This window comes from Mesorhizobium sp. WSM4308 (assembly GCF_002294905.1).
GTDB lineage: Bacteria > Pseudomonadota > Alphaproteobacteria > Rhizobiales > Rhizobiaceae > Mesorhizobium.
Window position 1 is genome coordinate 109,567 of the sequence record NZ_NSFW01000009.1, and the last position, 57,671, is coordinate 167,237.

The following is a 57,671-nucleotide window of genomic DNA, read 5'->3' on the forward strand; positions in this document are numbered from 1 at the left end:
GGCCCTCTGCTGCCCGGCCAAAAGGATATTCGCACCGGCATCGCACGCGATGTCCGCGAGATGGCGGGTTTGCTCAAGATCGACCATCTGCTCGACCGCAAGCCGGGGCAGATGTCGGGCGGCCAGCGCCAGCGTGTGGCGCTGGCGCGTGCCATGGTGCGCCATCCCAGCATCTTCCTGATGGACGAGCCGCTCTCCAACCTCGATGCCAATCTGCGCGTCCATGCCCGCGGCGAGATCGTCGAACTGCACCGCCGCGCCGGCGTGCCGACGCTCTATGTGACGCACGACCAGGCCGAGGCGCTTTCGATGGCCGACCGGGTGGCGGTGATGATCGGCGGCAATCTGCTGCAGCTCGCCGCGCCGGAAATGATCTACAACGATCCCGCCCATATCGAAGTCGCGCGTTTCGTCGGCCAGCCGCGGATCAACATCATCCCGGCGTTCGCCGAAAACGGCCGTGTCGGTTTCGAAGGCATCCGGCTGGCTCTGCTGGAGAAGGTGGCGAACGGCCCGGTCAGCCTCGGCATCCGGCCGGAATTCGTCAAACTGTCTCCCAGCGGCCGGAGCGGTCTTGCCGGGATGATCGAACGGCTCGAGTTCCTCGGCTCGGAAGTCATTGCCCATTGCCGGCTCGAGACCTCCGGCGACGCCGTCGTCGCCAAGCTGGCACCGCATGAGGCGAAGGACCTGATCGGAGGAATGAAGGTGGGTCTCGTCCTGGCCCCTGAGCAGGCGATGGTCTTCGGGCCGGAAGGAAAGCGGCTGCGCGTCGCGGCAGGTGCGCGGCAGGAGCCGGCCTATGTCTAGCGTCGCGCTGGCGGGCAATGTCGCGAGCGCCGCGGCGCTGCGTGCGCGCAGCGAAGACCGGACCGCCTGGCTGCTGGCGGCGCCGGCCATCGTGCTGTTGCTGCTGTTCGTGCTGTTGCCGGTGGCGGCCGTCATTTTCCTCGGCTTCACCGATTTCGAGCTCGGCTACGGCAAGTTTCGCTTCGTCGGCTTCGAGAATTACGCGCATCTCCTGAACGACCGCACCTTCCGCCGGTCGCTGTGGAACACCTCGGTCTATACGGCCATCGTCGCGCCGGTGTCGATCGTGCTTGGCCTGGGGGTTGCCCTGCTGATCGAAGGCGAGGGGCGGGCGCGCGGTTTCTTCCGCACCGTCTATTTCTTGCCGGTCGCCTCGCTGATTGTCGCCATGGCGACCGTCTGGCAATACATCTTCCATCCGACGATCGGGCCGCTCAACGCGCTGCTTTCGCTTGCCGGCATTCCCGGCCCGAACTGGCTCGGCGCGTCGAACACCGTGCTCTACAGCCTGTCGATCATCGGCATCTGGCAGTCGGTCGGCTTCAACATGGTGCTGTTCCTGGCAGGCCTGACGGCGATCCCGCGTGAGCTCTATGCCGCAGCCCATGTCGACGGCGCGAAATCGGCGCTCGACCGGTTTTTCCTGGTCACCTGGCCGATGCTCGGGCCAACGACGCTGTTCGTCGTCACCATCAGCATCACCAATGCGGTGAAGGTCTTCGAAACGGTGAAGATGCTGACCGACGGCGGGCCCAACAAGGCCTCCGAAGTGCTGCTTTTCACCATTTACCAGGAGGGCTTCGTCTATCTGCGCGTCGGCTACGCCTCGGCGATGACGGTCGTCTTCCTGGCGATTCTGGTCGTGTTGATGCTTGTGCAATATCGCGTGCTCGACCGGCGGGTGCATTACACATGAACAGCATCCCGGCCGGCCGCATCATCCGCTTCGCGCTGCTTTCGCTCGGCGCGCTGATGATCCTTGCGCCCTATATCTTCATGATCTCGACCGCGGGCAAAACGCAGAGCGACATCTTCACCTCGTCGCTGGCGCTCATCCCGCAGCATTTCTACTTCGCCGAGAATTTCGCCAAGGCGTTTGCCAAGGTGCCGATGGCGACGCTGCTGTGGAACGGTGTCATCGTGTGCGGCCTGATCTTCTTCTTCCAGGTCGTGGTGGCGATCCCTTGCGCCTATGCGATGGCCAAGCTGAAGTTCCGCGCCGCGCGGCTGATGATGGTGCTGGTCATGCTCGGCCTGCTGGTGCCGATCCATGCGACGGCGCTGCCGCTCTATGTCGCCTTCGACAGGATGTCGCTCTTGAACAGCTACACCTCGCTGGTCGCGCCCTTCACCATTTCGGTGTTCGCGATCTTCATGTTCCTGCAGTTCTTCCGCGCCATGCCCGACGACCTGCTGCACGCGGCGCGGCTCGACGGCATGTCCGAACTCGGCATCGTCGCGCGCGTCATCGTGCCCAATGCCTGGCCGGCGGTCACCGCCTTCGCGATCTTTTCCGTCGTTGCGCACTGGAATGATCTCTATTGGCCGCTGATCGTCGTCAGCAAGCAGGCTTACGCCACGCCGCCGCTCGGCCTGATGTATTTCCGCGCCGCCGAGGCCGGCGACGACTACGGCGCGCTGATGGCCGCCACGCTGATCATCACCCTTCCTCTCGTCGCCGCCTTCCTGCTCGCGCAGAAACGCTTCGTCGAGGGCATCACCATGACCGGTCTCAAAGGCTGATCGGACCAACAAGGAGCACGAACGATGAAGCATATTTCTAGGATTTTTGCCGCAGCAGCGGTGTCACTGGCGGCGGCCCTTCCCGCCTATGCCGAGACGACGCTGACGGTTCACTACCCGATGCCCGGCTTCTTCAAGAACGTGATGGACACGATCTCGAAGAAGTTCATGGAGGAAAATCCCGACATCAGGATCCAGTTCGCCAGCCCGTCGGCAACCTATGAAGAGGGCATCCAGACCATCCTTCGCCAGGCCGGCACCGACGAGATGCCCGACATCACCTTCATCGGCCTCAACCGCCTGCGCATGCTCAATGAGCGCGACGTTGCGGTCGATCTCGGCCCGCTGGTCAAGAGGGAAGGCAATATGGCGGAGCTCGGCTTCTCCGATACGATCCTGAAGCTGGCGCAGGTCAATGGCAAGCAGGTTGGCCTCGCCTTCGCCACCTCCAATCCGATCATGTATTACAACGCCGACCTGGTGAAGGCGGCCGGCGGCGATCCGGACAATCCGCCCAAGACCTGGGACGAGGTCATCGCGCTCGGCGGCAAAATCAAGGCGCTCGGCAATGGCATCGACGGGATCGACTTCCGCTGGCAGGGCGATGACTGGATGTTCTCGGCGCTGCTGTTCGGCGCCGGCGGCAAGATGCTGAACGAGGACGAAAGCAAGGTCGCCTTCAACGGGCCGGAAGGCGAGAAGGCGGTGGAGACCCTCGAGCGCATGGTGAAGGAAGGCGGCATGCCGGTCTTCACCAAGCCGGCGGGCGAACAGGCGTTCGCGGCCGGCAAGGTCGGCTTCGAATTCCAGACCACCGGTGCGCTGGTCAACACGATCAAGAATGTCGGCGACAAGTTCACCCTGCGCACGGCCAAGATCCCGCTGATCGATCCGATCAACGGCCATCTGCCGACCGGCGGCAATGCCGTGGTCATCCTGACCAAGGACGCGGCCAAGCAGGAGGCCGCCTGGAAGTTCGCGAAATTCGCCGCCGGCCCCTATGGCGCCTCCGTCGTGGTGCCGGGTACCGGCTATGTCCCCAACAACGAACTGGCGGCGAAGTCTCCCGAGTATCTCGGCGATTTCTACAAGAAGAACCCGCTGTTCCAGGCCGGGCTCAGCCAGATGCCGCTGATGGTTCCGTGGTATGCCTTCCCGGGCACCAATGGGGTCAAGGTCACGCAGACGATCGTCGACAATCTGTCGCGCATCGTCGACCAGTCGGCCTCACCCAAGGAAGCGCTCTATGACGCGGCAAGCGACGTCGAAGGCATGTTGCCGACGCAGTAAGGGTTGTGTGGCGGCTTCTTCCTTTCCCCTTGTGGGGGAAGGTGGATCGGCGCGCAGCGCCGAGACGGATGAGGGGTATTCCAGCGGAGTGAGGCGTGGTGTTCCCTGGAGCACCCCTCATCCGATCTCGCTTCGCGAGGCCACCTTTCTCCCGCAAGGGTGTTTGGACCGGGGACATCGCGAACAGGTGTGCGATTTTCCCGATCCAAACAAAGGAGAGAAGGAAGAGAGCGCTACACCGGCCGATAAACCTTTTCGGCCGTGTTCCAGAAAATGTCGGCCTCGGTTTCTGCACCATGTTTCGCCACCGCATCGCGGTGCGCCTTGATCAACTCGGCATGGCTGGTCCAGAGCTTCTCGATCGGGAAATTCGAGCCGAACATCAGATGATCCGCACCCAGAATATCGATGGCGTTGTCGACGATATAGGCAATCAGCGCCGGGTCGTTGCGGTGGACGAAGGTGCCGAGACCGGACAGCTTGGCATAGAGGTTTGGTGCGGCCGAAAGCGTGCGAAGTCCGGCCTTCCAGGCCTCGGTGGCTTCCTGATCCGCGCCGGTCAGCATGCCGGCATGGGTGAGGATGAAGTTGGTCTCGGGGTTCTCGCCGACCAGCGTCAGCCCGTCCTTCATCTGGGCGGGGAAGAGCTGCAGGTCGAAGGACAGGCCGTAATCCTTCAGCCTCGCGACATTGGCCCGCACCTTGGGGTCGATGACCTGATCCGCCGAGGCGGCAAAGCGGAAAGCCGGCGTCTCGTGCCAGTGCAATTGCATGCGCACGCCGCGCAGCAGCCTGTATTGCATCAGCCGGTCGATCTGAGGCCTGACATCGTCGACCGTCATGTCGGCATAGCCGACGATGGCATGCGGCCAGCCGGTCTCGCCAGCGGTCGTCTGCAGGAAGGCGACTTCCTTCTCGAAATCCTCCTTCGCCCAGTTGGTCTGGACATAGACGGCTTTCTCGACGCCTGACCTCTTCTGGTCCTCGAGGAATTCGCCGATCGGATAGTCGCGACGGATTGGCTCGTAGGGGCCGAAGATGCGCGGCACTATCGGCCCGACCAGCCAGGGCTGATCCTTCTGGCGCCAGATGTGGAAATGCGCGTCGATGGCTTTCTGCATCACGATACCCCTTTCCAGATTGTCGATGCCGTGGGGGCAGGGCGGGCGAGCGACAGGATGAAATCGGTGAGGCTGGTCAGCGACGAGCCGTCGATGAGATCGTCGAGATCAGGCAGGATGGCGCGCAGCGCTGCCGTTGCCGGCCGGAAGCGCGGGTCGCCGGCCAAAGGCGTGGCCAGCGACAGCCGGAAGGCGCGGGCGCTCAGCCGGCGCATCGCGGTCTCCAGTTCGGCATGGTCGCCGCGCTCCAGAGCGTCGGACAGGATGATGACTGCTGCTCCACGCGCGAAGGACGAGAAGCGCGGCACGGAGAGAAAGGCGAGCAACGTCGGCCCCATGCGGGTGCCGCCGTCCCAGTCGTCGACCTGGGCTACCGCGCGGGCCAGCGCCTGATCGCGGTCACGGATGCGCAGGGCCGAGGTGATGCGGGTGAGCCGCGTGCCGAAGGTGAATATCTCGGCGCGGCCGGCGCCTTGCACGGCGGCATGCGCCAGCTTGAGATAGTCCGCCGTGTGCAGTTTCATCGAGCCGGAGACGTCGATCAAGAGCAGCAGCTTGCGCGGCACGGTCTGGCGGCGGCGCAGCAGCGGCGAGGGCACGTCGCCATCGGCGCTGACGATTTCCCTGAGCGAGCGGCGCAGATCGAGCTTGCCACGCGAAGGGGTGCGCACGGTGCGGAAGGAGCGGCGGGCGGGCAAAGCGGAGGACAGTTTTCGGCGAAAGGCGGTCAGCCTGTCGTCGTCGCGCTGGAAGTCGCGCGTGCTCAACTGTTCCAGGGCCGAGGATAGCTCGCCGCCTTCCCGGCTACGCTCGGCCTCGGTCCGCTCATCGTCGGCGCCGCCATCATCCTTGATGCGGGTTTCCTCGTCTGCTTCGCCTTCGACCACGGCTGACGTGTTGCCGTAGAAATGGCTCTGGAAGTGGACCTCGAATTCGTCGCGGCGATCGGGTGGCGGTGCCAGCGTGGCAAGGGCGGCTTCGTGGATGTCAGACATTGAGCGTGGGCCAAGTAATGTCACGGCTTGCATGAAGCCGGAGATTTGTTCGGGTGCGACGGCGAAACCGTAGCGGCGTAGCAGTCGGCCGAAGCCGAGGAAGGGCGCGGCCGGGCGAGGCAGCGCCCTCACCCCAGCGCCTCCTCGACGATGCGGCCAAGCTCGGGCGCGATGTAGGAGAGATCTTCCTCGTCCTTGATCAGCACACCGATGGCGCGGCGGAAGGCCTCGGGCCATGGGCTGCCGCCCTTTTCCAGAATGGTGGCGGCGTTGGCCCATTCGACCGCTTCGGCGATACCGGGCGGCTTGGCCAGCGGCAGGGCACGGATGGTCTGCACGGCTGCCGCCACGGCGCGCGCGGTGGCCTCGGCGACATCGCCGGCGCGCAGCATGATGATGGCGGCCTCACGCTCGGCCTCGGGATAGCCGATCCAGTGGTAGACGCAACGGCGGCGCAGCGCTTCGGCGAGTTCGCGGGTGCGGTTCGAGGTCAGGATGACGATCGGCTGGGCGGCGGCGCGGATGGTGCCGCGCTCGGGAATGCTGATCTGGAAGTCGGAGAGGAATTCCAGCAGCAGCGCCTCGAATTCATGGTCGGAACGGTCGATCTCATCGACCAGCAGCACGCGCTGCTCCGGTGCCCGCAAGACCTGCAGGAGCGGGCGGGCGATCAGGAAACGGTCGTCATAGATGTCGATCTCATGCTCGCCGGCATGGCGGATGGCGAGCAGCTGGCGCTGGTAGTTCCATTCGTAGAGCGCGTGAGCGGCGTCGATGCCCTCATAGCATTGCAGCCGCACCAAATCGCGGCCGAGCAGCTCGGCGATCGCCTTGGCCGCTTCGGTCTTGCCGACGCCGGGCGCGCCTTCGAGCAGCAGGGGCTTGCCCAGCCGGATCGCCAGGAAGATGGCCGTGGAAAGGCTGTCGTCGGCCAGGTAGCACGAGGCGGCAAGGTGCTGCGCTACCGCCTCCGGCGAGGTCGCGACAGTCTCGGCGCTGAGCTCGGGCATGTCAGTTTGCCGCTTGCGCCTTGAGCGCGCGCAGGATGCGTTCCGGCGTGATCGGCAGCGTGTCGATGCGCACGCCGACCGCGTCGAAGACGGCATTGGCGACCGCCGGTATCTGCGGGTTGGCGCACATTTCCCCCGGACCCTTGGCGCCGTAAGGCCCGTCCGCCGACGGCCGCTCCAGCACAATGATCTCGGTCTGCGCGAGGTCGCCGGGACCCGGCATCAGGTATTGGTTGAAATCGGTTCCGCCATGGTCGCGGTTGGGATAATAGGGCTCGGTGGTCTCATAGAGCGCGTGGCTGATGCCCATCCAGGAACCGCCGACCAGCTGCTGCTCGACCATTTTCGGGTTCAGCGCGCGGCCGATCTCGAACACGTTCTTGACCGTTAAAACCGTGACTTCGCCGGTCTCGTCATCGACCTCGACTTCGGCCACGGTGCAGGCGTGGGCGTAGCAGGTCGACGGCTTCATCGCGCCGGTCTCCTTGTCCGGGTAGGAGCGCGGGATCAGGAACATGCCCCGGCCCGATATGGACCGGCCGCGCTTGAAATGCGCCGACAGCGCGACATCGAAGATCGAGATCGATTTCTGCGGTGCGCCCTTGACCAGGATGTTGCCCTGGCCGTCGGTCTCGAGGTCAGAGGCGTTGACCTCCAGTTCCTCGGCAGCGACTTCCAGCATCACCTGGCGCGCTTCCCTGGCCGCCTGGATGACGGCGTTGCCGGCGCGGTGGGTGCCGCGCGAGGCGAAGGTGCCCATGCAGTGCGGGCCGGTGTCGGTGTCGGCGGTGTCGACGACGACGCGGTCGGTCGGCACGCCGATGGTCTCGGCGCAGATCTGCGCCATGATCTGCTTCATGCCCTGGCCGAGATCGACCGACGAAAGCGTCACCATGAAATTGCCGGTCGGCGTCGAATGGACCAGCGCTTGGGTCGGGTCGCCGCCAAGATTCATGCCGGTGGGATAGTTGATCGCAGCGACGCCGCGTCCACGCCGGATCGCCATATCAGGCTCCCTTCCTGTAGGAGGACATCGCCATGAATTTCTCCGCCACCGGCCAGTTGGCGGCGCGCGAGGCTTCCTGCATGCACTCGATGAGCGCTGCCCCTTCCGTCGGCTGGCGATGCGCCTTCATGTCGCCGTCGCGATAGGCGTTGATGAAGCGGAATTCGAGCGGGTCCATGCCGATCAGCCGCGCCAGCTTGTCCATCTGCACCTCCAGCGCGAAGTCGCCGATGGTGACGCCGAAGCCGCGCATGGCCGAGGACGGCGTGCGGTTGGTGTAGACGCAATAGGTGTCGATCCAGACATTGGGGATGGTGTAGGGGCCTGGATAGTGCCCGGCACCCTTCTGCGCGCCATAGGGCGAGTGGCGCGAATAGGCGCCGGCATCGGTGTAGCCGGTGACCTTTCGGGCGACGATACGGCCGTCCTTCATGACGCCGTCCTTGATGACGACTTTTTCGGCCGCGCGGGGCGAGGATATCTGCATTTCCTCCTCACGGCTGTAGACAAAGGAGACCGGCCGGCCCGTGAGCTTGGCGCTGAGGATGGCGATGGGCTCGACGATGACGTCGACCTTGCCGCCAAAACCGCCGCCGACCGTCCCGCCGACGAAATGCAGCTTGCTGCCCGGCATCTGCAGGATGATCGAGGTGTTGTCGAGGGTGAAGAACATCGCCTGCGTGTTGGTGTAGCAGGTGAAGCGGTCATTGCCTTCGGGCGCCACCACGCAGCCGGTGGTCTCGGTCGGCGCATGCTCGATCGGCGAGGATTGGTAGCTCTGCTCCAGGATATGGTCGGCGCCGGCAAAGCCCGCCTCGACATCGCCGAAACGCACCTTGCGGCACTCGCCGCTGTCATAGAGGTAATAGTTCTGGCCGTGATATTCGTTGACCAGCGGCGCGCCGGGCTTCAGCGCTTCCTCCATGTCGAAGACGGCCGGCAGCACTTCGTAGTCGATCTTGATCTTGGCTGCGGCCTCCTGCGCGGCGCGCTCGGTCTCGGCAAGCACCGCCACCACGGCCTCGCCCTTCCAGCGCACCTTGCCGTCGGCCAGCACCGTCTCGTCCTCAGGGCCGATCTGGATGAGGATCAGGATGGTGTAGACATTGTGCGGCACGTCCTTGGCGGTCAGTACCTTGACGACCCCCGGATGTTTCTCCGCCTCGGATGTGTCGATCGAGCGGATGCGGGCATGGTGGTGCGGGCTGCGCACCATCTTCAGGTGCAGCATGCCGGGAAAGCTGCGGTCTGCGAAAAAGGCGGTCTTGCCGGTGACATGGCCGGGCGAATCCGAACGCGGCCGGGGCTGGCCGATTTCGTGCAGATCGTCCTTGCGGACATCGGCGAAGTAGTTCTTGCGCAATTCCATCGTTGGTCCCTCAGGCCGCGTTCTGCGAATTGGCACGGGCCGCCGTGAGCACTGCCTGGATGATCGGCTCGTAGCCGGTGCAGCGGCAGATATTGCCGGACAGCGCCTCCACCACCTCGTCGCGGCTGGGGTTTGGCGTGTGGTCGAGCAGCACCTTGGCGGCCATGATCATGCCCGGCGTGCAGAAGCCGCATTGCGTGGCGAAGGTGTCGAGGAAGGCGCGCTGCAGAGGATGCAGCACGCCGCCTTCGGCGAGGCCCGATGTCGTGGTGATGGCAGCGCCATTGCAGGTTTCGGCCAAGGTCAGGCAGGACAGCCTGAGTTCGCCGTCGATGATGACCGAGCAGGCGCCGCATGTGCCTTGGTGGCAGCCGCCCTTCGGCGAGGTGTCGCCGATCTTGTCGCGCAGAGCGTTGAGCAGCGTCGTGCCGCTGTCGATGAATTCGGCTTTCTCGGAGCCGTTGAGCGTGAATTGAACCGGGATCTTCGCCATGTTTCCTCCTTGCGCGCCTGCCCGACGGATCGGACAGACGCGCGCCCCCCAACGGTGATTTCAGGCCAGCAGCAGCCGGCCGAGATGGATCGGCAGGACTTCAGCGCGGTACCATGCGCTGGCGATCGGATCGGTGACCGGCGCAATGCCCTCGGTGGCGGCGGCCAATGCTGCCGCGATGCCGTTCTGGTCGAGTTTCTTTCCCTCGAGCGCCTTTTCCGTCGCCTTGGCCCGCATTGGCCGGTCCGCCATGCAGCCAAGCGCGATCCGCGCCGAGGACACGGTGCCGTCGGCGGCCTGTTCCAGGACGGCCGCGATGCTGAGCACCGAAACGCCTTTGGGCTTGACCCGCGACACTTTCAGGAAGCGGAAGCCGTCGGCCTTTGGCAGTGTGAAACTGACTGACGTGACGATGGAGCGGCTGCCGTCCCGCTTGGCGAGAAAAGTCTCGATCGGCAATTCGCCATCCTCGGTGCCGACCATGGCGTCGAGCGCCAGCAAGGCCACGGCGAAATCGCCATAGGGTGCCGGCGCGAACAGATTGCCGCCGACAGTCGCCATGTTGCGGATCGCCGGACCGCCGACGGCGCGCGCGGCCTTGGCAAGGATGGCGAGCTCGGGATGACGGGCGATCGCCGCCATGGTCACCGATGCGCCGATGCGGACCTTGCGGTCGGCGACCGTGATGGCCATGAGCGCCGGGTCGGTCGATCTGACAAGGCCGAAGACCAAAACATCGCCTTCATTGGCCGCGCGGACCACGAGTGTGCCGCCGCCGAGATAGCGGGTGCCGGGCGCCTTCAGCGCCGCATTGGCGTCCTTCACGGTCGGGAAAGTCTGGAGGGCAAGCGCCATGGAACGCTCCTGTTCTGAAGCCCAGTTCAGCTCTGGCCGGCAAAATGGCTCTTCAGGGCGTTGAAACCGCCCTGGAAGACGTTGGTGCCCATGCCGGCGGCGATCTTGTCGGCTTCTTCGGGGGCTGCATCGAAGCTGGCGGTCCATTCGGCATAGGTGCGGTCGCCATCGGTGACACGCCTGAGCTGCAGCGTCGCCTTGTGGTTGGTCAGCGGCTGCGGCGTTTCCAGGATGGAATAGCTGACGAGGAAGTTCTCATCGGAAAGGTCGAGCAGTTTTTCGCGCAGCCGCGCGCCGGTGATCAGCTCGAAATTGCGCACGCAGCCGATCGTCGAGGCGTCCTTGCCATCCTCGATATGGCTTTCGACCATGCGCGGATGCCAGCCCGGCAGGCCGTTGAAGTCGCGTATGCGCGACCAGACCTTTTCGACCGGCGCGTCGATGACGCTGGAGATGGTGACTTTTGCCATAGGACGTTCCCTTGCGAATGCGATAGTCGGGCAAGGGTAGGGCGGTGGCCTGGCTGACGCTTATCAATGCGTCTTGTGCGCGTATCAAGGAGTCTGAAAAAGCAGGCTCAGGCGGTTGCCCGCGCGGCCTCGCGATAAAGCGTCGGCGGCACGCCGACATGGTCGCGGAAGAAGCGCGAGAAATTGCCCTGCGTGGTGAAGCCGAGATTGCAGGCGACCGAGATCAGCGGCTCCTGCGACCAATGCAGCTGCCGCACGGCTTCCTCCATGCGCAGCGTGTTCCAGTAGACGTTGGGCGTCAGATTGGTCTGTTCCTTGAACAGGGCGAAGAAATGCGGCCGCGACAGGCCGACGCTGCGCGCCACATCGTCGAAGGAGATGCGTTCGCAGACATTGGCCTTCATCAGCTGGATGGCCTTGCGGACGCGGAAATCCTGCAGGGTGTTGATGCGGGTGCGCGCCTCCTGCGGCGCCGACGCATCGGCGGCATCGAGCACCGAATCAATGAAGCGCTCGATCTCGTAATTGGCAACATCGTCGACGCTTTCATTGTCGGTCAGATGGTCGAGCAGGCTGGCGGCGGCCTGGTGCAGCCAGGGCTCCAGCGTGATCGCCGCCTGGGCAAACAGCGGCGCGGAGGAGGGCAGGTCGCGGCGACGGCGCGCCCAATCGGGATCGATGTAGAAGGCAAGGAACAGACCGGGCGTCCCGTTTTGCGACAGGACGTGGCTGTGCGGCTGGAAGGAATTGATGCCGGCGGCGGTGCAGGAACCGAGCCTTACCGTCTCGCGACCGATGGTCATCTCGCCGGCGGTGCCTTCGAGCCAGATGATGAGATGCGCCTCGACATGGGCATGGGTGACGAAGTCGCTTGCGACATTCAGGACAGAAACATGTCCGAACCGGCCCCAGTAGAGCCTGATCGCTTCCGTCATGGGTATATCCTCCCGCAGACGACTGGCCTCCCTTCGCCTGCCTGGAGATTGTGCTGCCGGTTGCCTGTTTCCGTCAAGACATAGGCTGTTGGCGGCAAACGGTGGTGGCTCGCTCCGGCTGATTTTCAGACTGAGCGATAGGAACCGGAACGAACAGCGCTTGGCAATGTCCTTCTCCCATGAGGGAGAAGGACAGGCACTTAAATGTCAGTCGTTGCGCCTGAAATTGCGGATGCGGTCGAACAGCACCGCCAGCAGGATGGCGCCGCCGATGAAGGTGCCTTGCCAGAAGGCATTGATGCCAAGCAGGCCAAGGCTGTTGCGGATGACCTCGATGAGGGCCGCGCCGACAATGGCGCCGAAGGCGGTGCCGACACCGCCGGCCAGGTTGGCGCCGCCGATGACGGTGGCGGCGATGACCTGCAGCTCCATGCCGGTGCCGAGATTGGTGGTGACGGCGCCGAGCCAGCCGGTCTGGATAATCCCGGCAATTCCCGCCGACAGCGCCGATATCATGTAGACGGCTACCTTGATCTGCTTCACTGGGACGCCGGTCAGCGTTGCCGCGTGCTCGTTGCCGCCAATGGCGAAGATGTGCCGGCCGAACTTGGTCCAGCGCAGGATGAAGCCGGTGATCAGCGCCAAAAGGATCATGTAGAGCACCGGATTGGCGATGCCGAACACCCAGGCGCCGCCGCCGAGCGCCAGCAGCTTGTCATGGTCCGGCCCGAACTGGAAGACGACGGTGTTGTTGGAGGCGACCATGGCCAGGCTGCGGGCAATCGACAGCATGCCGAGCGTCACCACGAAAGGTGGAAAGCCGAGATAGGCGGTCAGGATGCCGTTGAAGGCACCGATGGCGAGCGCGGTGGCGATCGAGGCCAGGATGCCGATTTCGATCGAATAGCCGGCATGCATGGTGACGGCCAGCACCATCGACGACAGGCACAGTACCGAGCCGACCGACAGATCGATGCCGCCGGTGATGATGACGAAGGTCATGCCGAGCGCGACGATGGCGACGAAGGTGATGTTGCGGGTGATGTTGTAGAGGTTCTTCGAGGTTGCGAAAGCGTCGGTGGCGAACGACAGGAAGATGCAGGCGAGGATGACGGCGATCACCACCCAGAAGGTCTGGGTGGAGAACAGCCGCGACAGGAAAGTGTGCTGCTTCTGCGCGATCGTCTGATCAAGGGTGACTGCCATTATCGACCTTTCCTGCCGGCGGCGATGCACGCCAGCCTGGTGAAATCCGGATTAGCCGCGCTCACGAGACCTGCTCGATGGCGCCAGTGATGAGCCCGGTGACCTCCTCGGGCGAGCTCGACGCGATTGCCTTGTCGGCGACCTTGCGTCCGCGCCGCATGACGATGACGCGGTCGGCGACGTCGAACACGTCGGGCATGCGGTGGCTGATCAGCACCACCGCTATGCCCTGGTCGCGCAGATGGCGGATCAGGTTGAGCACTTCGGCGACTTGCCTGACCGAGATCGCCGCCGTCGGTTCGTCCATCAGCACGATCTTGGCCTGCGACAGCATTGTGCGGGCGATCGCAACCGCCTGGCGCTGGCCGCCCGACATCTGCTTGACGAGATCGCGCGGGCGGGTCTCGGACTTCAGCTCGGCGAAGAGTTGGCCGGCGCGCTTGTACATCGCGGCATAGTCGAGGATGCGGAATGGACCGACGCCGCGCCGCAACTCGCGGCCGAGATAGACATTGGCGGCCGCTGTCAGATTGTTGCAGAGCGCAAGATCCTGGTGGACGATCTCGATGCCGTGCTGGCGGGCTTCCGCCGGCTTGTTCAGGATCAATTCCTTGTCGTCCATGCGCATGGTGCCATGGCTCGGATGGAAATTGCCGGCGATCATCTTGACCAGCGTCGACTTGCCGGCGCCATTGTCGCCCATCAGGCCGACGACCTGGCCGGGTTCGATCGACAGCGACACGTCGTTGACAGCCTGGATGGCGCCAAAATGCTTCGAGATGTTGGTGAGTTCGAGAACCGCCACCAGCCTGTTGCCTCCCATGTCTTGCTGCATGCCTTTTCCAGGTCGCAGCTCCGATATCGTGCTCCCCATTCCTCCCGGAAGCAACGATCTTCGGCATTTACGCGAATGCCCGCACGGGCGTCAATTGTCGAAATGGGCTATTTGTCAGACGAATAGCGACATGTGCCTCTGAAAAATCCGTTTTGTAGGACAAATAGCAATTGACGTTGGCGCCGCGCCGTTATTAGTTGACGGTCGGAGAAAGATATCCGGTCCCAAACCATTGTTGCGGCGGGACCGGTGGGAGGTTATCGGCCGTTCCGGCATGTTGGCGGTCCGGTCGCATCTGAAAATGCTTATCGGCCTTGCACGGCGGCACGAGCGTTGGCTCTGCCATCTCGCATCAGGTCGATTTGTATGGCGGGCACGCCGTGTCCGTCTGTTTCCAAGGGAGGACTGACATGAGGAAAACAGTATTGCTCGCCGCCGTCGCCGCCATGGCGCTGGGCGCCGGGCCGGCTTTGGCCAAGAAGCAGCTCGTCATCGTGGTGAAAGGTCTCGACAATCCATTCTTCGAAGCCATCCATCAGGGCTGCGAGAAATGGAACAAGGAGAACGCGAGTTCGGAATATGCGTGCTTCTACACCGGTCCGGCGTCGACTTCCGACGAGGCTGGCGAGGCACAGATCGTCCAGGATATGCTGAGCAAGCCCGACACGGTGGCGATGGCGATTTCGCCGTCCAACGCGCCGCTGATCGCGCAGACGATCAAGAGCGCCAATCCGTCGATCCCGATCATGACCGTCGACGCCGACCTTGCCAAGGAAGATGCAGCCCTTCGCAAGACCTATCTCGGCACCGACAACTATCTGATGGGCAAGAAGATCGGCGAGTACATCAAGAAGGCCAAGCCGAATGGCGGCACGATCTGCACGATCGAAGGCAATCCGGCTGCCGACAACATCCTGCGCCGCGCACAAGGCATGCGCGACGCTCTGACGGGCAAGGAAGGTCTCGCGACACTTGCCGGTGAAGGCGGATGGACGGAAGTCGCCGGCTGCCCGGTGTTCACCAACGACGACGGCGCCAAGGGCGTTCAGGCGATGACGGACATCCTCGCCGCCAACCCCAAGCTCGACGCCTTCGGCATCATGGGCGGTTGGCCGCTGTTCGGCGCGCCGCAGCCTTATCGTGACCTGGTTGGACCGCTGAAGGACCGGCTGGCCAAGAACGACTTCGTCATCGGCGCCGCCGACACGATCGGCGACGAAGTGGCGATCGCCAAGGACGGCCTGGTCACCGCGCTGGTCGGCCAGCGGCCCTTTGAAATGGGCTACAAGGCGCCGTCGGTGATGATCGACCTGATCACGGGCAAGAAGGTCGACGATCCGGTCTTCACCGGCCTCGATGAGTGCACCAAGGACACGGTCGACACCTGCATCCAGAAATAGGTCTTTCGATCCGGGGCGCTCGTCTGACGGGCGCCCCGTCAATTCCTGAGCGAGACGCCGTGGCAAGGGGCAACAGGCTCCGGCCTCGACGCGTCCGTGGTTTGGATTTTTCGGTGACGGGATCGGCGCGCCACAGGGTTCGGAGTATCTCCGGGCGACAGGCGGTCGACCGTATTGGAACGTGGATGCCCCAGGACAAGGCAAAGAAGCAAGCCAGCCGGGCCAAGGCGCAAGCCAGCCGCGATCCGGCGGTCGTGCGCAGGGCGGATGCGGCGCACTTTCCCGGGTCCAGTGTTCATGCCTCGCTCGCCAGCGAGATTGGTCTGCGGATCGTGCGCGGCGACTATCCGCCCGGCAGCATCCTGCCCAACGAGGCCAAATGGGCCGAGACGTTCAACGTCAGCCGCTCGGCGGTGCGCGAGGCGATCAAAATGCTGATGGCCAAGAGTCTTTTGGCATCACGTCCCAAGATCGGCAGTTGGGTCGAACCGAAGGAGCGCTGGAACCTGCTCGACCGCGACGTGCTCGCCTGGTACGCGACCGCACCCGACCGTGAAACCTTCCTGCGCACCGTGCAGGAGTTCCGCCATATCATCGAACCGGAAGCATCCGCCTTTGCCGCCGTGCGGCGCAGCGACGAGCAGATGGCCGAGATCAGCCTGGCCTGCCGCGAGATGGGCGAGGCTGCGAACCTGCCGGAACGCATCCGTGCCGACACGCGGTTCCACCTCGCCATCCTGCGGGCCTCGGGCAACGACCTTCTGGTGCCGCTCGGCGTGCTGATCGAGTCCGCGCTCGACCATCTCTTCGTCTTCACGACACGCCAGATCAGCGACCAGACCCGGGCGCAGAAACTGCACGAGGCGATCGAGAAGAACATCCGCCTGCAACGGCCGGCGGCGGCGCGCAATGCCGTGCACAAGCTGCTTGCCGACACCGATGAGGGGATCGGCAGCCGGCGGCGTTAGCCGTCCGGCGGTTAGATCAATTCCAGGAAAAGTGTGAAACGGTTTTCCCGGGAAAAGCGCATAGCGCTTTCCCTGGGGAATTGCGTCAAACAAAGAGTTACAGCCTTAGATCGTCTGCTTCTTGCCATCCTTGGTCGGCATCAGATCGACGCCGTTGACCTTGCCGATATGGGTCGCCAGCATCGGCACGAACTGTTCGGCCGGGCCGGTGGCATGGGCGCCGGCGAAGGAGTTCTTGGTGGCGTTGCCGAGCGGGTTGGCGATGCCGGCGGCACCCGCCATCGATTCCAGATAAGTCAGGTCCTTGAAGGCGTTGGCGATGGTGAATTTGTGGGCGTCGCGGTCGCCTTCCAGTGTCCAGCGCATGAAGGTCTGGTAGAAGCCGCAATCCATGCGGCCATTGCGGATGACGCTGTCGAAACGTGGTGGCGAGATGCCGACCTTTTCGGCCAGGGCCAGCGCCTCGGAATAGATGGCGGCGTAGCCCAGCGAGATGAAATTGTTGAGCAGCTTCATGCGGTGGCCATCGCCGGTGTCGCCGATATGCACGATGCGGCCGGCCCAGGTCTCGATCACCGGCTTGACCCTTGCAAAGACGGCGTCGGGTGCGCCGACCATGGCGTCGAGCGTGCCTTCCCAGGCTTCTTTCGGCGTGCGACTCAGCGGCGCGTCGACAAAGTCGATGCCCAGCGCCTTGAGTTCGGCCGCAAGCGCCACGGTAGAGACTGGGTCCGAGGTCGAACAATCGACAACGACCGAGCCTTTTTTCAAGCCTTCCTTGAGGCCGCCGGGGCCTCGGATGATGGCCTCCACTTCGCGCGAACCGGTGACGCAGATGAAGACGATATCGGACGCCACTGCCACATCGTGCAAGGTCGACGCTTCCTTGGCGCCGCGGCCAAGAAGGTCCTCTGCCGGCTTGCGGTTCTTGCGGCCAAGGAATGTCAGGGGATAGCCCTTGTCGACGATGTTCTTGGCAATGCCGTGCCCCATCAGGCCAAGGCCGATGAAGCCGATCTTTTCGCGCGCGGTGGTGGTGTTCATGTCGTCGTCCTATTCCGGATTATCGATAATTGCGCCGCTGTTTTACCCATATGCGGTTGCAGAAAGCAATATTGTCTGACAATAGACGGCAATTCCAGAGCCTGTCATGGAGACCACAATGACGAAGCGGATCATGTTCACCGGCGGCAGCGGCAAGGCTGGGCGTCATGTCGTGCAATATCTTGTCGAACAGGGCTGTCAGGTGCTCAACATCGACACCAAGCCGCTCGACAATCCCAAGGTGCGCACGCTGATCACCGACATCACCGATAGCGGGCAGGTGTTCAACGCGCTGTCGAGCTATATGGGATTGCACGAATTCGACCCGTCGCTGCGCCCGCAACCGGTGGATGCGGTGGTGCATTTCGCCGCCATCCCGCGCATCATGATCACGCCGGACAATGAAGTGTTCCGCATCAATGCGATGGGCACCTACAATGTCATCGAGGCCGCGGTGAAGCTCGGCATCCGCAAGGTGATCGTCGCTTCCTCGGAGACGACCTATGGCCTAGTGTTCGCCAACGAGCCGCGTGACCCCAAATATTTCCCGCTCGACGAGGAGTATGACGTCGACCCAATGGACAGTTATGCGCTGTCCAAGGTCGTCAACGAGAAGACGGCGCGAGCCTTCGCGCAGCGCAATGGCACCGACATCTATGCCTTGCGCATCGGCAATGTCATCGAGCCGCATGAATATTCGCTGTTCCCGAAATGGTTCGCCGATCCGGGTTTCCGCAAGCGCATCGCCTGGAGCTATGTCGACGCGCGCGATCTCGGCCAGATCACGCTGCGCGCCATCGAGAAGGACGGGCTCGGCTACCAGGTGTTCAACGCCGCCAATGACGACACTTCGTCCGACCTGCCGACGGCCGAACTTTTGCGGCGGTTTTATCCCGATGTGCCGGTCAAGGCCGAACTCGGCGAATACGAGACGCTGCTTTCCAATCGCAAGGCGCGAGACATGCTCGACTTCCGTCCGGAGCATAGCTGGCGCAAATATGTCAAATAGGCCGAACGGGGATAAAATCGCGGCTGGGTTGTGCATAGAAGCGGGCTTTGCGGCCCAGCGCCCGCGCCGCGCTTGACAGGTTCCGCAAACCGGCCTTTCTGAAGTCCATGCGGGACGCAAAGCCGAACAAGGAAAGAGCGCCGAAAAAGCCGGCATCCGCCGAGCGCCAGCCCGGCGTTCGCCGATCCGATGCGGCGCGCATTCCCGGCGCCAGCGTGCACACGTCGCTGGCCAGCGAAATTGGCCTGCGGATCGTGCGCGGCGACTACCCGCCCGGCACCATCCTGCCCAATGAGGCGAAATGGTCGGAAACCTTCAGCGTCAGCCGGTCGGCGGTGCGCGAGGCGATCAAGATGCTGATGGCCAAGAGCCTCTTGGCCTCGCGCCCCAAGATCGGCAGCTGGGTCGAGCCCAGGGAACGCTGGAACCTGCTCGACCGCGACGTGCTCGCCTGGTACGCGACGTCGCCCGACCGCGAGGTGTTCCTCAAGACGGTGCAGGAGTTCCGCCACATCATCGAACCGGAAGCCACCGCCTTCGCCGCCATGCGTCGGACCGACGAGCAGATGGCCGAGATCAGCCAGGCCTGCCGCGAGATGGGGGAGGCGGCCACCCTGCAGGAGCGCACGCGCGCCGATACGCGTTTTCACCTGGCCATCCTGCGGGCTTCCGGCAACGACCTCCTGGTGCCGCTCGGCGTGCTCATCGAGTCGGCATTCGACCATCTCTTCACCTTCACCACACGGGCGGTCGACGACCTCAATCACGTGCAGAAGCTGCATGAGGCGATCGAGAAGAACATCCGGCTGCAACGCCCGGACGCGGCGCGCGCCGCGGTGCGCAAGCTGCTCGCCAACACCGACAACGTGATCAAGTCGCGCTAGGTTGTTGATATTCAGGTGACGCCGGCCTGCGAGCGGCAGTTTTTCTCGGCTCGGCCTGACCTGAATCTCAACACACCCGAGGCCGGAGCTAATCTTCCTTCTCGCGCCCGAAGGCCACGCGCAGTTCGTCCTTGGCGCGCTCAAGCACTCGCCTGCGCGTGGCGGGCAGGTTCTTGCCGGCGCGGTTGATGTAGAAATTCAGCATCGACATGGCGGATTGGAAAGGTTCGGCCTTGCGGCGATGGCTGTGTTCGGCCGACCGTTTGAGCGAGGCGGCGATCTTCCTGGCATCGTCGGACTCGAAGACGTGATCCTCGAGATCCATGGCGTCGCTGTGCTCGGTCACCTCGGCCGACCATTTCTGCCTGGCAGCGGTCATGGCTGGGACTCCTTTGCGGCTTGATGATCGGAAAACTCCAGACATCGGCGTCGGTTCCCGCTTTCTTGTCCGCTCTGGAGCCACGGATTTGCCCGCCGTGGCGCTGCTGCGTCCCGAGAATGCGCCGATAGTGGCGCAAACGGCAGCCGGTTTTCGTAACCGTCGACAGGAAACGCCTTTGACCCGAACCGACTTGAGCCGGCCGAGCCCCGGCATCGACAGTTCCTACGCCTGGATGCGCCTGGCCATCTCGATTGTGCTGGCGACGATCGGTGCGGTCGGCATGTGGGCCGTCGTGGTGGTGCTGCCTGCGGTGCAGGCCGAGTTCGGCGTCGACCGCGCCGCGGCATCCATGCCCTACACAGCGACCATGGTGGGCTTCGCCGCCGGCAATGTGCTGGTCGGCCGCGCCATCGATCGCATGGGGTATTGGATCCCGGCGCTGATTTCCTCCGTAGCACTCTCGGCTGGCCTCCTGCTTGCCGCACTTTCGACCTCGATCCTGCAATTCACCCTTGCCCAGGGTGTGCTGATCGGTGTCGGCACGTCAGTGATCTTCGGGCCGCTCATCGCCGACATCTCGCACTGGTTCAACCGCCGGCGCGGCGTCGCGGTAACGGCGGCGGCGGCCGGCAATTACCTCGCCGGCGCGCTCTGGCCGACCATCATGCCGACGCTGATCAAGGTGGAAGGCTGGCGCTTCACCTATGCGGCCATCGGCATCTTCTGCCTGGTCACCATGGTGCCGCTGGTGCTGATGCTGCGGCGCGGCGCTCCGGAGGCTGCCGCTGCTGGGTCGCCGGGAAGCCGGTCTGTGCAACCGATTCCAATGTCGCCGGCGGCGCTGCAGGCGCTGCTGGTTATCGCCGGCCTTGGCTGCTGCGTGGCGATGTCGATGCCGCAGGTGCACATCGTCGCCTATTGCATGGATCTTGGATACGGCATTGCGCATGGCGCCGACATGCTGTCGATCATGATGGCGGCGGGCGTCGTCAGCCGGCTTGCCTCGGGCTTCATTGCCGATCGTATCGGCGGCGCCAAGACCCTGGTCATCGGTTCGGTGCTGCAATGCCTGTCGCTGCTGTTCTATATTCCGTTCGACGGGCTCGCCTCGCTCTATGTCGTGTCGCTGGTGTTCGGCCTGTCGCAAGGCGGCATCGTGCCCTGCTATGCGATCATCGTGCGCGAATATCTGCCGGCCAAGGAGGCCGGCCAGCGTATCGGCATCGTCATGATGGCGACGATCTTCGGCATGGCGATCGGCGGCTGGATGTCGGGCTGGATCTACGACCTGACCGGCTCCTACGCCGTAGCCTTCCTCAATGGCATCGCCTGGAATTTGCTGAACATAGTGGCGATAGGGCTGTTCATGTGGAAGGCAAGGGGCAGGGCCGTCATGGCAGCCTGAGGCGCGCCTCGGCTTGACAATGGGCAAGGGCTGCGCGACCCCAGAGGCAAGGGTTGCGGCAACAGGCCGGTGAGATGGCGACAGCTCAGATGATCGTATTGCGGGCGCGCTTCGGCGGCCATATGCGCGGGCGGTGGCCTTGATCAAGCCGCGCTCGCGCCGGGGCGGCGGCCGCCCGACCATATCGGATGTCGCGCGCAAGGCCGGCGTCGGCGCCATCACAGTGTCGCGGGCGCTGCGCGAGCCGGAGCGCGTCAGCCAGGATCTGCGCCGCCAGATCCAGGCCGCCATCGACGAACTCGGCTATGTGCCGGACCCCAATGCGCGGGCGCTGGCTTCGGCGCGTGCCGAGGTGTTCGGCGTGCTGGTGCCGTCGCTCACCAACAACGTCTTCGCCGAGGTGGTGCGCGGCATCTATGACAGCCTGTCGGACAGTCCGTTCCGCATCCAGCTTGGCAACACCCACTATTCCGGGCTCGAGGAGGAGCGGCTCTTGCAGCTGTTCGGCTCGCAGCGGCCGGCAGCATTGATCGTCGCCGGCATCGACCAGACGCCAACCTCGCGAAAACTTCTGGAGAATGCCGGCTGCCCGGTGGTGCAGGTGATGGAGACCGGGCCCGATCCCATCGACATGATGGTCGGCTTCTCGCATCTCGACGGCGGCAGGACGGCGACCGAGCACCTGATCGAGGTGGGGTATCGCCGCATCGGCTTCATCGGTGCGCGCATGGACCCGCGCTCGCAGCGACGCCTTGCCGGCTACCGCGCGGCGATGGAGAAGGCCGGACTGTTCGATCCGCGCCTGATCACCACCACGCCGGTGCTGTCCAGCGTGCCGCTCGGCCGCGAATTGTTCCGCGATGCCCTGGCCAAGATGCCGACGCTCGACGGCGTGTTCTGCAACAACGACGACATCGCGCTCGGCGTGCTGTTCGAGTGCCATCGCGCCGCGATCGATGTGCCCAAGACCATCGGCATTGTCGGTTTCAACGATCTCGACATGATGCAGGTGGCGTTTCCCTCGATCACCAGCATCCGCACCTACCGCTACGAAATCGGCAGGCGGGCCGTCGCCATGGCGCTGGCGGCGATCGCCGGTGACCGACCGCAGGAGCGGGTCGTCGATCTCGGCTTCGAGCTCAAGCGCCGCGAGAGTACAGCCCGCTGAACCCGCTTTTTAGAAGGCGCTCAAATGGCGCTTTACACAACGCTATGGTAGCGCTACCATTTTTCAGAACGAGCCTCGTGTCCGAAGTGTTCCGCTTGTTTATTATACATAAGCAACAGCTCACGCTTGTTTATTATGTATAATATGATAGTTTTTCTTCGGTCGATGGGGACGGCAAAGGGGAGGTTGGCGCGAAGGTCGTTGGCACCTGACAGGCGTGACTGGGCAAGGCGGGAGGGCCTGCCGGAAACGCGGGAATTGCATAAAACTGAAGCAACAAATCAGAACTGCAATCGGGAGGATTATCGATGATCAAGTCACTCGTCGGTGGCATCGTTGCCGCCACTGCATTCGTAATGTTGAGCTCGTCGGCGATTGCTGCGGGTCCCGAAATCGTCAAGGGTCCGGCTGCCGAGCCTGACTGTTTCGCGCCCTGGGCAGCCGACACGCAATTCTTCAAGTTCCCCAAGAAGGCCGGGCCGTACCGCATCGCGCTGGCCAACGGCTATATCGCCAACACCTGGCGCATCCAGATGGTGCAGACCGCAAAGGCCTATGCGGCACAGAAGGACGTCGCCGCGAAGCTGAAGGAATTCAAGGTCGTCTCGACCGGTGAGGACGTGCCGGCGCAGATTTCGGCGATCAACAACTTCATCGATTCCGGTTATGACGCGATCGTTGTCAACGCGCAGAACCCGACCGCATTCGGGCCTGTGATCAAGCGCGCCAAGGAAGCCGGCGTCGTGCTGGTTGCCTTCGATAACATTCTCGACACCAAGGACGCCATCAACGTCAATGTCGACCAGAAGGGTCTTGGCGAACTATGGGGCAAATGGTTGATCTCCCATGTGCCGAATGGCGGCAAGATCCTCGAAGTGCGCGGCGTTGCCGGGACCTCGGTCGACACTGATCGCCACAACGGCATCCACGAGGTTCTCGATGCCTCCGGCAAGAAATGGGCCGTCACCGAGGTCGTCGGCAAGTGGGATGACGGCGTCGCGCAAAAAGCTTCGGCCGATGCGATCGCCACCAACGGCCCCTTCGACGGCGTTACCGGGCAGGGCGGCGACACCGGTATCGTGCAGGCGATGATCGATGCCAAGCATCCCTTCGTGCCGTTCGGCGGCGAGACCGAGAACGGCTTCCGCAAGTTCTGCGCGGCCCACGCGGCCGACGGGTTGAAATGCTCGTCAGCCGGTACCGGTCCGGCGCAGGTGGCGGTTGCCATCAAGACGGCGATCGCAGCGCTTGAAGGCAATGTCGTCCCGCAGTCGGTCAAGCTGCCGCTTGCCATCGTCGAGGATCCGAACTTCAAGGCAGGTCAGGATTTCTTCCCCGACCAATCCGACAATTTCTTCGTCGGCAATTCCTTCCCGACCTGCGGCATTAATTTCACCGCGCAGGAAATCATGGGCCAGACCAAGGCGGACCAGTAGCTGCACTCCCGGCGCCGTGGGATCTCCCGCGGCGCCGGTCACCTGATATGCTGATGATCAAAGCGCCCCGGGGAGGGCCGATGGACAGTGCGGTTCCGCTCTTCCGGATGGAAGGCATATCCAAGCGCTATGGTGGCGTGCGAGCTCTGGAAAAGGCGGAGCTTGTCGTCACAGCCGGCAGCATCCACGCCATCCTTGGCGAAAACGGCGCCGGCAAGTCGACATTGATCAAGGTCATGGCCGGTGTCGTGGCGCCTGATGAGGGCCGCATGACGCTGGATGGCCGGGAGGTGACCTTCCTGTCGCCGGCCGCCGCCAACCAGGCAGGCATCGTTTGCATCTTCCAGGAGCTGTCGCTGGTTCCAGATCTCAGCGTCGCCGACAACATCGTCATTTCCGATCCGCCCAAACGCTTCGGCATGATCGACCGCGGGGCACAGCGACGCATCGCCGAGGAGGCGCTGGCGCGCGCGGGCGCGGCCGACATCCATCCGCTGGCGCTGGTCAAGGATCTGCCGCTGTCGCGCCGGCAGATGGTCGAGATCGCCAAGGCGCTGGCCAGGAAGCCGCGCATTCTCATCCTCGACGAGGCGACCTCGGCGCTGACGGCGGCGGATGTCTCGAAGATTTTTGGCGTCCTGAAGCGGCTGCGCGCGGAAGGGCTGGCACTGCTCTACATCTCGCACCGCATGAACGAGATCGCCGAACTTGCCGATCAGTGCACGGTGTTCCGCAATGGCCGCAATGTCGCCAGCTACAAGGCCGGCTCCAAGAGCGACAATGAGGTGGTCGAATTGATGATCGGCCGCGAATACAGTCACATCTTCCCGCCCAAGCCGGCGGCCGTGCCGGCTACAGCCGCACCCAGGCTTGAAGCCCGCAAGCTCTCCTGGACCGACCGGCTGCACAACATCTCGCTGACCGTCAGGGCAGGCGAGGTGGTCGGCCTCGGCGGTCTCGACGGCCAGGGCCAGCGCGAATTGCTGCTAGCCTTCTTCGGTGTGCTGCGCGGCCTTTCCGGCGAGGTGCTGATCGACGGCAAGCCGGTGGCGATCAGCAGTCCCGCGGCGGCCCGCGAGGACCGTATCGGGATGGCGCTCATTCCTGAAGACCGCAAGACCGAAGGACTGATGCTGCCGATGACAGTGCGCGAGAACCTGTCCTTCGCCGCGCTCGACCGGCTGTCCAAAGGCGGCATCATCGACCGCGCCGCCGAGCAGCGGCTGATCGACGACATGGTCGGCCTGCTCGCGATCAAGACGGCGGGTCTCGATATCCCGGTCGGCGCGCTGTCGGGCGGCAACCAGCAGAAGGTGGTCATCGCCAAATGGCTGATGCGCCAGCCGCGCATCATCCTGCTCAACGATCCGACGCGCGGCATCGATGTCGGCACCAAGCAGGAGCTCTATCAGCTGATGCGCAAGCTGGCGGACGCCGGGGCCGCGATCCTGTTCTATTCGACCGACTATGACGAGCTGATCGGCTGCTGCGACCGCGTGCTGGTGCTCTATGACGGCGCGGTCAAGCGCGAACTGGTCGGCGCCGAGATCACCGAGCGGGCGCTGATTGCAAGCGCGCTCAACATCCATGGCGAGGAGAGCCCGGTGGGCCTGGGAGCAAGCGCGTGAAGGATTGGCGCTACTGGCTGGCGGAGCAGCGCGGAACGCTGCTGGCGCTCGGCATCTTCATCGTCATGTTCATCATCTACACCTCGAACCATCCGGCCGGCTTCACCGCCAATGTGGTGCAGACGGCGGCGAACAAGGGCGTGCTGCTCGCTTTCGTCGCCATGGCGCAGACGCTGGTGGTGATCACCGCCGGCATCGACCTATCCGTCGGCATGATCTTTCTCCTGACCAACTGCCTGGCCTCCTGGCTGGTGGTGGGCACGCCCATGCAGACGACGCTCGGCGTCATCGCCGTGCTGGCGGTCGGTCTTCTGTGCGGCGCCGTCAACGGCGCCATCGTCATCTACGGCCGGCTGCAGCCGATCGTCGCCACCATCGCCACCGGGGCCGTCTATTACGGCATCGGCCTTTTGCTGCGGCCCTTCCCGGGTGGCTCGGTCAATGAGGATCTGGCCGATGCGATGACCGGACGCGTCTTCGATGTGGTGCCGGCGAGCCTCGTCGTGCTGTTCGCCATCGTGTTGTTGATCTGGGTGCCGTTCAGCCGCTCGGTGCTTGGCCGCGCTGCCTACGCTGCAGGATCGTCGGAGACGGCGGCCTATATGTCGGGCGTGCCGATCAGGCGCGGCAAATTCGCCGCCTACACGCTGGCCGGGCTGCTGGCGGCGATCGGCGGGCTGTTCCTGACCTTCTTCACCTATACGGGCGATGCTGCCTATGCCAGCGGCAACGCCTACACGCTGTTTTCGATCGCCGCCGTGGTGTTGGGCGGCGTCTCGCTGTTCGGCGGCAAGGGCAGCGCCATCGGCGCCATCTTCGGCGCGCTGGCCTTCCGCACCATTGGCGACCTGTTGTTCGTGTTCGATTTCGATCCGCTCTGGCAGCCGCTGTTCCAGGGCGTTATCCTGCTGATCGCGGTCAGCCTCGGCGCCTTCGCCCTGTTTCGGGTCCGCAACCGGCTGGAGTGGTTCCTGTGAGCGAAACGACATTGGGCGGTATCGCCGGCCGCATGCCGAAATTCATCCGCCGCGCCGATCCGGCGGTGCTGACTGCGTTCGCCTGCATCGTGCTGTTGCTGTTCCTCGGCAGCCTCTATTCCAGAAGCTTCCTGTCGCCTGAATATCTGCTGCAGCAATTGAAGGTGGCCTCGTTCCTCGGCGTCATCGCCACCGGCATGATGCTGGTCATCCTGCTCGGCCAGATCGACCTGTCGGTGCCATGGTCGGTTGCGGCGGGTGCGATGATGGCCTGCGCGGCGGCGGCCTACGGTCCGCTCGGCGTGGCGCTGGCCATTCCGTTCGGCATCTTCTGCGGCGTGCTGATCGGCATCGTCAACGGCATCGGCGTCGCCTATCTGCGCATTCCCTCGATGATCATCACGCTCGCCACCAACGCCGTCGCGCAAGGGCTGATGGTGGTCTACACCGGCGGCTTCTCGCCCCAGGATTCGGCCACGGGTGCGATGCGCTACCTCGCCACCGGCTTTGCCATTCCGGGCGTTCCCAACGCCGTCATCATCTGGGCGCTGATCGGGACCGCGATGGTCTTCGTGCTGACCCGCACCGGCTTTGGCCGCACCGTCTACGGCATCGGCAACCGCGAGCGCGCCGCGTATCTCTCCGGCATTGACACAAGGCGCGTGGTGATGATCGCCTTCGCCGTCTCCGGCGGGCTGTCGGCCTTCGGCGGCGTGCTGCTGGCCGGCTATGCCTCGAAGGCGGCGCAGTCGATGGGCGATGCCTATCTCTTGCCGTCGATCGCCGCCGTGGTGCTTGGCGGCACCTCGATCCTGGGCGGGCGCGGCTCCTATCTCGGCACCGTCGCCGGCGTCATCCTGATCACGCTGCTGCAATCCATCCTGTCGGTCATGCAGATGCCGGAGGCGGGGCGGCAGATCATTTATGGCGTCGTCATCGTCGCCATGCTGCTGCTCTACGGCCGCGCGCCGGCAAGCCGCTAGAGCCGGATGATTTCAGGCCGAATCGCCCTGAAATCTGAATCCTCCTCTAAATCAAGGAGATAGAGCATGATGTCGTCCGAAAACCGCTTCACACTTTTCGGCATCATGCTCTAGCCGTGGACGAAGAAGCAGCACAGGCGCCGGCGGGCGTTCCCGGCGCGGCGCCCCCGGCCATCGTGGTGATGGGTGTCGCCGGTTGCGGCAAGTCGGCTGTCGGCATCGCGCTGGCGGCCGGACTGGATGCCGTCTTCATTGAAGGCGACAGGCTGCATCCGCCGGAGAATGTGGCGCGCATGGCAAGCGGGGAGCCGCTCACCGACCAGTTGCGCGAAGGCTGGCTCGACGCCATCGGCGAGCGCATCGCGACGTCGATCGGCGAAGGGCAGGGCGTGGTCGCGGCCTGCTCGGCGCTGAAGCGCAGCTACCGCGAGCGCCTGCGCGGTTTTTGCCCCGACCTCATCTTCCTCTATCTGGAGATCGACCCGGCGACGGCGAGGCAGCGGGTCGCCAGCCGCAAGGGCCATTTCATGCCGGCAAGCCTGGTCGACAGCCAGTTCGCCATCCTTGAGCCGCCGCGCAGCGATGAGCGGGCGCTGACGATCGACGCGACGCGTCCCGTCGCCGATGTCGTCGCGGACGCAATGCATCTGCTGGCCAATTCATGAGCCGGTACCCGTCGCCTGTCATGGCATCGCCATGGGCGATCATGGAATCTTACGATGACAAACGCCGCCCCTGGCCGTCGATCTAAATCTGCGAGGACAGCTCGACCGGGAAATCGTCGTTATCGGCATCGCGCATGGCGGCGAGGCTTCTGTTATCGAGCACCTCGGCAATCGCCTGGCGCACTTCCAGCATCATGTGCCGGACCTGGCAGGTCGCCTCGTCGCAATCCTCGCAGCGCTGGTACTGCGTGCGGCTGGCGCAGGGTATCGGCGCCAGCGGGCCGTCCAGCACGCGTACGACATGGCCGATCTTGATCTCGGAGGCAGGGCGGGCGAGGCGATAGCCGCCTTCCTTGCCTTTGCGGCTCTGGACGAAGCCGGCATTGCGCAACTCGCCCAGGATGGCGTCGAGGAATTTCTTCGGGATGTTGTTGGCGACCGCGATGTCGTTGACGAAGGCCAATTGGCCGACCGGCAAGCCGGAAAGATGCACGAGGGCCTTGAGGCCGTATTTGCCTTTTTTTGTCAGCATGCCCGAGTCAACCCGTTGAAGCCCCAACCACCCCGCATCTGGCGGCTGTTTGTGTGCAAATAATGACGGTTTCGCCGCGCGATGATATTTCGCGAAAACAAGACGCCGAATGGCACGTTAGGCACAAACGCGTTGATTCTTTGTAACGTTTTGCCGGGATGGCGCCGTATTCGTCCCGGCGGATGGCAGAAACGAAGAAAGCCGGCTCATTGCCGGCTTTCCTCATCTGTTCAATCCATAAGGCAACCCGTCAGCGGCTGCCATAGGCCTGGTCGAGCAGGCCGCCCGGGGCGAAATGCTCTTTCTGGATCTTGTCCCAGCCGCCGAAGACGTCTTCCACAGTCAGCAGGCGTACCTGTGGGAAATCGGCCTTGTATTTGGCGGCGACGGCCGCATCACGCACCCGGTTGCCGTTCTGGGCGAGGATGTCCTGGCCCTGCGGCGTGTAGAGGAAATCGAGATAGGTCTTGGCCAGTTCGCGCGTGCCGTGCTGGTCGGCGACCTTGTCGACGATCGCCACCGGGAATTCGGCGAGCAGGCTGACCGAGGGCGTCACCTGCTCGAACTTGTCGTCGCCGTACTCCTTGCGGATGCCGCGCGTCTCGGATTCGAAGGTGATCAGCACGTCGCCGATCTCGCGCTGCACGAAGGTGGTGGTCGCGGCGCGGCCACCCGTGTCGAAGATCGGCACGTTGTTGAACAGCTTGGTGATGAACTCCTTCACCTTGGCGTCGTCGCCCTTGAAGGCTTCTTTAGCGTAGGCAGTGGCCGCCAGATAGGTGTAGCGCGCATTGCCGGAGGTCTTCGGGTTGGGGAAGATCACCTGCACGTCGTCGCGCACCAGATCGTTCCAGTCCTTGATGTGCTTGGGATTGCCGGCGCGCACAAGGAACGAAGGCAGCGAATAGAAGGGCGAGGCATTGTCGGGAAAATCCTTCTGCCAGTCGGCGGAGACGAGCCCTTTCTTGACCAGGAAATCGACATCGGTGACCTGGTTGAAGGTGACGACATCGGCGCCAAGGCCCTCGGCGATGGCGCGCGCCTGCGCCGAGGTGCCGGCATGCGACTGGTCGACGGTCACGCCCGGATGTCCGGCGACGAAGGCCTTGTTGACCTGGACGAACAGTTCGCGGCCAACGTCATAGGAGGCGTTGAGCAGCTTGTCGGCCGACCAGGCTTGGGAGGATGCGAGGAACAGGCCGGCAACAGTGGCAACGCCGAGGAAAAATCGCTTCATGAAAAAGGCTCCGGATGCAATGCGTATGCTAACCATAGCCGTGGCGCAGGGGGCGGGGCGAGGCATCGAGGCGAGGGCCTGGGTCTTGTTGCTAGAAAAACTGTTGCCCGAACAGGTGGATCGTAGGATTTTCTTTCAAGAGGGTCATGCTGTATTGCGGATGAAAGATTAGGTCACTGCCATCGGGCGAGATGTCCCTTTGGCATACCAAAGTCGCCGTGGTCTCACGCCGCCGGAAACAGCTTCCAACGCCCCGGACGGAACGCCACCCGGCTCTTCTGGGCCGCGGGATGGCCGACAGGCAGCTCGATCTCGACCCGCTGGCGCTCGCCGCCGATTTCGAGTTCGACGCGCCGTGTGCCGGCGACGCGGCGACTGGCTGCGACCGTGCCGGCGATGCAGCCGCTGCAGCCGTCGAGCAGTTCGACATCGTGCGGGCGAAAATACAGCGTCGCCTCGCCCTCGGGCGCGTGCGGCGCCGACAGGCCGATCGGGCGGTCGGCGAGCCAGATCTCGCCATTCTCGACCTTGACGGGAAGCGAGCTCGATTCGCCGATGAAGCCGTAGACGAAGGGCGAGTTCGGCGTGTCGTAGATATCGTCGGCGGTGCCGACCTGTTCGATGCGGCCCTGGCTCATCACCACGACGCGGTCGGCAAGCTCCAGCGCCTCTTCCTGGTCGTGGGTGACGAAGACGGTGGTGTGGCCGGTGCGGTCATGGATCTCGCGCAGCCAGCGGCGCAGTTCGCGACGCACCTGCGCATCTAGAGCGCCGAACGGCTCGTCGAGCAAAAGCACCTTGGGTTCGATCGCCATGGCACGCGCCAGCGCCACACGCTGGCGCTGGCCGCCGGAGAGCTGTGCCGGATAGCGCTTTTCCAGCCCCGAAAGCTGGACGAGGTCGAGAAGCTCGGAGGCGCGGCGGCGGATTTCCTGCGCCGGTGGCCGCGAGGACCCGTGCCGGACTTTCAGGCCGAAGCCGATATTGTCGGCCACCGTCATGTGCCGGAACAGCGCATAGTGCTGGAAGACGAAGCCGACATTGCGCTCCTGGATCGACTTCTGCGAAGCATCCTCGTCGCCGAAGAAGATCTTGCCGCGCGTCGGCCGTTCCAGCCCGGCGATCAGCCTGAGCAGCGTCGTCTTGCCGGAGCCGGACGGCCCCAGCAAGGCGATCAGCTCGCCCGACTTGATGTCGAGCGACACGTCATGGAGCGCCGGAAACCGCTCGAACTCCTTGCGCACGTTGGCAACGCGAACTTCCATACAAATCCCTTTGTAGTTGATGCATGTCGTTGTCCCAAAACCGGCTCCCACTTTTGGGCGACATGCATTTAGTCAGTGTCCGCGCGTCGCGGCGAGTTCGGCGCCGTAGCGCATCTCGAGCAGTGTTTTCAAGACCAGCGTGACGAGCGCCAGCCCGGCAAGCAGTGAAGCGACGGCAAAAGCACCGACGGCATTGTACTCGTTGTAGAGGATTTCGACATGCAGCGGCATGGTGTTGGTCAGGCCTCTGATATGGCCCGACACCACCGACACCGCACCGAATTCGCCCATGGCGCGCGCGTTGCAAAGCAGTACGCCGTAGAGCAGGCCCCATTTGACGTTGGGCAACGTGACATACCAGAAGGTCTGCCAGCCATTGGCGCCGAGCGAAAGGGCGGCCTCCTCGTCGCCATTGCCCTGTTCCTGCATCAGCGGGATCAGTTCGCGAGCGACGAAGGGGAAGGTGACGAAGACGGTGGCCAGCACAATGCCAGGCACGGCGAACAGGATCTGGATGCCATGCGCCTTCAGCCACTCACCGAGCAACCCTTGCGCGCCGAACAGCAGCACATAGACCAAGCCCGAGATGACCGGCGAGACCGAGAAGGGCAGGTCGATCAGCGTGGTGAGAAACGCCTTGCCCTTGAACTCGAACTTGGCGATCGCCCATGCAGCGGAGATGCCGAAGACGACATTGAGCGGCACAGAGATCGCTGCGACCAGCAGCGTCAGACGGATGGCCGAGCGAGCGTCCGGCTCGCCCAATGCCAGCGTATAGGCACTGATGCCTTTCGCCAGCGCCTCGTGGAAGACGATGATCAGCGGCAAGAGCAGGAAGACGCCGAGGAAGACAAAAGCGATCGCCATCAGCACGGCTTGCGCGGGACGGCTTTCCGTCACCGCCGCCGAGCGGCTCTCATGGTAGGGTTCGTAGGATTTGATTTCGGGATCAGCCATAGCGCTTGCGGCTCCATGTCTGCACGAGATTGACGACCAGAAGCATGACGAACGATAGAGCCAGCATGATCGCCGCGATCGCGGTCGCCGCCGGGTAATTGTATTCCTCCAGCCGGATGACGATCAGCAGCGGCGCGATCTCGGATTTGTAGGGCAGGTTGCCGGCGATGAAGATAACCGAGCCGTATTCGCCGACGCCGCGCGCGAAGGCCAGCGAGAAGCCGGTGATGATGGCCGGCGCCAGGCCTGGAAACAGCACGCGGGTGATGATCTGGAAGCGGTTGGCGCCAAGCGTGGCGGCGGCTTCCTCCACCTCCCTGTCGATCTCCTCCATGATCGGCTGCACCGTGCGCACGACGAAGGGCAGGCCGATGAAGACCAGTGCCACGACGATGCCAAGCGGCGTGTAGGCAACCTTGACGCCGAGCGGCATCAGCAATTTGCCGATCCAGCCATTCGGCGCATACAGCGTGGTGAGCGCAATGCCGGCGACCGCGGTTGGCAGGGCGAAGGGCAGATCGACCATGGCGTCGACGATGCGGCGGCCGGGAAAGCGGTAGCGCACCAGTACCCAGGCGACCAGCGTGCCGAAGACGACATTGACGGCCGCCGCGAGGAAGGCGGTGCCGAAGCTGATTTCCAGCGCATTGATGGTGCGGCGGTCGCTGGCGATCGCCCAGAATTCAGCCCAGCCGAGCGAGGCCGAGCGCCAGATCAGCCCGGACAGCGGAATGAGGATGACGAGGGTGAGGTAGGCAAGCGAGAAGCCGAGCGTCAATCCGAAACCTGGAATGACACTCGGCTGCCTGAATCGCCACCCCGCCTGAGCGGGTGCTGTGGTCATGGAGTTCTGGATCGTCCCTTCTCACTCAACCAGATTGTCGCCGAAGAAGCGCATTCACGGGCTTCTTCGGGCTCTGCCCAACCTCACTGGGCCGGCTTGTAGATCTGGTCGAATATACCACCATCGCCGAAATGATAAGGCTGCGCCTTCTTCCAGCCGCCGAAAAGCGGATCGTCGATGGAGATCAGCTTGATGTCGGGGGTCTTGGGCAGATCCGCCGGCGCCACCAGTTCGGGCTTGGCCGGACGATAGTGGTTCTTGGCGATGATCGTCTGGCCTTCCTTGGAATAGAGCCAGCCGAGATAGGCTTCGGCCACCTTGCGCGTGCCCTTGGCATCGACGTTGGCGTCGACGATAGCCACCGGCGGCTCGGCCAGGATCGATGTCGGCGGATAGACGATCTCGAAATTGTCGGCACCGAATTCGTCGAGCGCCAGATAGGCGTCGTTTTCCCAGCCGATCAGCACGTCGCCGATGCCCTTTTGCGCGAAGGTGACGGTCGAGCCGCGCGCGCCGGTGTCGAGAACCGGGGCATTGGCGTAGAGCTTGCCGACGAATTCCTTGGTCTTGGTTTCGTCGCCGCCATCATGGGCGTTGGCGTAAGCCCAGGCGGCCAGATAGTTCCAGCGGGCGCCACCGGAGGTCTTCGGATTGGGTGTGATCACCTGGGTGCCGTCCTTGACCAGGTCGCTCCAGTCGTGGATTCCCTTGGGATTGCCCTTGCGGACCAGGAAGATGATGGTCGAGGTGTAAGGCGCTGAATTGTTTTCGAATTTCTTGCGCCAGTCGGGATTGATCTTCTTCGATTTGGAGACGATTGCGTTGATGTCGCCCTCGAGCGCCAGCGTCACCACATCGGCGTCGAGGCCGTCGATCACGGCGCGGGCCTGGGCACCCGATCCGCCATGCGATTGCTGGATGGTGATCGCCTCGCCGGTCTCGGCTTTCCAGTGGGCGGCGAAGGCCTCGTCATAGGCCTTGTAGAGCTCACGCGTCGGATCATAGGACACGTTGAGGATGGTGGTGTCGGCAAACGCGAAACCGAGCGTGCCGAACTGGACAGATGTGGCGACCAGTGCGCCGAGCAGTTTCCGGAAATGAGGTTTGGTCATTTCTGCCTCCGTTGAACCCGGGCCAAATCTAGCGAATTGATAGAAATTAGATGCATCGAATGTTGCCTTTTTTGCCCTCCTGAAGAAAATCTTCGACGATCTCCTGCCGCATCGGGAAATATTTTCCTCGCCGGCGCCCGGCGCGGATTCGAGGTCCTAACTAGGGATGCGCGGTGCCGAGGCAAGGCCGCATGGTCCGGCAAATCACTCGGCGCTCACCGGGAAATCGAAGCGCTGGGTGGGAAGGGGCTCATGCCGGAGCGTATAGTGCCACCATTCCCGCGCGTAGTTCTTGAAACCGCCGGCACGCATGGCCTCGACGAGCAGCTTGCGGTTTGCTGTCGCTTCATTGCCGAGCGGGCGATGCGCCGTCTCGCTCGTCGGGTCGAAACAGTCGAAACCGCTGCCGAAGTCGAGCGTATCGGCATCGATGGCGCCGCAGGCGGGTTTGGCGACGGATGGGCCGTCGGCCCGCGCAATCGCGACATCGACGGTCGAACCGCGCGAATGGGTCGACAACTCACCAACATAGCCCTTGGCGATGAGGTCGCCACGCCGAACCCCGGGATACCATTGCGGATCGGGCGGCCCGCCTTGTCGCGTCCAGTCGCCCATGTCGGCGACGGCACGGGCAGGGCGGTAGCAGTCGAAGACGACCAGCGTCAGGCCTCGAGCGGCGATTGCCTGCTGGACGCCGGCAAGAGCTTGCGCCGCCTGCGAGGTGAGGATGCAGAGTGGTGCGTCGTAGCCGGTCACCTTGCGGTGCAGGAAATTGTCCGCGCCGGCGTAGCGGATGTCCTGGCGGATGGACGGGGCGATATCGACGAGGCGGACGAAGCCGGCGGGGAGGCCCTCGGCATGTGCCGGCAGAACGGAAGCGACAACCGTCAGCGCATAAAAGCCAACGCGCAGAATCGCCTGGCTCACTCTATTCAACGAACACTTTCACGCTGGCCGCTCGCCCGGCCGCGTCGATCACGGTCAGCGTCGAGTAACCGGTGCCGTCCGGTTGCCAGGTCGCGGTGCGGCGGCGGTCGATGCCAACCAGCGGTTTGCCGTTCGCAAGCCAGCGGAACGGCGCACGGCCGCCTTGCAGCTTGAGCACCAGCGGCGTGGCGTCGGCGGAATTCGTGGCGAGGTCGACGCGGGCGCCGTCCGGCGGGAAGATGATCGTCGGCGCGGGCTCGGTCGGCGTCGCCTGCACCAGGCCATCGGCGCCAGCGCCGAAGCGGGCGAGCGTCACCGGCAACTCCTCGCGCTTGGGGGTGAAGGCGCCGGGCGGCTTGCCCGGCAGCGGCACGGTCGCAAGGCCTGAGCGGACAAAGCCCTCGAACAGGATGGGAGCGGCCGAGACATAGCCGGAAAGGCCCGGCACGGCGCTGGCGTCCGGGCGACCGACCCAGACGCCTAAGACGTAGCGGCCGTCGAAGCCGACCGACCAGGCGTCGCGGTAGCCGTAGGAGGTGCCGGTCTTGTACGCGATGCCGCGCTGCAAGGCGCCTTCCGGTGGCTTGACCCCCGACAAGATGTCGATGATCTGCCAGTTCGCCTGGTCGTTGAGGATGGTGGCGGTGGTGCGCTCGGCATTCGTCGGCTCGGTGCCGTCATGCAGCGTGTGCGTCTTGCCGCCATTGGCGAGCCCCGTATAGAGCTGGACGAGATCGCGCAGCGTGACGCCAACGCCGCCGAGGCCGATGGCCAGGCCCGGCGCCTCGTTGACCGGCAGGATCGGGTTGACGCCGGCCTGACGGAAGCGCGCGGTCAGCCGCGCCGGGCCGACCGCATCGAGCACGCGGATCGCCGGCACGTTGAGCGACAATTGCAGTGCCTGCCGGACGCTGACATCGCCCTGATAGCCCATGTCGAAATTCTTGGGCCGGTAGCCGCCGAAATCGACCGGGCTGTCCTCGATCAGCGTTTCCTGCGCCACCAGCCCCTGTTCGAAGGCGAGGCCATAGATGAACGGTTTCAGCGTCGAGCCGGGCGAGCGCACGATCTTGGTCATGTCGATCCAGCCGGAGCGGCTGGCATCGAAGAAATTGGCCGAGCCGACTTCGCCCAGAATGTCGCCGGTGCGGGAATCGGCCAGCACCATGGCGACGGACAGACGCGGTCCGAGCTTGGTCGCGGCGTCCCTGGCCACCTGTTCCAGTCCTTCCTGAACGCTCTTGCGAATCGTCAGCTTGAGCGGCTCGCCGGGAACGGCCCTGGGCAGCATCGCATAGGCGGCGTGCGGGGCAAGCGCCGGCAAGGCGCGGCGCAGGCCCGACACGTCGTCAAGGGCGGCGCGCGCGGCCTCGCGTTCGCCGATCAGGCCGGACGAGACCATGCGGGTCAGCACGCGGTCACGGGCGGCATGGGCGATTGCGAGGTTGCGGTCGGGCCGGCGCTTCTCCGGCAATTGGGGCAACGCGACGAGCAGGGCGGCTTCCGAAACGGTGAGTCGCTTCGGCTCCTTGCCGAAATAGGCAAGCGAGGCGGCGCGCACGCCTTCGAGGTTGCCGCCATAGGGCGCCAGCGTCAGATAGCGTTCGAGGATCTCGCGCTTGGAGAGCCGCCGCTCGATTTGGATGGCGCGCAGCATCTGCTTGATCTTGGAGCCGAGGCTGCGGCTTTCGCGCGGCTCGATCAGACGGGCCAGCTGCATCGACAGGGTCGAGCCGCCAGAGACGATGTGGCCGCTGGCGGCGAACTGGCCGGCTGCGCGGCAAAGCGCCAGCACGTCGATGCCCTGATGGTCCCAGAAGCGTTTGTCCTCATAGGTGACCAGCATATCGACGAACTGCTTGTCGACCTGGTCGATCCGGGTTTCGAGCCGCCAGTAGCCGTCCGGCGTGGCGAAGGCGCGCAATAGCTGGCCGTCGCGGTCCTGGACTTCGGTCGAGACCGTGAGTTCCGCCGGCAGCGGCGGCGGGAAGGCGCGGTCGAGTTCCCAGAGGGTGGCGACGGACACCGCGAGAATGCCGGCGCAGGAAGCTGCGGCGATCGCTGCGCGACGGAGCAATTTTTGCGAGAGCATGGCGCCGCCCCTCATCCGGCTGCCGGCACGACGGCCCTTCGGGCGTTCGCCGTTCGAAAAGCCAAGAAGTTGGCTTTTCGTCCGCTGCGCGGACCACGGTTCACCTCCCCGTATGGTGACGGGGAGGAGGAAGCTGTCATTAGCGCCATCGCCATTTGCATGATCGCCACGATAGGCACCTTACGGCGCCTTGATTTCCATCATGCCGGTGGCGGTGCGGGCCGAGTATTGCGGCCGGTACATGTCTTCCACGGTTGCCGCCGGATGGGCATAGGTGCCCGGCGTCACCGCGCGCACGACATAGGCGAGCGTCAGATTGTGGTCGTGATCGCCGTCGGCCGGGTTGAACGCCGCGACGAAACGGTCGTCGCGGAATTCGAGATGGGCCGCGTCGGTCTGCGCCAGCCAGGAGAAGTTCGTCAATTGCGCGCTGGAGACCAGGCCCGGATTGTCTATCTCGAAGCCGGCCGGCAACAGGTCGGTGACCAGCAGGCGCGACGGCCAGCTGTTCTGCTCGGTGACCTTGAGCACGACGACATAGCGTTCGTTCTGGGTTGCCTCCGTCACATTGGCTTCAGTGCCGTCGAGCTTGTAGTAGGTGCGGCTGATGCTGAAGCCGTCACCGCCGGCCGGCATTGGCTGGATCGGCGACGCCACGGTGGTGACGACGGCCTGCAGCGGGGTCTTGCCGGTGTTGGCGATTTCTAGCGGGCTTTCGACCAGTTCGGAGCCGTTGACCTGGTTGGAATAGCCACCCGAATGCGGCGCGCCATTGACGGAGAGCGTGATCGAATCATTGCCCTCCTTCAGCGCGCGGGCCGCCAACAGCATCCAGGAATCGTCCTGGGTGCTGGTCCAGCGCACTTCGGCGCGTTGCCGGGTCACCAGCTTGATCAGCTCCGGCACGACCGACGAAACCGGCTTCGATTCCGCCGCCAGCGACAGCATTGCCGCGCCGTCACGCAGCGCCGAACCGTAGTCGGAGCGGTACCAGTCGTAGTCGGTGCTCGATTTGGCGAGCTGCAGCGCGGTCTTGAAGGTCGCCTCCGAGCGCTGGGTGTCGCCGTAGAGCGCAAGGCTCGCAGCCAGCTGGGCAACGGCCATCGGGCTTGAGAAGGCTTCGAGCTGGGTGTCGGCGTAGTAGCGCAGATCGCCGATCGAGGCCTTCTTGTTGCGGGCCAGGACGTAGAGGGCGTAGGCGATCTCGCTGCCGCGGTCCTGTACGCTCTGGTCGTAGCCGAGCGAGTTCTGCAGATTGCTCAGCGCCTGGTTCATGGCAAGAGCCGGCACGTCGTATTTCTGCTCGCGCGCCCTGGTCAGGAACTCGCTGACATAGGCGTCGAGCCACAGATCGCCGGAGCCCGGGCCCCACAGGCCGAAGCTGCCGCTCGAGGACTGGTAGCTCAGCACCTTATAGATGGCATCCTGGATACGGCCATGCAGGTCGGGGTCGCTTTCCATGCCGACGCCCGAGGCCATCTCGTTGACATAGAGAAGCGGCATGGCGCGGCTGGTGGTCTGCTCGGCGCAACCATAGGGGTAGCGGTCGAGCGTCATCAGGAGCGAGGGCACGTCGAAGGCAGCCGTCTGCGAAACGCCGACGCTGACGGTAGCGCCTTCCAGCAGGCTTGCCGCCAGCAGTTCCTTGTCGACGCGCAGCGCGCCGCCATTGCCCTTGAGGTCGACCACAAGGCGCGTGGTGACCGGCAATTGCGCCGGGCGCACCGGCACGTAGAGCGTCTGCTCGACCTTGGTGCCGTCGGCGTGCGCCAGCTTGATGGTGAGCGAGGCATTGCCCGGCGTCTTGGCGATCAGCGGCACGGTCAGCGTCTGGCGCTTGCCCTGGGCGAGCGTCAGCTTCTGGGGCAGGGGCTTGTCGCCCGTCGACAGGTCGCCTGTCGTGTCGATCGAGAAGGCATAGTCGCCGGCCGGGCCGTCGGTGTCGGCCACGTCAAGCCGCATCACGGCATTGTCGCCGGGCGCCAGGAAGCGCGGCAGGCCGGCGGTGATGACCACCGGGTCGCGCACGATGACATCCGACTGGGCATGGCCGACCGCTTCCTTGGTCCAGGCGACGGCCATGACGCGCACGGTGCCGTTGAACTGCGGGATGTCGAAGTCGATCCGTGCCTTGCCGTCGGCGTCGAGCTGGACCGGGCCGGAGAAGAAGGCGACCAGCTTTTCGGTGGGCGGGCTACCTTGCGCCTGCATGTTGGCGCCGTCGCCGCCGGTCCTGAGCTTGCCGGTGGTGCCCAGCGAGCCGTCGATCAGGCGGCCATAGATGTCGCGGATCTCCATGCCCAGCATGCGCTGGCCGAAGAACCAGTTCTCTGGGTCGGGCGCCTTGTAGTTGGTCAGATTGAGGATGCCGACATCGACGGCGGCGACCATGACATAGGCGTTGGTGCCCGGCTGCACGCCGGCCACGGAAACCGGGATCGACAGCTGCTGGCGCGGCATCGTCTTGTCCGGCGGCGTCAGCGTGACCGCGAGCTTCTTGGCGCCCGGATCCACCGTCAGCCATTTCACGCCGATGGCGCGGGCCGGCATGCGCGTCTCCTGCGCATCGCCCGGCCGGAACAGGGTTGCCGTGACATAGGCGCCGGCGCCCCAATCGTCACCGACGGGAATGTCGATGGTGCTGCCGCCGGCCGGGACGGTGGCCGTGATGGTCTTCAACAGCTTGTCGGAACCGATATTGATCAGAAGTTCGCCGGCAAAATGCGGCGAGACCTTCAGCTTGGCCACTTCGCCCGCGGCATAATTGTCCTTGTCGAGAGCGATCTCGAGGCCGTCAGGCGTTTCGGTGGTGGTCGAGGCGACATACCAGCCGGCGTCGAACTCATAACTGGTGGCCGGTCCCTCGGGATCGGAGGTTTCGACCTCGAGCCGGTATTGGCCCCAATCGACGGGAACGGAAACGGTGGCGTCGCCATCGGCCCCGAGGTCGATCTGGCCATTGGCGATCGACTTGGTGAAGGTCACCGGCTCGTAGCTCCACGAATTGTTGGAGCGGTACCACTGGTAATTGCGTTCGACCTTGACCAGCGTCCACTGCGCGCCTTTCAGCGCCTCGCGCTTGCCGGCCGGATCGACCGCAATCAGACTGAATTTGGCCGTGCCGCCCTGCGGCACTTCTTCGTCGGCGAAGTCCGGACGGATGCCGATCATATGGCCTTGCGGGCGAATGCCGATGTCGAGCGAGCGCTCGATGGCGCGGCCACCGGTTTCGCGCATGCGCACCGTCACCTTGCCGTTGACCAGCTTGGTGGTCGAGGGCAACTGATCGACGGTAACAGGGAAGGTCGCCTTGCCGTCATCGCCGACCACCGGCAGGTTGGTCAGAGGCGTCACCGTGGGCTCAGCCGACTGCTCATCGGCGAGGCCGAAGGAGAAGTTGGGGAAGCGGTCCCAGTCGCGCGCCGTCGACAGCGTCAGCTCGCCTTCCAGCGCCAGGCCCGCCGCCGGCGCGCCATAGAGGAAGCGGCCGTCAATGTTGATGTTGGCGGTTTCGCCGCGCTCGATCTCCTGCTTGTCGGCCTTCATGTCGAATTCGATGCGATCCGGCACGAAGTCCTCGACCAGGAACATCTGGCTGGCGACCGCGGGCTGCTTCGGATCGGTGTAAATCGACACCGACCAGGTGCCGCGCATGGCGTTGGGTTCGAGCGGCAGGTCGATGGCATGGCCGCCGGCCGAAGCGCCGTCGCTGACGATGCGGCGGTCCTCGACGCCGTCGGGACGCGAGAAGATGAAGGTCAGCGGCAGGTTCTCTACCGCCTTGGCGGCGCCATCGCGGGCAAGGGCGGCGACATGGACATCCTCGCCGGCGCGGTAAATGCCGCGTTCGGTCCAGGCATAGACGTCGAGCGCGCCGGGCGCCGCGCGCCCGGTGACGCCGCGGTCCGACAGGTCGAAGCCGGCCTTGGACATGTCGAGGAAGACGAAATCATTGTCGCCCTGCTTGGCCATCAGCACGGCCGGAACCATGCCGCCGTCGCCGCGCGTCAGGCCGGGGTTGAAGACCGCGTGGCCGTCGGCATCCGATGTCGCGGTGCCGAGAATCTCGTTGTTGCGGGCAACCAGCGTCAATTCGGCGCCCGCTATCGGCTTGGCCGAGCCCAGCGAACGGGCAAAGACATTGAGCCCATCCTGGCCGGTATAGGTCGACAGGCCGATGTCGGAGACGACGAACCACTGCGTGGCCAGCGAATTGTAGTCGTCGCCCTTGCCGTCGACGGCCTGCGCGGTCAGCACATAGACGCCGGGCTTGCGCTGCGGCAGCGCTTCGTCGACCGGGAAGGAGGTGGTGACCTCCTTGTTGAGGTCGTTGACGATGTCGAGCTTGCCCTGCCAGACAGGCGCGCCCATCTGCTCGGAAATGTTGGAAATGTCATAGCCGTCGAGCTGGTGCAGGAACTGGTAGCCCGACAGAAGCTGCGCCAGCGAGCGGTCGCCGATGCGGTAGAGCTTCATTTCGGCGGCGTTCATGTTGACGGTGACGACCGGAATGCCGCGGCGCGCGCCGGCCGGCAGCACGAAGCTGTCGCCGGTGAAGCGGGCGGACGGGGCGCGGTCCTGCACGTAGATCGACAGCACCACGGGAGCGGCGGTCACTTCGCCGATGGCCGCCGGCAGGCCGGCGCGGAAGGTGACGTCGTAATGCTGGCCGTGTTCGAGGCCTTCGACGCAGATCTGCTTGTCCTTGGCCTCGACGCCTTTCGGCGGCGCGTTGTCGACAGTCACGAACTGCGCGTAGTCGACGCCGGTCTTGACCAGTTCCTCGGAGAATTGCGCGCAGATGCGGGGCGCGCTGGTGTCGGCATCGACGCTGTGGTCGACGACACGGAAACCCTTGCGGGCCTTGAGATCGGCATAGTCGGCCTGCACGGCCGGCGACGCAACCAGCGCAAGGCTCGCCTCATAGGCCTGCAGCGCCGGGCGGTAGAGATCACGCTTGTCGAGGCCGGCGCCAAGCAGCGCCAGCACGTCCGCGCGCGTCTTGGTGGTGCGTAACAACTTATAGGCGTTGAAGGCGGCCGAAGTGGCGTTCATCGGCAAGGTCGACGCTTCGGAGGTGTTTGTGGCGGGCTGCACAGCCAGCGTTTCACGCGCCAGATTGAGCCAGAGCTGGCCATCATCGGGCATCACCGAGACCGCGGCCTCGTATTTCTGCATGGCGGAGCGATGGTTGCCGGTCAGCACGGCCTGTTCGGCCGAGTTGATCAGGGCGGCCATGCCTTCGGTCGGCTTGTCGAAGGCCGGGCCAAGCAGCCTGTTGCGGTACTGCTGGGCCTGGTCGGCCATCCAGTTGGGGAAGAAGGTCAGTTCTGGCGGCGCGCCGATATCGGGATCGCCGTCAATGTTGACGACCTTGCCGGCGACCGCGCCGTTGAATGGTTTGAGCTGGTTGTAGTCGGATTTGAGAAAGCACCATTTGGCCTTGGTGTTGTAGGTGAAGGCACGGCAGGCCGGATCGCCAAGGCATGTCGTCTTGCACTGGTCGAGGGTGACATTCTGATCGGATCTGAGATCAAAGCCGAAATAGTCGGAATTGTCCGTCGTTGCGATTCGCCGGGCCTCGGCCGCTTGCGCGACACCATTCCAGGCCAAGACATTGGCCCAGGCGAAGAAGAGAAGGATCAGGATCGACAGACCACGAGCCGCGCGCATTGCCATTACACCCTCCAGACAATTGCAGACGTCCAGGCATGTTCAAGCTCCAGTCAAGCTTGTCAACTCAGGACGCGGCAGGGTTCCGCCTGCCAACGGTTTCCTTTCCGGCCGATGACCGGTAGTACCTCCATAGGACAGGGGATCACGCATTCTTGCGGCGACGCAAAAGGTGTGAATTCCAAGCCCGTCCTATTTCAGACAATTGGATTGTGGCCCCTTTACGAGCGCTTCAGAACTTCATTCCAATTTTAGTTTTGTAACCTAGGTTGTCTTAATGCCGGCGCATGAAGAGCAGATGTCAGGAGGGACCGCGCCAGGGCGCGTGCTTCCGCGCGCCCTGCTCTTGGCCATGATGTGCGCAACTGCGTTGGTTGCCGAATCAAGGCCTGCGGCCGCTTTCGAGCTTTTCGGCATCAAGCTGTGGGGATCGTCCAACGACGAGGACGCCGATATCGTCGATCCGCTGCGCTATGCCGTTACCATCACAGCGCCCGATGCCGACAAGGATCTGGTCAAGAAGCTCGAAAACGCGTCGGCGCTGAAGGGCGATGAGGATCGACCAGTTTCCGGTTCGCTCGGGCTGATGGCCAAGGCGCGCAGCGATAGGGAACAACTGGTCGCCGCCCTTTACGCCGATGCCCGCTACGAAGGCGTGGTCACCATCACCATCGACGGCAAACCGCTCGACGACTTGCCGCCGGATGCCGAATTCAAGGGTCCGCAGCCGATTCCGGTGGCGATCAATATCGGCGCCGGCCCGAAATTCACCCTCGGCGACATCAGGCTGGAGGGCGACGCGGCGGGGCTGATGAGCGCCGACTACGGTCTGATATCGGGCGGCGACGCCGGATCGGGGGCGGTGCTCAAGGCCGAGGCGCTGATCGTGCGGACGCTGAAGGAGCAGGGCCGGCCGCTGGCCAAGGTGACCGACCGGCAGATCGTCGCCGATCATGCCACCTCGACGCTCGACGTGACGCTGACGGTGGCGGCCGGGCCGGTCGCCGGCTATGGCGCGACCACGGTGGAGGGCACGGAGAAAGTCGACCGCGATTTCACCGAATACATGACGGGCTTGAAGCGCGGCAAGCAGTATTCGCCGCAGGAGATCAGCGACGCACGCGACAGGCTGCTGGCGCTGGAAGTCTTCAACAGCGTCACCTTCAAGGAAGCCGACAAGCTCGATGCCGACGGCAACATCCCGATCGGCGTCCAGGTCAGCGAGCGCAAGCCGCGCTATTTCGGCCTGGGCGGCACCTTCTCGAACACGGAAGGGCTGGGCCTGGAAGGCTATTGGGGCCACCGCAACCTGTTTGGTCACGCGGAAAAGCTGCGCATTGATGGCGCCATCAGCGGCATCGGCAGCAACAACCTGTCCGAGCTGAACTACAATGCCGGCATCATGTTCGAAAAACCCGGCGTGATCGGGCCGGCGTCGAAGTTCTTTGCCAGCTTCAAGACCGTGCTCGAGCATCCGGATGCGTATGACCATTTCTCGGTCAAGGGCAGCACCGGCCTGTCCTATGAACTCGACAAGAAGCAGACGGTCTCGGCGGAAGTGGCGCTCGACTATTCCAGGATCACGGATGCGTTCGGCAAGCACACCTACCTCATCGCCAGCGTTCCCCTGCAATATGTCTATGACAACAGGGATAGCAGGCTGAACCCGACCAGGGGCTTCCGGGTGCTGGCCTATGCCGAGCCGAGCTACGACATTCTGAGCGGTGCGGCCTTCCTCAAGCTGAAGGGCGAGGGATCGGCCTATCAGTCGCTGGACACGGCCTCGAAATTCGTGCTGGCCGAGCGCGTCGCCGTCGGCTCGATCGTCGGCACCGGGCTGCAGAACGTTCCGGCCGACCGACGCTTCTACTCCGGTGGTGGCGGTTCGGTGCGCGGCTATGCCTATCAGGGCATAGGCCCGAAAGACTTCACCGGCCAGCCGATTGGCGGCCTGTCCTTCTTCGAGACCTCGGTCGAAATGCGCATAGCCGTCACCGATACGATCGGTATCGTGCCGTTCGTCGATGCCGGCACGGTGTCGACCAAGTCGGTTCCCAACTTCTCCGACGTCAAGGTCGGCGCCGGTGTCGGCCTGCGTTACGTCACGCCGTTCGGGCCACTGCGCATCGATGCGGCCGTGCCGCTCAACCGCGATCCCGGCGATCCGCATTTCGGCATCTATGCCGGCATCGGGCAGGCGTTCTGACATGAAGACGGTGTGGCGCATCCTTCGCATTGTCCTCTACACGCTGCTGATCGTGGTCGCGGGCGCGATCGGCGCGCTCGTTGTCCTGACCAAGACTGAGCGCGGACGCGACAATCTCGCCGGCATCATTTCGCGGCTGGCTTCGAACGACGACCGCAAGATCACGGTCAGCGGCATTGACGGCATCTGGTCGGGCGCGCTCAGCGTCGACCATGTGGTGCTGGAAGACCGCCAGGGCGCCTGGCTGGTGGCGCGCAAGGTCGCCGTCGACTGGTCGCCGCTGGCGCTGCTGTCGAAAAGCTTCAGTGCAGGCCGCATAGCCGCCGAGCACATCGAACTGGCACGCCTGCCTGTGGCCGGCACGCAGCCGCCGGCGCAGGGCGGCACGGCGACGCTGCCGGTTTCCATCGACATCCGAGAGATCGACCTGCCGGAAATCGTGCTTGGCCAGCAACTGGCCGGCAGCGGCATCGCCGAACTCGCCGCCAAGGGGATGCTCAAGGCTGACGCGGCGCCGCTGGCGGTCGAGACGGTGCTCAACGTCACCCGCCATGACGGCAAGCAAGGCAATGTCGCCGCCAAGATCCACTTTGCGCCGGCAGACAACAGGCTGGACCTTGACCTCAAGGCATCGGAGCCGGCCGGCGGCATCATCGCCAATCTGCTCAAGCTGCCCGATACGCCGCCGGTCGACATAGCGGTCTCGGGCACCGGACCACTGGCCAACTGGAATGGCATCGCCACATTCATGGTCGACGGCAAGATCGTCACGCAACTGACGGGCCGTCATCAACTCACCGACAAGGGCAACCACGTCGAGGCCAAGGGCGACGGCGAGTTCGCGCCCTTCCTGCCGGAAAATCTGAGGCCGCTGTTTACCGGCAAGACCAGCTTCGATGTCGCGGGCACCGCGACATCGGCCGGCGGCATCAGTGTCGACCGGGCCAGCATCGAAAGCGACGCCATCCACGGCACAGCCACCGGCATCGCCGACCCCGCCGGCGCCAGCGATCTGTCGGTCGAAATCGCCGCCAAAAGCGCGCCGGTGCAGATCGTTGTGGGAAGCGCGGCGCAACCGATCACTGTCGCGATCAGGAACGCCACCGCCCGCGCCTTCGGCGACGGCAAGGCGCCGATCATCGATATCGGTGCCTCGCTGGCTTCGGTGGTGGCGGGCGGTACCCAGCTCTACGATATTTCGGCACAGATCCATTCCGACGGCTTCGACATCCAGAACCGCGCTGGGCCGGTCGCCGTCAAGCTGGCGGCGGGCGGGCTGAAGACCGACGTGGCGACGCTGGCGCCGCTGATCACCGGCAAGGTCGATGTCGACCTCGCCGGATCGCTGAGCAAGGACGCCATCGCCATCGACCAGGGCACGCTGCGCTCCGATGCGCTCAATGCCTCGCTGACGGCGACGGTGGCACTTGCCGACCTGTCGATGCGGCTCAAAATGAACGCCGACGCCGTGGCGACGGCCTTGCCGCCGCAGATCGCCTCGGTGCTTGGCGCACGGGTGAAGTTCTCGGCCGCCGCGACGCGCGATCCGCAAGGGGCCTTTGCCGCCAACTCGATCTCGTTGACCTCCGGCTCGCTCAGCGCCAGCGGCACCGCCAGCATGCAAGGCACGGATATCCAGGCCGACATCAAGGGCAAACTGGGCGACGTGTCGGTGTTGTCGCCGACGGTCGGCGTGCCGGTTGCCGGCGGTGTCGATTTCGCGCTGTCGGCAAGCGGCGCCAGGACGGCCCCGGATTTCACCGTCTCCGCCAACAGCGACAGCCTGACCGCCTCGGGCAGCACGGTGAAGGCGATCAAGCTGACGGCAAGCGGCAAGGCGGACATAGCGAGCCCCTCGGCCGATGTTTCGCTGACCGGATCGGTCAACGACCAGCCGCTCGATATCAAGGCGGCGCTGGTGACCAGCGAGGGCAAGCGCTCGATCAACGGTTTCCTGGTCTCGCTCGGCGACAACAAGGTTTCCGGCGACCTGGTGCTCGATGACAGGTTCATGCCGCTCGGCACGCTGACGCTCGCCGCACCGGCAATCGACCAGCTGGCGGCACTCGCCGGCCAGGCCGTGACCGGCGACATCAACGGCACCATCCTCTTTGCCAAGGACGGCGACGCACCCTCCGTCACCATCGATGCGAAAAGCACGTCTGTCGCGCGTGGCGAAGTGACGGCCAAGGCGATTGCCGTCAACGCGCTGATCGCCAACTATCTCAAGGCGCCGGCGATCTCGGGCACCATCAAGGCCGACAGCGTCACCTCGGGCGCCACCGAGATCAGCGGCATCGGCGTCGACCTGAAGCGCGACGGCGACTGGACCAATTTCACCGGCGGCGCCACCATAGCAGGCATTCCGGCGACCGCCGCCGGCCGGGTCAAGATTGCTGAGGGCACCACCAGCGTCGAGATTGCTTCGGGCGAAGCCACGGTTCGCGGCATCAAGGCGGCAATCGCTGAACCCTCGACCCTGACCATCGCCAACGGCACCACCAGCATCGAGAAGCTGGCGCTCGATGTCGGCGGCGGTTCGGTGACGCTGTCGGGCAACGCCGGCCAGACGCTCGATCTCGCCGCACAGTTTTCCGCGCTGCCGGCGGCCCTGGCCAATGATTTTGCCCCCGCGCTCGATGCGGTGGGAATGCTCGGCGGCGCTGCGCAAGTGACTGGAACGCCGGCTGCCCCCGAAGTTCGGTTCAACGCACAGCTTGCAGGCGTCGAAACCAGCCAGACCCGCCAGGCCGGGCTCGGGTCGCTCGCGGTCGACGCGGCCGGCACCTACACCCTGGCCGGCGGCGTCGTCCTCGACCATGCGACGCTGTCCGGCGACAAGATTTCCGGCGAGGCCTCCGGCACCATCAATCCGAACGGCGCCAGCGATTTTGCCCTCGACCTTACATCGTCGGGACCGAGCCTGCCGCTGACGGTCGGAAGCGCCGCGAGCCCGGTGAAGATCGAGATACGGTCCTTGTCGGCCAAGGCGGCGGGCGAGACCGCGCGAGCCCGCCTGGACGTCTCCGCGATCCTGCCTTCGGTCACCACCAGCCCGGCGAAGGTGGACGGGCTTGTCCTGGCATTGCATTCGGATGCGTTCGATCTCAAGAACCGCGCCGGACAGGTTTCCGGCACGGTGTCGGTGGACAAGGTCGGTCTCGACAATGCCGTTATCGCACCGCTGATCGCCGGCAAGGTGACGGCCGCGCTGAACGCCCGGCTGACGTCGGACGGCATAGCCATCGACAGCGGCTCGCTCAAGAGCGATGCGCTGAACAGCCAGGTCGCCGGGCAGGTGTCGTTGCGCGATGGCGCCATCGACCTGAAGCTGAGTGCGGATGCCCCGTCATCGGCCTTGCCGGCGGCGGCGCGCGGCATGCTTGGCGAGCGCGCGCAGATCAGCGCCACGCTGAAGCGCGATCCCAACGGCAGCATCAATCTCGATGGGTTGAAGCTGGTCTCGGGCGGACTGACCGCACAAGGGCGGGCGAGCCTTGCCGACAACAAGCTGGCCGCCGACATCACCGGCGCCCTTGCCGACATCTCGCCGCTGTCGAAGGACGCCAAGGGCGCCATTGCCTTTGCGCTGAACGCACAGGGCCCGGCCATCGCCCCCGATCTGTCGCTGACGGTCAGCAGCGATCGGCTTTTGGTGGCGGAGCGCGAGATCACCGGACTGAAGCTCACGGCTACCGGCAAGGCGGATGCCGCCAACCCGGCCGCGAACGTGCAACTGACCGGCAATGTCGCGGGACAAGCCTTGCAAGGCAGCGCGGTGCTGGCGACGGCGGACGGCAAGAGCGCCATCAACGGCCTGCTCCTGTCGCTCGGCAAGAACCGGATTTCCGGCGATCTGGCGCTGGACGACAAGTTCGTACCCGAAGGCACCATCTCGCTCGACCTGCCCGATATCGGCCCGCTCGCCGCGCTGGCGCTGGAAAAGGCGGAGGGCGACGTGCGCGGCACGATCGCCTTCACGAAGAACGGTGCCGCACCTCAGGTCGCCATCAAGGCGGCCACCGCCTCGATCACGCGCGGCGATCTCCAGGCGAAGGCGGTTTCCATCGATGCGCTGATCGCCAATTATCTCGCCGCACCGGTGACCTCGGGCAAGATCCGCGCCGACACCGTCAAATCGGGCGGCACCGTGATCAGCGGCATCGATGTCGATCTGAAGCGCGACGGCGACTGGACCGGCTTTTCCGGTGGCGCCACGGTCAAGGGCATTCCGGCCAAGGCGGCCGGCCGCGTGAAGGTGGCCAATGGCACGACCACCATCGAACTCGCTTCCGGCCAGGCGACCGTCCAGGGCATCAAGGCGGCCATCGCCCAGGCTTCGACGGTCAGCATCGCCAACGGCACGACGACGCTGGACCGGCTGGTGCTCAACCTTGGCGGCGGCACGGCGACGGTGACCGGCAAGGTCGGGCAGGCGCTCGACATCAACGCGGCGCTGGCGAAGGTGCCGATGTCGCTCGCCAACGGTTTCTCGCCGGGTCTCGATGCCGCCGGTTCGATTTCCGGCACGGTGAAGGTGACCGGCGCGCCGGCGAGCCCTTCCGTAGCCTTCAACATAGACGCGGCCGGCGTGCAGACGTCGCAAACCCGAGGCGCCGGCGTCGGCGCGGTCGGAGTTGCCTCCTCCGGTACCTTTGCCGGCAACAAGCTGACCTTCAACGCCAATATCAGCGATGGCGCCGGCCTTGGCCTCAAGGGCGGCGGCACGGTGACGACGGCGGGCACGCCGGCGCTGGTGCTCGACTTCAATGGTGCCGTGCCCTTCGGCATGCTCAGCCAGAAGCTTGCCGCGCAGGGCTTGTCGCTGTCGGGAACAGCCACGGTCAATGTCCAGGTGCGCGGCCCGGCGACGTCGCCTGTCGTCGGCGGTAGTGTCAGCACATCGGGCGCGCGGCTGGTCGATGCCCGCTCGGGCCTGGCCGTCAACGATCTCGCGGCCGATGTCTCGATCGGCGGCGGCGTCGCCAGGATCAACCGCCTGACCGGAACATTGTCGACGCGCGGCAGCCTGTCGGCCAGCGGCACGGTCGGCATCAACCCGGCGCAAGGTTTTCCGGCCGACCTGTCGATCAAGCTCACCGACGGGCGCTATACGGACGGACGCGTGGTGACCGCCAATCTCGGCGGCGACCTGACGATCAAGGGGCCGCTGGTATCGGCACCGGCGATTGCCGGCGCCGTCAATCTCGCCAAGACCGTCATCACGGTTCCGGATAAGTTGCCGGGCTCGCTCTCGGCGCTCGACGTCAAGCACAAGAACGCGCCCGGCGCCGTCAGCGCGCAGGACAAGGCGCTGCGCCCGGCAACGACGTCGGGCAAGAGCGGCGGCAGCGGGCTTGCGCTCGACGTCACCGTCAATGCGCCGAACCAGATCTTCATCCAGGGCAGGGGCGTCGATGCCGAACTGGGCGGCTCGCTCAGGCTGACCGGCCCGGCCTCGTCGCCACAGGCCGTCGGCACCTTCACCTTGCAGCGTGGCCGGCTGTCGATCCTGGGCAAGCGGCTGACCTTCACCGAGGGTACGGTCGGTTTCTCCGGCTCGCTGGTGCCCTATCTCAACCTGACGGCGACCACGACGACGGCCAGCGCCACCGTCACCATCGTGGTGTCGGGCGAGGCGACCAATCCGAAATTCACCTTCTCCTCGGTGCCGGCGCTGCCCGAGGACGAGGTGCTGGCGCAATTGATCTTCGGCCGGTCCATGTCGAACCTGTCGCCGCTGCAGATCGCGCAGCTGGCCGAGGCGGCCGGCCAACTGGCTGGCGTCGGCGGCTCGACGTCGCTGCTGGAGAACCTGCGCAGCGCCATCGGCGTCGACGATCTCGACGTCACCACCGACGACAAGGGCGGCACGGCGGTCTCGGCCGGCAAATACCTCAACGACCGCACCTATGTGACCATCCAGAAGGGCGACAAGCCGGGCTCGGGCAAGGCGACCATCGACCTCAATGTCGGGCGTGGCGTCAAGTTGCGTGGCGAGGCGACGGACGCCGGCGAGGCCAAGGGCGGAATCTTCTACGAAAAAGAATATTGAGGGACTGGCCCTCACCATTGCCGGGACTGGCGCTGTCGTAACCCGTGCCAATGTCTCAGTTTAATCGCCCTGAGTGGATTTTGGCGAAATCTGGGCGCACTAGCAATTTTGCGTCAAGACTGTCGCTATCGCGCGTACCGCTCCCTTTTCAAAGTTGCACATTCGCCAACATGTTCCCAATCCAAGCCGTCTTTGACATCAGGGCCTGGATGCGGAATGTTAATCGGCGGAAAGCCAACAATGGGAGTTAGTCATGACAATCTACAAGAGTAATGGCGATCGCGTTCCGGATCACATCCTGGCCATGGCCGAAGAAGCCAAGGTAGGTAAGGTTGATCGCCGCGAATTCCTGGCCATGGCAAGCGTCTTCGGCGCCTCGACGGCGATGGCCTATGGTCTTCTCGGTCTCGCCGATCCGACGCCGGCAAGGGCAGAAGAGGTAAAAGGCAAGAAAGGCGGCACGCTGAAGGTCGCGCAGTGGATCAAGGATCCCAAGGATCCTCGCAAGGCCGACTGGTCGGAAATTGCCAATGCCGAGCGCCAGGCGCTCGAGCCACTGGTCAAGTACACGAGCGAATATACGTTCCGTCCTTATCTGCTGGAAAGCTGGGACGTGAACGACGACGCCACCCAGTACACGCTGCATGTGCGCAAGGGCGTGACCTGGTCGAACGGCGACCCCTTCACAGCCTCTGACGTCGTCTTCAACCTGAAGCGCTGGGCCGACAAGAAGGCCGAAGGCAATTCGATGCCCGGCCGTCTCGGCTCGCTGGTCAAGGATGACAAGCTCGACGAAAGCGCCGTGAGCATGCCGGACGACCACACGGTCGTACTCAAGCTCGCCAAGCCTGACATCGCGCTCATTCCCAACATGTGCGACTATCCCGGCCTGATCGTGCACAAGACTTTCGACGAGAAGGGCGGCGACTTCAAGGCCTGCCCGATCGGCACCGGTCCGTTCGAGCTCGTCTCTTACGACGTCGGCCAGAAAGTCGTCTACAAGCGCCGCGAAGACAACAAGTGGTGGGACGGTGAAGTGTTTCTCGACGGCATCGAATTCATCGACTACGGCACCGATCCGGCGGCCATGGTCAGCGCATTCGAGGCTGGCGAAGTGCACACCAACTTCGAAACGTCGGCCGACTATGTCTCGATCCTCGACAAGATGGACCTGGTCAAGTCGGAGGTTGTCACGGCTTCGACCATCGTCTGCCGCACCAACGTCAACAACAAGCCCTATGGCGACCAGAAGGTGCGTAACGCCCTGCAACTGGCGGTCGACAACAATGTCGTCCTCCAGCTCGGCTACGGCAATGCCGGCTCGGTCGCCGAAAACCACCATGTCTGCTCGATCCATCCGGAATATTACGAGCTGCCCAAGGTTGCCCGTGATCCGGCCAAGGCGAAGGCGCTGATGGCGGAGGCCGGCCAGGCCGACTTCGAACACGAGCTGATCACCGTTGACGAGGACTGGCACAAGAACACCGGCGACGCGATCGCCGCCCAGCTGCGCGACGCCGGTATCAAGGTCAAGCGCACCGTGCTGCCGGGTTCGACGTTCTGGAACGACTGGACGAAGTATCCGCTGTCCATGACCAACTGGAATATGCGCCCACTCGGCGTGCAGGTCCTGGCCATCGCCTATCGCACCGGCGAGGCCTGGAACGAGGCAGCGTGGTCGAATCCGGATTGGGACGCCAAGCTCAACGCTGCACTCGCCGTTGCCGACGCTGCCAAGCGCAAGGAAATGATGAAGGACATCGAGCAGATCCTGCAGGCTTCCGGCATCATCATCCAGCCCTACTGGCGCAAGCTCTACAGCCACTCGGTCAAGGCGGTGCAAAACTACAAGATGCATCCGACCTTCGAGCGCGACTACGGCAAGGTCTGGCTCGATCAGGCCTGATCGATCGGGCCGGGGGAAGGGGCAATGCCCCTTTCCCTCCCTCTCCGCGTCGCCATTGCAGGTTCGTCCGTAAAAAATACGGACTCACCCGCAAAGGCCATGCGATAAAAACAGGGTTGATCGCATTCGAGGGCCTGTTTGACGGCCAGTCCGCCGGTGACGGCAGGCGAGGTTTGAAGCCGGCTCAAAACCCACCCCATCGGCAGGGGGCCGCCATGCTTTCTTTCGTTCTCAGGCGTCTCGGCACCATGGCATTGACGATGCTGTGCCTGACGATGATCGTCTTCTTCCTAATCAACCTCGAACCCAACCTGAAGAAGCTGGCGATCAGCCAGACGGAAATGCACACTTCGGCCGAACAGCTGGAGGACTGGCTGGTCAACCATGGCTACCGGCAGAATTTCTTCGTCCGCTACGGACAATGGCTGGGCCTGCTGCCCAAGCAGCCGGTGACCGACCCGGCGACAGGCAAGCCGACGCAGCGTTTCACTTTCTGCAACGATCCGGCCGTACCAACCTTCTCCGGCGTCCTCGAAGGGGATTTCGGTTGCTCGACCAAGTTCAAGACGACCGTCGCCTCCAAGCTGTTCCCGGCACTTGGCGCCACCGGCATCCTGATGTTCTGTGTGTTGGCGGTGATGGTGCCGGTATCGCTCTTGATCGGCATCCTGGCCGGCATGCGCGAGGGATCGCGAACCGACCGGGTGCTTTCGGTGGCCTCGATCGCCTCGACGGCGACGCCTGAATATGTGTCGGGCGTCATCTTCACCGTCATCTTCGCCTCATGGCTCGGCTGGTTGAACGGTTCGGCAGCGTCCGCAAGCCAGGGCATCACCTTCTACAATTTCACCCTGCCGGTGATGACGCTGGCGATCTACGGCATCGGCTACATCGCCCGCATGACCCGCGCCTCGATGGTCGAAGTGATGACGCAGCAATATATCCGCACCGCCCGGTTGAAGGGTCTCTCCTTCGGCGGCGTGGTGGTGAAACATGCGCTGCGCAACGCGCTGATCGCACCGTTCACCGTCATCATGCTGCAATTTCCCTGGCTGCTTACCGGCGTCGTCATCGTCGAGGTGATGTTCCGCTACCAGGGCTTCGGCTACACGCTGGTCGAGGCCGCCGGCAACAACGACATCGACCTTTTGCTTGGCTGCTCGCTGGTCTCGGTGTTCATCGTCTTGATCACACAGCTCATTTCCGATGTCGGCTACGCGTTTCTCAATCCGCGTATCAGAGTTCAGTAGGGGGCGAAGCGGATGCAGGTCCAATATATCAGTGCCTTCAGCGTCATTCTCGAAGTGCTGTCGCGCTTCTGGCCGGTTTGGATTGCGCTCATCATCGTCATGGGTGCGAGCTTCGCCTACAAGAAGAGGCTGGCGCTCTACGGACAGCTGTTCGACAGCGGCGTCGGCATTGTCGGCGTCGGCATCTGCCTGTTCTGGCTGTTCACGGCAATCTTCGCATCGACCATCTCGCCTTTCGATCCGCTGGCCCAGGTCCCGGTGATGAAGGACATGCTGCCCGGCGCCATCGAGCCGCAATCGGGGCTTGTCTATCTGTTCGGCGGCGACAAGCTGGCACGCGACGTGTTTTCGCGCATGGTCTATGGCAGCCAGATCGTCCTGATCATCGCGCCGGCGGCGACCGGCTTCGCGCTGATGGTCGGCATCACGCTTGGCCTGCCCGCCGGCTATTACGGCGGCAAGATCGACACTGTGCTGTCGTTCCTGGCCAATCTCGTGCTGGCCTTCCCGGTCATCCTGCTGTTCTACCTCCTGGTGACGCCGGGCATCATGGACACGCCGATCCCCTATGCCATGGCCGGCGTGTTCTTCCTGTTTCCGATCATCTTCTTCAGCGTGCTGTTCTGGACGCGCTACAAGAACCGGCCAGACCGGCTGTACATCCTGCTCGGCCTGACGCTGATCATAGGCGGCTGGATCTATCTGGGCCTTGTCTTCGACAAGGACCCGCTGCACATCGTCCACATCGATCCCAACCAGCTCAACATCTTCGTGGCGGTGGTGTTTGCCTCCAGCCCCGGCGTGTTCCGCATCGTGCGCGGCCTGGTGATGGACATCAAGACGCGCGACTATGTGGCGGCGGCGCAGACGCGTGGTGAATCGCCCTGGTACATCATGCTTTGGGAGATCCTGCCCAATGCGCGCGGACCGCTGATCGTCGATGCCTGCCTGCGCATCGGCTACACCACCATCCTGCTCGGCACGCTGGGCTATTTCGGCCTCGGCCTGGCACCGGAAAGCCCCGACTGGGGCACGGCGATCAAGGACGCCAGCCGGCTGCTGCGCTCCTTCATCCATCCGGCGCTGCCGCCGACGATCGCGCTGATGTCGTTCGTGCTGGGGCTCAACCTTTTGGCCGACTCGCTGCGTGAACAATCGATGAAAGACTGATTGACGGGCTCCGGCCCGCATCTGGTAGAATTTGGATTGGAGCGACCCATGAACGAGGCAGTTCGAAATCCCGCAGAGCCGATCATCGAGATCGAAAACCTGTCGATCTCCTTCTTCACCCGCAAGGGCGAAATACCGGCGGTCATGGATTTTTCCTGCACGGTCATGCCCGGCGAAGCGATGGGCATCGTCGGTGAATCCGGCTGCGGCAAGTCGACCGTGTCGCTCGGCATCATGCGCGACCTTTCCAACATCGGGAAGATCGTCGGCGGCAGGATCAAGTTCCAGGGCAAGGACATGGGCGAGCTCTCCGAGGAGGAGCTGCGCGCCATCCGCGGCAACAAGATCGCGATGATCTACCAGGAGCCGATGGCCAGTCTCAATCCGGCAATGAAGGTCGGCCAGCAGTTGATGGAAGTGCCGCTTATCCACGACAAGGTGTCGAAGGAAGAGGCTTACAAACGCTCCCTCGAAATGGTGCGTGCCGTCAAGCTGCCCGATCCCGAGCGCATGATGCGCTCCTATCCGCACCAGCTCTCCGGCGGCCAGCAGCAGCGCATCGTCATTGCCATGGCGCTGCTGTCGAAGCCGGCACTGCTTCTGCTCGACGAGCCGACGACGGCGCTCGACGTGACGGTGGAGGCGGGCATCGTCGAACTGGTCAAGGGACTGGGCGAGAAGTTCGGCACGTCGATGATCTTCGTGTCGCACAATCTCGGCCTTATCCTCGAGACCTGCGACCGCATCACCGTGATGTATTCGGGCGAGGCGGTGGAGACCGGCAAGATCAAGGACGTGTTCGACCGGATGCGCCATCCCTACACGCAAGGGCTGTTCCGTTCGATCCCGCTGCCGGGCGCCGACAAGAATTCGCGGCCGCTGATCTCCATTCCCGGCCAGTTGCCGCTGCCGCATGAGCGGCCGAAGGGCTGCAATTTCGGTCCGCGCTGCCACCATTTCGTCGAGGGCGTCTGCAACGCCGCCGAAATCCCGATGGTCGAGGTCGCCGGCCACGAAGGCCATTTCTCACGCTGCGTGCGCTTCAACGAGATCGACTGGGAGGCGCTGCCGCCCGGCGCCAAGAAGGTCAATGAGCGCGTCGTGCCCGGCGCGCCGGTGCTCAAGATCGAGGATCTCAGGAAATACTACAAGGTCGGCGGCAGCGAGGTGTTCGGCTCGAGTGAGGGCCGCGTCGTCAAGGCCAACGAGACCATCTCCTTCATGGCGCGCGAGTCCGAGACCGTCGCCATCGTCGGCGAATCCGGCTGCGGAAAGTCGACGCTGGCCAAGGTGCTGCTCGGGCTGGAGACGGCAAGTGCCGGCACGGTGACGCTGGGCAACAAGCAGATCCAGTCGACCGGCATCGAGAGCCGCAGCGTCGAAACCGTGTCGTCGATCCAGATGGTGTTCCAGAACCCGTTCGACACGCTGAACCCCAGCCATTCGGTCGGGTCGCAGATCATCCGCACGCTGGAGAAGTTCAATGTCGGCAAGACGGTCGCCGACCGCCGCAAGCGCATGCTGGAATTGCTCGACTTGGTAAAGCTGCCGCGCGCCTTCGAGACGCGCAAGCCGCGCCAGTTGTCCGGTGGCCAGAAGCAGCGCATCGGCGTGGCGCGCGCCTTTGCCGGCGATGCCAAGGTGGTGGTGGCCGACGAGCCGGTCTCGGCACTCGACGTGTCCGTGCAGGCGGCGGTGACCGAACTGTTGATGGACATACAGCGCAAGAACAAGACGACGATGCTGTTCATCAGCCACGATCTGTCGGTCGTGCGCTATATCGCCGACCGCGTCGTCGTCATGTATCTCGGCTATATCGTCGAGCAAGGCACGACCGACCAGATCTTCGCGCCGCCCTATCACCCTTATACCGAGGCGCTGCTGTCGGCGATCCCGATTGCCGACACCAGCGTGGTGAAAAAGCACATCGTGCTCGAAGGCGACATCCCCTCGGCGATGAACCCGCCGACCGGCTGCCCGTTCCAGACACGCTGCGGCTACAAGAAGCTGGTGCCGGACAATCTGTGCGAGACCAAGGTGCCGCCGGTCAAGCATCTCGGCGACGGCCATATGAGCCTGTGCTGGCTTGCCGACGACGTGCTGGCCAAGATGGAGCCGGTGATCAAGTTCGACAAGGAGCATGCCGCGCATGAGGGCGTGCCGGACGACGCGGTGCAAGGCGAAGGTCCAGGCTTTGCCGGTTCGCCGCCGGCGCGTCCGAGCGGCAAAAACGCCAGTGCGAAAGCCGACGCGACCGGAAAGGCCGTCGAGGACGCGGACGCCGTCCTGCGAGCCCGTCGACACGAAATCCGCGACGAGGTTTCCGAAACCGGCGTTTCAAAGCCGAAGGATACGACA

Annotated in this window: 44 protein-coding genes (2 of these 44 only partly in view); 22 read left to right on the forward strand and 22 right to left on the reverse strand. The window is 64.2% G+C overall.

Annotation, left to right across the window (positions count from 1 at the left end; translation table 11 throughout):
- The 4 genes in view from CK227_RS18160 to CK227_RS18175 are tightly spaced (at most 24 nt apart) and all read left to right on the forward strand, a layout consistent with a single transcriptional unit that may run on beyond the window.
- Nucleotides 1–810, forward strand: partial view of an ABC transporter ATP-binding protein gene (locus CK227_RS18160; RefSeq protein ID WP_095773839.1) — the 3' portion only. 342 nt of this gene lie to the left of the window's left edge; only the last 810 of its 1,152 coding nucleotides appear in the window; the start codon falls outside the window, past its left edge; it ends in the stop codon at nt 808–810.
- Nucleotides 803–1,726 carry a sugar ABC transporter permease gene (locus CK227_RS18165; RefSeq protein ID WP_095773840.1) on the forward strand — a complete coding sequence of 308 codons (924 nt, stop codon included), beginning with the start codon at nt 803–805 and terminating at the stop codon, nt 1,724–1,726. Before CK227_RS18160 ends, CK227_RS18165 begins: the two co-directional genes overlap by 8 nt.
- On the forward strand, nt 1,723–2,553 hold the full coding sequence (locus CK227_RS18170) for a carbohydrate ABC transporter permease (protein ID WP_095773841.1): 831 nt from the start codon (nt 1,723–1,725) through the stop codon (nt 2,551–2,553). The genes CK227_RS18165 and CK227_RS18170 overlap by 4 nt, the downstream gene beginning before the upstream one ends.
- A 24-nt stretch (nt 2,554–2,577) precedes the next feature.
- Complete coding sequence (locus tag CK227_RS18175) at nt 2,578–3,843, forward strand: ABC transporter substrate-binding protein (RefSeq protein WP_095773842.1); 1,266 nt, start codon at nt 2,578–2,580, stop codon at nt 3,841–3,843.
- 233 nt (nt 3,844–4,076) lie between these two features.
- Here the strand turns inward: CK227_RS18175 and CK227_RS18180 are convergent, their stop codons facing one another.
- From CK227_RS18180 to CK227_RS18230, 11 genes are all read right to left on the reverse strand, one after another.
- Nucleotides 4,077–4,964 carry an amidohydrolase gene (locus tag CK227_RS18180; RefSeq protein WP_179296477.1) on the reverse strand — a complete coding sequence of 296 codons (888 nt, stop codon included), beginning with the start codon at nt 4,962–4,964 and terminating at the stop codon, nt 4,077–4,079.
- The gene (locus CK227_RS18185; RefSeq protein ID WP_245433482.1) at nt 4,964–5,959 is read right to left on the reverse strand and encodes a VWA domain-containing protein; all 996 of its coding nucleotides are present in this window, start codon (nt 5,957–5,959) and stop codon (nt 4,964–4,966) included. Before CK227_RS18185 ends, CK227_RS18180 begins: the two co-directional genes overlap by 1 nt.
- Before the next feature lie 128 nt (nt 5,960–6,087).
- Nucleotides 6,088–6,969 carry a MoxR family ATPase gene (locus tag CK227_RS18190; protein ID WP_095773845.1) on the reverse strand — a complete coding sequence of 294 codons (882 nt, stop codon included), beginning with the start codon at nt 6,967–6,969 and terminating at the stop codon, nt 6,088–6,090.
- 1 nt (nt 6,970) lies between these two features.
- Nucleotides 6,971–7,975 (reverse strand): molybdopterin cofactor-binding domain-containing protein, encoded by a 1,005-nt coding sequence (locus CK227_RS37830; RefSeq protein ID WP_095773846.1) that lies wholly within the window; start codon nt 7,973–7,975, stop codon nt 6,971–6,973.
- Nucleotide 7,976: 1 nt separating this feature from the next.
- Nucleotides 7,977–9,344 carry a xanthine dehydrogenase family protein molybdopterin-binding subunit gene (locus CK227_RS37835; protein WP_095773847.1) on the reverse strand — a complete coding sequence of 456 codons (1,368 nt, stop codon included), beginning with the start codon at nt 9,342–9,344 and terminating at the stop codon, nt 7,977–7,979.
- A gap of 10 nt (nt 9,345–9,354) precedes the next feature.
- On the reverse strand, nt 9,355–9,837 hold the full coding sequence (locus CK227_RS18205; protein WP_095773848.1) for a (2Fe-2S)-binding protein: 483 nt from the start codon (nt 9,835–9,837) through the stop codon (nt 9,355–9,357).
- A gap of 60 nt (nt 9,838–9,897) precedes the next feature.
- The gene (locus tag CK227_RS18210) at nt 9,898–10,692 is read right to left on the reverse strand and encodes an FAD binding domain-containing protein (RefSeq protein ID WP_095773849.1); all 795 of its coding nucleotides are present in this window, start codon (nt 10,690–10,692) and stop codon (nt 9,898–9,900) included.
- 26 nt (nt 10,693–10,718) lie between these two features.
- Nucleotides 10,719–11,162 (reverse strand): SRPBCC family protein, encoded by a 444-nt coding sequence (locus CK227_RS18215; protein ID WP_095773850.1) that lies wholly within the window; start codon nt 11,160–11,162, stop codon nt 10,719–10,721.
- Between the two features lie 107 nt (nt 11,163–11,269).
- Nucleotides 11,270–12,097 carry an AraC family transcriptional regulator gene (locus tag CK227_RS18220; protein ID WP_095773851.1) on the reverse strand — a complete coding sequence of 276 codons (828 nt, stop codon included), beginning with the start codon at nt 12,095–12,097 and terminating at the stop codon, nt 11,270–11,272.
- Nucleotides 12,098–12,304: 207 nt separating this feature from the next.
- A complete protein-coding gene (locus CK227_RS18225; RefSeq protein WP_095773852.1) occupies nt 12,305–13,303 on the reverse strand; it encodes an ABC transporter permease in 999 nt (332 codons plus the stop codon).
- Between the two features lie 61 nt (nt 13,304–13,364).
- On the reverse strand, nt 13,365–14,108 hold the full coding sequence (locus CK227_RS18230) for an ATP-binding cassette domain-containing protein (RefSeq protein ID WP_027047043.1): 744 nt from the start codon (nt 14,106–14,108) through the stop codon (nt 13,365–13,367).
- A gap of 440 nt (nt 14,109–14,548) precedes the next feature.
- Here CK227_RS18230 and CK227_RS18235 point away from each other — a divergent pair, with 440 nt between their 5' ends.
- Nucleotides 14,549–15,538 carry a sugar-binding protein gene (locus CK227_RS18235; RefSeq protein WP_095773853.1) on the forward strand — a complete coding sequence of 330 codons (990 nt, stop codon included), beginning with the start codon at nt 14,549–14,551 and terminating at the stop codon, nt 15,536–15,538.
- A 185-nt stretch (nt 15,539–15,723) separates the two neighbouring features.
- Nucleotides 15,724–16,506, forward strand: coding sequence for a FadR/GntR family transcriptional regulator (locus CK227_RS18240; protein ID WP_095773854.1), 783 nt, complete (start codon nt 15,724–15,726; stop codon nt 16,504–16,506).
- 105 nt (nt 16,507–16,611) lie between these two features.
- Here the strand turns inward: CK227_RS18240 and CK227_RS18245 are convergent, their stop codons facing one another.
- The gene (locus CK227_RS18245) at nt 16,612–17,550 is read right to left on the reverse strand and encodes an NAD(P)-dependent oxidoreductase (RefSeq protein ID WP_095773855.1); all 939 of its coding nucleotides are present in this window, start codon (nt 17,548–17,550) and stop codon (nt 16,612–16,614) included.
- A 118-nt stretch (nt 17,551–17,668) separates the two neighbouring features.
- Here CK227_RS18245 and CK227_RS18250 point away from each other — a divergent pair, with 118 nt between their 5' ends.
- Together CK227_RS18250 and CK227_RS18255 are read left to right on the forward strand one after the other, a co-directional pair.
- Nucleotides 17,669–18,559 (forward strand): NAD(P)-dependent oxidoreductase, encoded by an 891-nt coding sequence (locus CK227_RS18250; RefSeq protein WP_095774024.1) that lies wholly within the window; start codon nt 17,669–17,671, stop codon nt 18,557–18,559.
- A 107-nt stretch (nt 18,560–18,666) separates the two neighbouring features.
- A complete protein-coding gene (locus CK227_RS18255) occupies nt 18,667–19,443 on the forward strand; it encodes a FadR/GntR family transcriptional regulator (RefSeq protein WP_095774025.1) in 777 nt (258 codons plus the stop codon).
- Nucleotides 19,444–19,531: 88 nt separating this feature from the next.
- On the opposite strand, the gene CK227_RS18260 is transcribed toward CK227_RS18255, so the two are convergent.
- Nucleotides 19,532–19,822, reverse strand: coding sequence for a DUF3175 domain-containing protein (locus CK227_RS18260; RefSeq protein WP_179296478.1), 291 nt, complete (start codon nt 19,820–19,822; stop codon nt 19,532–19,534).
- A 178-nt stretch (nt 19,823–20,000) separates the two neighbouring features.
- Here CK227_RS18260 and CK227_RS18265 point away from each other — a divergent pair, with 178 nt between their 5' ends.
- From CK227_RS18265 to CK227_RS18295, 7 genes are all read left to right on the forward strand, one after another.
- Nucleotides 20,001–21,230, forward strand: a complete 1,230-nt coding sequence (locus CK227_RS18265) for an MFS transporter (RefSeq protein WP_095773857.1) — start codon at nt 20,001–20,003, stop codon at nt 21,228–21,230.
- 139 nt (nt 21,231–21,369) lie between these two features.
- Entirely contained in the window at nt 21,370–22,398 is a 1,029-nt protein-coding gene (locus CK227_RS18270) for a LacI family DNA-binding transcriptional regulator (RefSeq protein ID WP_095774026.1), read from the forward strand.
- 308 nt (nt 22,399–22,706) lie between these two features.
- Entirely contained in the window at nt 22,707–23,834 is a 1,128-nt protein-coding gene (locus CK227_RS18275) for a sugar ABC transporter substrate-binding protein (protein ID WP_095773858.1), read from the forward strand.
- Nucleotides 23,835–23,914: 80 nt separating this feature from the next.
- Entirely contained in the window at nt 23,915–25,462 is a 1,548-nt protein-coding gene (locus CK227_RS18280; protein ID WP_095774027.1) for a sugar ABC transporter ATP-binding protein, read from the forward strand.
- A complete protein-coding gene (locus tag CK227_RS18285; RefSeq protein ID WP_095773859.1) occupies nt 25,459–26,439 on the forward strand; it encodes an ABC transporter permease in 981 nt (326 codons plus the stop codon). The genes CK227_RS18280 and CK227_RS18285 overlap by 4 nt, the downstream gene beginning before the upstream one ends.
- Nucleotides 26,436–27,422, forward strand: a complete 987-nt coding sequence (locus CK227_RS18290; protein WP_095773860.1) for an ABC transporter permease — start codon at nt 26,436–26,438, stop codon at nt 27,420–27,422. Before CK227_RS18285 ends, CK227_RS18290 begins: the two co-directional genes overlap by 4 nt.
- 116 nt (nt 27,423–27,538) lie before the next feature.
- Nucleotides 27,539–28,087 (forward strand): gluconokinase, encoded by a 549-nt coding sequence (locus CK227_RS18295; protein WP_095773861.1) that lies wholly within the window; start codon nt 27,539–27,541, stop codon nt 28,085–28,087.
- Nucleotides 28,088–28,169: 82 nt separating this feature from the next.
- On the opposite strand, the gene CK227_RS18300 is transcribed toward CK227_RS18295, so the two are convergent.
- Together CK227_RS18300 and CK227_RS18305 are read right to left on the reverse strand one after the other, a co-directional pair.
- The gene (locus CK227_RS18300) at nt 28,170–28,619 is read right to left on the reverse strand and encodes an Rrf2 family transcriptional regulator (RefSeq protein WP_095773862.1); all 450 of its coding nucleotides are present in this window, start codon (nt 28,617–28,619) and stop codon (nt 28,170–28,172) included.
- Between the two features lie 250 nt (nt 28,620–28,869).
- The gene (locus CK227_RS18305) at nt 28,870–29,856 is read right to left on the reverse strand and encodes a sulfate ABC transporter substrate-binding protein (RefSeq protein ID WP_095773863.1); all 987 of its coding nucleotides are present in this window, start codon (nt 29,854–29,856) and stop codon (nt 28,870–28,872) included.
- Here CK227_RS18305 and CK227_RS36765 point away from each other — a divergent pair.
- On the forward strand, nt 29,855–30,028 hold the full coding sequence (locus CK227_RS36765) for a hypothetical protein (RefSeq protein ID WP_179296479.1): 174 nt from the start codon (nt 29,855–29,857) through the stop codon (nt 30,026–30,028). The genes CK227_RS18305 and CK227_RS36765 overlap by 2 nt on opposite strands.
- 52 nt (nt 30,029–30,080) lie before the next feature.
- Here the strand turns inward: CK227_RS36765 and CK227_RS18310 are convergent, their stop codons facing one another.
- From CK227_RS18310 to CK227_RS18340, 7 genes are all read right to left on the reverse strand, one after another.
- The gene (locus CK227_RS18310; protein WP_010910344.1) at nt 30,081–31,121 is read right to left on the reverse strand and encodes a sulfate/molybdate ABC transporter ATP-binding protein; all 1,041 of its coding nucleotides are present in this window, start codon (nt 31,119–31,121) and stop codon (nt 30,081–30,083) included.
- Between the two features lie 72 nt (nt 31,122–31,193).
- Nucleotides 31,194–32,078, reverse strand: coding sequence for a sulfate ABC transporter permease subunit CysW (gene cysW, locus CK227_RS18315; protein WP_095773864.1), 885 nt, complete (start codon nt 32,076–32,078; stop codon nt 31,194–31,196).
- Nucleotides 32,071–32,922: a sulfate ABC transporter permease subunit CysT gene (gene cysT, locus CK227_RS18320; RefSeq protein ID WP_095773865.1), complete on the reverse strand. Its 852-nt coding sequence runs from the start codon at nt 32,920–32,922 to the stop codon at nt 32,071–32,073. The genes cysW and cysT overlap by 8 nt, the downstream gene beginning before the upstream one ends.
- A gap of 83 nt (nt 32,923–33,005) precedes the next feature.
- Entirely contained in the window at nt 33,006–34,034 is a 1,029-nt protein-coding gene (locus CK227_RS18325) for a sulfate ABC transporter substrate-binding protein (protein ID WP_095773866.1), read from the reverse strand.
- 204 nt (nt 34,035–34,238) lie between these two features.
- Nucleotides 34,239–34,970: a M15 family metallopeptidase gene (locus CK227_RS18330; RefSeq protein WP_095773867.1), complete on the reverse strand. Its 732-nt coding sequence runs from the start codon at nt 34,968–34,970 to the stop codon at nt 34,239–34,241.
- Nucleotides 34,963–37,053, reverse strand: coding sequence for a penicillin-binding protein 1C (gene pbpC / locus CK227_RS18335; RefSeq protein ID WP_245318174.1), 2,091 nt, complete (start codon nt 37,051–37,053; stop codon nt 34,963–34,965). The genes CK227_RS18330 and pbpC overlap by 8 nt, the downstream gene beginning before the upstream one ends.
- A gap of 180 nt (nt 37,054–37,233) precedes the next feature.
- Entirely contained in the window at nt 37,234–42,732 is a 5,499-nt protein-coding gene (locus CK227_RS18340; protein ID WP_095773869.1) for an alpha-2-macroglobulin family protein, read from the reverse strand.
- A gap of 271 nt (nt 42,733–43,003) precedes the next feature.
- Here CK227_RS18340 and CK227_RS18345 point away from each other — a divergent pair, with 271 nt between their 5' ends.
- The 6 genes from CK227_RS18345 to CK227_RS18370 all read left to right on the forward strand — a co-directional run.
- Nucleotides 43,004–44,932, forward strand: coding sequence for an autotransporter assembly complex family protein (locus tag CK227_RS18345; RefSeq protein WP_095773870.1), 1,929 nt, complete (start codon nt 43,004–43,006; stop codon nt 44,930–44,932).
- 1 nt (nt 44,933) lies between these two features.
- The gene (locus CK227_RS18350) at nt 44,934–50,987 is read left to right on the forward strand and encodes a translocation/assembly module TamB domain-containing protein (protein WP_095773871.1); all 6,054 of its coding nucleotides are present in this window, start codon (nt 44,934–44,936) and stop codon (nt 50,985–50,987) included.
- A 253-nt stretch (nt 50,988–51,240) separates the two neighbouring features.
- A complete protein-coding gene (locus CK227_RS18355) occupies nt 51,241–52,893 on the forward strand; it encodes an ABC transporter substrate-binding protein (protein ID WP_095773872.1) in 1,653 nt (550 codons plus the stop codon).
- A 215-nt stretch (nt 52,894–53,108) separates the two neighbouring features.
- Nucleotides 53,109–54,143: an ABC transporter permease gene (locus CK227_RS18360; RefSeq protein WP_095773873.1), complete on the forward strand. Its 1,035-nt coding sequence runs from the start codon at nt 53,109–53,111 to the stop codon at nt 54,141–54,143.
- A 12-nt stretch (nt 54,144–54,155) separates the two neighbouring features.
- Nucleotides 54,156–55,313 carry an ABC transporter permease gene (locus CK227_RS18365; protein WP_095773874.1) on the forward strand — a complete coding sequence of 386 codons (1,158 nt, stop codon included), beginning with the start codon at nt 54,156–54,158 and terminating at the stop codon, nt 55,311–55,313.
- Between the two features lie 48 nt (nt 55,314–55,361).
- Nucleotides 55,362–57,671: the 5' portion of an ABC transporter ATP-binding protein gene (locus CK227_RS18370; RefSeq protein WP_095773875.1), read on the forward strand. It continues 12 nt past the right edge of the window; the window shows 2,310 of its 2,322 coding nt (coding positions 1–2,310); the start codon lies at nt 55,362–55,364; its stop codon lies off the right edge, out of view.

What these genes read in the sequence shown, in the direction of transcription:
- CK227_RS18165 (WP_095773840.1), top strand. Translation starts at nt 803, where the DNA reads ATGTCTAGCGTCGCGCTGGCGGGCAATGTCGCGAGCGCCGCGGCGCTG.
- CK227_RS18170 (WP_095773841.1), top strand. Translation starts at nt 1,723, where the DNA reads ATGAACAGCATCCCGGCCGGCCGCATCATCCGCTTCGCGCTGCTTTCG.
- CK227_RS18175 (WP_095773842.1), top strand. Translation starts at nt 2,578, where the DNA reads ATGAAGCATATTTCTAGGATTTTTGCCGCAGCAGCGGTGTCACTGGCG.
- CK227_RS18180 (WP_179296477.1), bottom strand. Translation starts at nt 4,964, where the DNA reads ATGCAGAAAGCCATCGACGCGCATTTCCACATCTGGCGCCAGAAGGAT.
- CK227_RS18185 (WP_245433482.1), bottom strand. Translation starts at nt 5,959, where the DNA reads ATGTCTGACATCCACGAAGCCGCCCTTGCCACGCTGGCACCGCCACCC.
- CK227_RS18190 (WP_095773845.1), bottom strand. Translation starts at nt 6,969, where the DNA reads ATGCCCGAGCTCAGCGCCGAGACTGTCGCGACCTCGCCGGAGGCGGTA.
- CK227_RS37830 (WP_095773846.1), bottom strand. Translation starts at nt 7,975, where the DNA reads ATGGCGATCCGGCGTGGACGCGGCGTCGCTGCGATCAACTATCCCACC.
- CK227_RS37835 (WP_095773847.1), bottom strand. Translation starts at nt 9,344, where the DNA reads ATGGAATTGCGCAAGAACTACTTCGCCGATGTCCGCAAGGACGATCTG.
- CK227_RS18205 (WP_095773848.1), bottom strand. Translation starts at nt 9,837, where the DNA reads ATGGCGAAGATCCCGGTTCAATTCACGCTCAACGGCTCCGAGAAAGCC.
- CK227_RS18210 (WP_095773849.1), bottom strand. Translation starts at nt 10,692, where the DNA reads ATGGCGCTTGCCCTCCAGACTTTCCCGACCGTGAAGGACGCCAATGCG.
- CK227_RS18215 (WP_095773850.1), bottom strand. Translation starts at nt 11,162, where the DNA reads ATGGCAAAAGTCACCATCTCCAGCGTCATCGACGCGCCGGTCGAAAAG.
- CK227_RS18220 (WP_095773851.1), bottom strand. Translation starts at nt 12,097, where the DNA reads ATGACGGAAGCGATCAGGCTCTACTGGGGCCGGTTCGGACATGTTTCT.
- CK227_RS18225 (WP_095773852.1), bottom strand. Translation starts at nt 13,303, where the DNA reads ATGGCAGTCACCCTTGATCAGACGATCGCGCAGAAGCAGCACACTTTC.
- CK227_RS18235 (WP_095773853.1), top strand. Translation starts at nt 14,549, where the DNA reads ATGAGGAAAACAGTATTGCTCGCCGCCGTCGCCGCCATGGCGCTGGGC.
- CK227_RS18240 (WP_095773854.1), top strand. Translation starts at nt 15,724, where the DNA reads ATGCCCCAGGACAAGGCAAAGAAGCAAGCCAGCCGGGCCAAGGCGCAA.
- CK227_RS18245 (WP_095773855.1), bottom strand. Translation starts at nt 17,550, where the DNA reads ATGAACACCACCACCGCGCGCGAAAAGATCGGCTTCATCGGCCTTGGC.
- CK227_RS18250 (WP_095774024.1), top strand. Translation starts at nt 17,669, where the DNA reads ATGACGAAGCGGATCATGTTCACCGGCGGCAGCGGCAAGGCTGGGCGT.
- CK227_RS18255 (WP_095774025.1), top strand. Translation starts at nt 18,667, where the DNA reads ATGCGGGACGCAAAGCCGAACAAGGAAAGAGCGCCGAAAAAGCCGGCA.
- CK227_RS18260 (WP_179296478.1), bottom strand. Translation starts at nt 19,822, where the DNA reads ATGACCGCTGCCAGGCAGAAATGGTCGGCCGAGGTGACCGAGCACAGC.
- CK227_RS18275 (WP_095773858.1), top strand. Translation starts at nt 22,707, where the DNA reads ATGATCAAGTCACTCGTCGGTGGCATCGTTGCCGCCACTGCATTCGTA.
- CK227_RS18280 (WP_095774027.1), top strand. Translation starts at nt 23,915, where the DNA reads ATGGACAGTGCGGTTCCGCTCTTCCGGATGGAAGGCATATCCAAGCGC.
- CK227_RS18300 (WP_095773862.1), bottom strand. Translation starts at nt 28,619, where the DNA reads ATGCTGACAAAAAAAGGCAAATACGGCCTCAAGGCCCTCGTGCATCTT.
- CK227_RS36765 (WP_179296479.1), top strand. Translation starts at nt 29,855, where the DNA reads ATGAAAAAGGCTCCGGATGCAATGCGTATGCTAACCATAGCCGTGGCG.
- CK227_RS18305 (WP_095773863.1), bottom strand. Translation starts at nt 29,856, where the DNA reads ATGAAGCGATTTTTCCTCGGCGTTGCCACTGTTGCCGGCCTGTTCCTC.
- CK227_RS18310 (WP_010910344.1), bottom strand. Translation starts at nt 31,121, where the DNA reads ATGGAAGTTCGCGTTGCCAACGTGCGCAAGGAGTTCGAGCGGTTTCCG.
- cysW (WP_095773864.1), bottom strand. Translation starts at nt 32,078, where the DNA reads ATGGCTGATCCCGAAATCAAATCCTACGAACCCTACCATGAGAGCCGC.
- cysT (WP_095773865.1), bottom strand. Translation starts at nt 32,922, where the DNA reads ATGACCACAGCACCCGCTCAGGCGGGGTGGCGATTCAGGCAGCCGAGT.
- CK227_RS18325 (WP_095773866.1), bottom strand. Translation starts at nt 34,034, where the DNA reads ATGACCAAACCTCATTTCCGGAAACTGCTCGGCGCACTGGTCGCCACA.
- pbpC (WP_245318174.1), bottom strand. Translation starts at nt 37,053, where the DNA reads ATGCTCTCGCAAAAATTGCTCCGTCGCGCAGCGATCGCCGCAGCTTCC.
- CK227_RS18340 (WP_095773869.1), bottom strand. Translation starts at nt 42,732, where the DNA reads ATGGCAATGCGCGCGGCTCGTGGTCTGTCGATCCTGATCCTTCTCTTC.
- CK227_RS18345 (WP_095773870.1), top strand. Translation starts at nt 43,004, where the DNA reads ATGCCGGCGCATGAAGAGCAGATGTCAGGAGGGACCGCGCCAGGGCGC.
- CK227_RS18350 (WP_095773871.1), top strand. Translation starts at nt 44,934, where the DNA reads ATGAAGACGGTGTGGCGCATCCTTCGCATTGTCCTCTACACGCTGCTG.
- CK227_RS18355 (WP_095773872.1), top strand. Translation starts at nt 51,241, where the DNA reads ATGACAATCTACAAGAGTAATGGCGATCGCGTTCCGGATCACATCCTG.
- CK227_RS18360 (WP_095773873.1), top strand. Translation starts at nt 53,109, where the DNA reads ATGCTTTCTTTCGTTCTCAGGCGTCTCGGCACCATGGCATTGACGATG.
- CK227_RS18365 (WP_095773874.1), top strand. Translation starts at nt 54,156, where the DNA reads ATGCAGGTCCAATATATCAGTGCCTTCAGCGTCATTCTCGAAGTGCTG.